The organism is Arthrobacter sp. 210 2 (assembly GCF_059093025.1).
Window position 1 is genome coordinate 56,775 of record NZ_JBNHIE010000011.1, and the last position, 57,671, is coordinate 114,445.

The following is a 57,671-nucleotide window of genomic DNA, read 5'->3' on the forward strand; positions in this document are numbered from 1 at the left end:
ACACCGGACTGGAGCATGTTGGCCATGCCCGCCATCTGGCCCAGCGGCTGGGTGAACTCCCGCGAGTACTGGATGAACGCCGTGGCATCACCCAGCGACATGGATCCCGACGCGACCCGGAGGCCACCCACCACGGCGATGCCCACATAGCTGAGGTAGGAGACGAACTGCATCACCGGGAAGATGATGCCGGAGACGAACTGCGCGCCGAAGCTTGCCTTGTAGAGGGCCTCGTTGCGTTCCTCGAACCGTTCCAGCATGTCGGCGTCGCGGCCGAAGACCCGCACCAGGTCGTGGCCCGAGAAGGATTCCTCGATCTGGCCGTTCAGCGCGCCGGTGTTCTTCCACTGGGCTGCGAAGAGCTTCTGACTCCGCACGCCGATCATGCCCGCCGCCACACCGGACAACGGCAGGGCGACCAGTGCGATGAGGGCCAGCTGCCAGGAAACAATGAACATCATGACCACGATGCCCACCACGGTCAGGAGGGAGTTGATCAGCTGGGCGAACGCCTGCTGCAGTGCCTGCTGGATGTTGTCGACATCGTTGGTCACCCGCGAGAGGACGTCGCCGCGCTGCCGGGTGTCGAAGTAGTTCAGCGGCAGGCGGTTCAGTTTCTTTTCGGTGTCGTCGCGGAGCCGGCGGATCACCTTCATGACAATCCGGTTCAGGACGTAGCCCTGCAGCCACAGGAAAATGTTGGCCACGAAGTACATCAACAGGACGATGGCGATCAGGAAGGACAGCTTCTGGAAATCGATGCCCGTGCCGGGCACCAGTTCCATCCGCGAGACCATGTCCGCGAAATTGTCCTGCCCCTGCTGGCGCAGCCCGTCAACAAACTGGTCCTTGCTGACCCCGGCCGGGAGCTGCTTGCCCACCACTCCGCCGAAGATGACGTCCATGGCCTGGCCAAGGATCTTCGGCGCAATGACGTTAAGCACCACGGCGACCACCACCATGGCCACCACCACGTAGATGCCCAGCGCCTCGGGCTTCAGAAGCCCCATCAGCCGCTTCGCCGAGGGCCAGAAGTGCTCGGCCTTTTTGGCTGGCATCCCGCCGAACATGTCCCCGTCCGCTTCGGAGGGTTTGTACTCCTCTTCGAGGAATTCGTCCTCGTCGGCCAACCCCGCCTCGGCAGGGGCCGTGGACCCGGGGCCGGTTTCCGCGATGGGCGTGGAGTCCTTTTTGCGGGGGCTCATGCCATTTCCTCCACGCTCAGCTGGGATTCAACAATTTCCTGGTAGGTGGGTGAGGTTTCCAGGAGTTCCTCGTGCGTTCCGCGGTCCACGATCCGGCCGTTGTCCAGCACCAGGATCTGGTCCGCTTCGGTGATGGTGGAAACCCGCTGGGCCACGATGATGACGGTGGCGTCCGCGGTGGTGCCCTTGAGCGCTGCCCGCAGCCGGGCGTCGGTGGCGACGTCCAGTGCGGAGAAGGAGTCGTCGAACAGGTAGACCCTGGGCTTGGTCACCAGCGCGCGGGCGATGCAGAGGCGCTGGCGCTGGCCGCCGGAGACGTTGGTTCCGCCCTGCGCGATCCTGGCGTCCAGGCCGTTCTTCTTCTCCCGGACAAACGACTCACCCTGGGCGACCCGGAGCGCGTCCCAAAGTTCCTGGTCCGTTGCCTCGGTCTTCCCGAAGCGGAGGTTGTGCTCGATGGTGCCGGAGAAGAGGTAGGGCCGCTGCGGTACCAGGGCCACGCGTTTGGTGATCTCGACGCGGTCCAGCAGGCCCACGGGCACGCCGTCCAGCAGCACTTCGCCCTCGGCGGCGTCGTACAGCCGGGGCAGCAGGGACAGCAGCGAGGTCTTGCCCGCACCGGTGGAGCCGATGATGGCAATGGTCTGGCCGGGCTTGGCGGTGAAGCTGATGTTGCTCAATACCGGTGATTCCGCGCCCGGGTAGGCGAAGGTGACGTTGCGGTACTCGACCACGCCCGTGAGGGACGCCGGAGCCTGGGGCTCCTCGGGATCGTGGATGGAGGGTTCGACGTCGAGCACCTCGCCGATGCGGTCGGCACAGACAGAGGCCCGCGGGATCATCATGGCCATAAAGGTGCCCATCATGACCGCCACCAGGATCTGCAGGAGGTACTGCAGGAAGGCCGTGAGCGCGCCCACCTGCATCTCGCCGGAATCCACCCGCTGCCCGCCGAACCACAGCACCGCTGCCGTGGACAGGTGCAGGATCATGCTGATGGCCGGGAACATCAGTACGAACAGGGCGCCGATCTTCAATGACACATCGGTGAGTTCCCCGTTGGCTTCCCCGAACCGCTCCGTTTCGTATGGTTCACGGACAAAGGCCCGGACCACCCTGATGCCGATAATCTGCTCGCGCAGCACCGCGTTGATGCGGTCGATCTTTTTCTGCATGGACCGGAACAGGGGCATCAGCCGGACCACCAGGTAGCCCACCACAACGGTCAGGAGGGGGACCGAAACCCACACCAGCCACGAGAGGTTCAGGTCCTCCCGCAGCGCCATGATGATGCCGCCGATGCACATGATGGGCGTGGCCACCATGAAGTTCAGGGCCATCAGCATCAGCATCTGGACCTGTTGGACGTCGTTGGTGCCGCGGGTGATCAGGGTTGGAGCACCAAAGGCGTTAACGTCCTTGGCGGAGAAGCTGGTGACCTTGCGGAACACCGCGCGCCGCAGGTCACGGCCGAGCGCCATGGCCGTTTTTGAACCGAAGTAGACGCCGGCAATGGCCGTTCCCACCTGGACGAACGCCACGAGCAGCATCACAGCCCCGGTCCGCCAGATGAAGTCGGTGTCTCCCCGGGAAACCCCTTCGTCAATGATCTGTGCGTTCAGGCTGGGGAGATACAGCGCGGCAATGGTGGACGCCAGCTGGAACACGATGACGGCCACCAGATACGGCATGTACGGCCTGGAAAACCTCTTGATGAGGGTGAGGAGCATGCCCGCGGGTCCTTAGGGATGAGTGAGTGGAGCAGGAAGGTTAAGTAGTAGCAGCCGGGGCTGACATCCCTAGCCTTCCCACTCTACGAAACTCCCTTCGCCCGTCAAACAGCCTGCGGAAAGATCATCCGAGGGGCGTACCCCGGCGGGTCACTTTCCTGCCGAGGCAAGCTCCGGCGTCGTACCTTCTGCTGCCGGCGCGGGCTGGATGTCAACCGTGCGGCGCAACGGCTTTTCCTTGATGAACAGCACGGACACCAGTGCCACCACCGCCACCACCGCGGAAATCAGGAATACTTCGGCCGTGGCGTCACCGTACGCGGCCCGCATGATCTCGCGCACCGGTTCCGGCATGTGGGCCAGGTCCATGCTGCTGCCTGCGCTGCCGCCCTGGACGGGAATCCCGGCGGCGGCCAGTCCCTGCGTGGCAAGGCCGCTCACGCGGTTGGCCAGGACGGCGCCGAGGACGGAAACGCCGATGGCGCCGCCTACTGACCGGAAGAATGCAACCGAGGCGCTGGCCGTGCCGATGTCGGAGGCGCGGACCGTGTTCTGGACCGCCAGGACGAGGTTCTGCATCAGCATGCCCAGGCCAAGGCCCAGGACGGCGGTGAAGATGCCGGTATGCCAGAGTTCGGTGGTGTGGTCCATAGTTCCGGCGAGCCCAAGTCCGCCGATCAGCAGGATGGAACCGGCAATCAGGTAGCCCTTCCACTTGCCGGTCCGGGTGATCAGGAGTCCCGAGGCCACCGAGCCAGCCAGGTTGCCGGCGATCATGGGAAGCGTGAGGAGGCCGGCCTCCGTTGGCGTGGCCCCGCGGGCAACCTGGAAGTACTGGCCCAGGAAGGTGGAGGAACCGAACATCGCGACGCCCACCGCCACTGAGGCGAGGATGGCCAGCGCGGTGGTCCGCTCCGAGATGATCTTGAGCGGGATGATGGGCTGTTCCACCTTGGACTCCACCAGCACCAGCAGGGCCAGCAGGAGGACGCCGCCGCCCACCATCAGGGCGGACTGCCAGGAGATCCAGTCGTAGTAGGCGGGGTTGCCGGCGAAGGAGACCCAGATCAGGAGGAGGCTGACGCCGGAGGTCAGCAGGATGGAACCGAGCCAGTCGATCTTGGCCGGGCGCCGCACATGGGTGATCTTGAGAGTGACCTGCAGCAGGACCAGTGCGACGACGGCGAGCGGCACGCAGACGAAGAACGTCCAGCGCCAGCCGAGCGGGCTGTCCACGATGAAGCCGCCCAGCAGCGGGCCGCCGGCGGTTCCCACGGCCATGACGGCGCCCATGTACCCGGAGTATTTCCCGCGGTTCCGCGGCGGGATCATGGTGCCGATGATCGCCTGGGCCAGGGCCGTGAGGCCGCCCATCGCCACGCCCTGGATGACGCGGGCCACCAGCAGCAGCGGGATGGTTTCGGAGAGGCCGGCCATGACGGAACCGGCCACAAAGATGATGATGCTGAGCTGGACCAGGACCTTCTTGTTAAAGAGGTCGGCGAGCTTGCCCCAGATGGGTGTGGTGGCGGCGTTGGCCAGCAGCGCGGCGGTGATGACCCAGGCGAAGTCGGTTTGGGTGCCGTGCAGGTCGGACATGATGGTGGGCAGCGCGTTCGCCACGATGGTGCTGCTGAGGATGGCCGTGAAGAATGCGGCCAGGAGACCGGTGAGGGCCTCCATGATCTGCCCGTGGGACATCTCTGGTGGCGCGGCGGGGTTTGTTGGCCCGGCATGGGTTGAGATATTCGGCGCGGCGGTCTGGCTTGCCATAAGAATGCTCCTAAACGCTGGTTTTAGTGGATCCGGCCGCCGTTGCCCGGGCTGATGTCTTGAGTGATTCGGTGAGCTTGTGCAGGGTTTTCGCCGTGGCTCCGACGTCTTCCTCGCTCCAGTCGCGCAGGTAGTCCTGCAGGACGGCTGTGCGTTGCTCCTCGATGTGCCGGAGCTTCTCCGCGCCCGACGGAGTGAGGGCCACCAGCTGCGCCCGGCCGTCGTCGGGATCCTGCCTCCGGACCACGAAACCCTGCTCCTCCAGGTCCGCGATGTGGCGGCTGAGGACCGGAGCGCTGACGCCCAGCCGCTCCGCAAGTTTGGTGGCCCGGGACTCCCCCTCCCCCACGAACCGCAGGACGCCCTGGAGCGCCACCCCGGTGTCCTGGCCCCGCACGCTGGCTGTGGCGATGCACCGCACCGCGCGCTGGAGGTCGAAGATCTGGTACACGAGATCGGCTGCCGTATCAGGGGCTACTGCCATGGCTCCAAGGCCTCCTGAGTTGTTTGCCTGAAGCAACTATATCGCACATTGGTTGCTTTAGGAAACTATCCCCCGCGGGCACGCTTGAAGGGCCGGGTATACGAAAGGACCCCGCCTCCTTGCTGGAGGCGGGGTCCTTTCGTGTGTTTAGTTCTGGTCAGGCTTCCAGATGCGTGGGGGCGAACATCTTCAGGAGCGTTTCAACCACGACGACGTTGGGCCCGTCAGCGGCGAATCCCGCCTTCAGCGCGTCCCCCACGCCCTCGGGAGATACCCGGGTGGCGGGAACACCGAAGGCTTCTGCAAGCTTCACGAAATCGGGCCTGGCGAGTTCGGTCGCGGTGGCCTTGCCGAAGGCGCCCACCATGTATTCGCGCAGGATTCCGTAGCCGCCGTCGTCAACAATCAGCCAGGTGACCGGCACGTTGTGCTGCTTGGCGGTGGCCAGTTCCGAGATGGAGTACATCGAGGAGCCGTCGCCGGATACTGCCAGCACCCGGCCTGGCTTGCCCACGGTTTCCAGGCCAACGGCGCCGCCGATGGCCGCGGGGAAACCGTAGCCCAGCCCGCCTGCGCCCTGGGCCGAGTGGAACTGGCCTTGCCGGGCGTCCCAGCAGGACCAGCCCCAGTAGGCGGCAATAGTCATGTCCCAGAACGTCTGCATGTCCGCCGGGACGGCCTCGCGGATGTCGGCCATGAACTTCAGTTCCTTGCCGAGGTCCTGGGACTCCAGGCGTGCCCTGACCTTCGCCACCGACTCCTTGACCAGCTCTTCCGGAGCAGTGCCGTGCCAGTTGGCTTTGGCTCCCGAAGGGTCAACCTCCAGGGCCTCGTCCAAGGCCGCCAGGGCCTGGCCGGCGTCAGCGCGGATCCCCAGGCCGGGGCGGTTGGACTCCAGGACCCGCGGTTCGGCGTCGATCTGGATGATTTTGCCCCGGGGCTCAAAGGTGAAGTAGTTGGAGGTGACCTCGCCCAGGGACGAGCCGATGACCACCAGGACATCGGCATCCTCGAGCAGATCGGTCATGTGGCGGTCCTCGATCCAGGACTGCAGCGATAACTCATGGTTCCAGGGGAACGCGCCGTTGCCGCCGGGCGTGCAGATCACCGGGGCGCGCAGCTTCTCCGCGATGGACAGCAGGGACTTCTCCGCCCTCCCCCGCCGCGTGCCGCCGCCGGCGATGATCGCGGGCCGTTCGGCAGCTGCCAGCCACTTCACGGCCTCGCGCACCAGTTCCACCCGGGGCGGGTTGTCCGCTGCTTCGGCCAGGGCGTCCTCCACGGGCGGAACCATGATGGGATCCAGCAGCACGTTCTGGGGAATCTCGATCCACACCGGACCCTGGGGCGAGGAAATGGCCTCCGTCCAGGCATCCTGGATGGCTGACGGGATGCCTGAGGCGTGCTGGATCAGCCGCTGGCTCTTGGTGACATTCGCCGCCGACGCCTTCTGGTCATCGAGCTGGTGCAGCATGCCCTTGCGCCGGGCGCCCAGGCCTTCCAGCGGAATCTGGCTGGCCACCACCACCATCGGAACACCCGTGGCGTAGGCCTCCTGCAGGCCTGCCAGGGAGGTCAAAGCGCCCGGGCCGGTGGACAGGAACAGGACCCCCACTTCGCCGGTGGCTCGGGAGTACCCGTCCGCCGCGAAGGCACTGTTGTTCTCCACCCGCGAGGACACGAACTGCAGGTTGCCCCGGCCCATCGCATCAAAGAGGCCCAACGCATGCTGGCCGGGGATGCCAAAGACGGTCTTCGCGCCCAGGGCTTCCAGCGTTTCGACGACGAGGTCCCCGCCGTTGCGGACGCCGGTCCCCTTTGTGGGGGCGGCCGTTCCCGGATCGAAGTCGATCATTGCCTTACTCCTTGCCGGCTGCCGCAAAACCGGCCGGCCGCCGGACCTCCTGGCCAAGGGCCTGCGCAGCGTATCCGCTGGCAGCCCCGAAACGGTCGCCCGGCACAGCGTTATCCGCCATCAGGGTCACCAGTTCGTAGGCGACGTGGCTGGCGGCCACACCCGTAATCTCAGCATGGTCGTAGGCCGGAGCGACCTCGACGATGTCTGCGCCCACCAGGTTCATGCCGCGGAAGCCGCGGATGATTTCCAGGAGTTCGCGGCTGGTGATGCCGCCGGCTTCGGGCGTGCCGGTGCCGGGCGCGTGCGCGGGATCCAGCACGTCGATGTCCACGGAAATATACAGCGGGCGGTTGCCGATCCGGTCGCGGACCTTGGCCACGGTCTCCAGGACGCCCTGGTAGTAGACGTCGGCGGAGGTGACGATGCCGAACCCGAAGCGGTGGTCGTCGTCCAGGTCCTTCTTGCCGTAGAGCGGGCCGCGCGTGCCGATGTGGCTGATCGCCTCCGTATCGAGGATGCCTTCCTCGACGGCTCGACGGAACGGCGTGCCGTGGGTGTATTCGGCGCCGAAGTAGGTGTCCCAGGTGTCCAGGTGGGCGTCGAAGTGCAGCATGGCGACCGGCGCGCCTGCACGCTCGGCGGCGGCACGGAGCAGGGGCAGGGCGATGGTGTGGTCGCCGCCAAGGGTTACCAGCTTGCTGCCGCCGGCGGTGAGGTCGAGGGCGTTCTGCTGGACGGTTTCAATTGCCTCGTTGATGTTGAAGGGGTTGACCGCCATGTCCCCGGCGTCTGCCACCTGGACGTTTTCGAACGGGCTGACGTCCCAGGCCGGGTTGTAGGGGCGCAGAAGGCGACTGGCTTCCCGGACGTGGTTGGCGCCGAAGCGGGCGCCGGGGCGGTAGGAGACGCCGGAGTCGAAGGGAACACCCACCACCGTAATGTCGGCCTTGGCCACCTGGTCCAGCCGCGGGAGGCGGGCGTAGGTGGCAGCACCGGCATAGCGGGGAATACGGGATGAATCGATGGGGCCAAGGTTGCCGTTGGCTTCGATGCGCAGCTCTTCCAATGGAGGCCTCTCCTTCGAGGAGTTGAGTGACTATGTGACTGCCATCATACACCCTGGTTTTCTAATGAGCACCAAGTGTTTACCCTGGGTCCGGTCCATTCCTGCGCGGTTCCTGCCCGGCCTCTCCACCCTCAGCCCTGGCTTTCGCGGAAAACACAGGAATCCCGCACGCTCCTGCCGCTGACGTCCGAAACGAATCGGGAAGGAATGAGCAGCCCTCGCGCAAAAGGGCTGTCCACATACCACCGCTGTCCTATTCCGCAGCCCAATCAGGGCAACCTGCAATTGATGAATGGACATCTTTGAGTACCTCAAGAGCAACGGGGGCGTCGCCCGGGCCGCACATCTTTTGACGCGGGCTACTCCCGGCGGGACATCAGGCGCCTGGCGGAGCGCGTGGGGTGCCTTGCTCCGCCGTCGTCCACGGCTTTGGCGACGTCGGCTATCCGGCTGCACGGCGTCCCCCTTGAGCTGCTCAAAGCCCAACTGCGCGGGGACCGCTCCCGCCCGGTCCTGCGGGCACTGCGGGACCTCGACCTCCGGGCGGAGTCCATCGTGGAGGTGGATGCCCACCATCTGTTCAGAACCAACGGCATCGGATATGAGGCCCAGGTGGTCCTGCCCGGAATTGGGCGCGTGGATTTCCTGCTTGCCGGCTTCCTGATTGTGGAAATTGACGGCTTCGCTTTTCACTCAAAGCGTGCAGACATGCTCAGGGACCGGCAACGCAACAACACCTCCACGGTCACCGGCTACGCCGTCCTCCGCTATATGCCCGAACACATCTGGTTCCACCCGGAGCAAGTCTTGACGGAAATCAGGGCCGTGCTGGACGCCGGACCGGTGCGTTCCTTCCCGGTTTGACCCTGCCCGCCGTGTTGGGAGGCCCCACCTTCCGGGGAACTCGGGGAAGGAACACGGGTGTGCCGGCCGCAAACCGGGCAGGAACGTAGGGCAACGCGGGGGCGGGCTACCGGCTGGCGGCGGGGACCAGAACCCAGAGCACCTCGACGGGCTTGTCCGTGGGATTAACCCAGGTGTGGGGCTCCCGGCCGGGGAAGGTGACGGTGTCGCCCGCGTCAAGGTCGTACTGCTCGTTGGTGAGGATAAGGCGGATGCTGCCTTTGATGACGTGAAGCACGTCCACGTCGCAGTCCACCGCGTAAAGTTCGGATTCGCCGCGTCCGTGCGGCTCGATGCAGGCCTGGATGATCTGGATGCGCCGTTCTGAGCGGGCAGTGAGCAGCCGCTCCACAATGCCCTGGCCGCCCAGCGAGATCCGCGGCCCGTCGTTGCGCTTGGTCAAGTGCGTTTCCGGGGCTGCAAACAGGTCGCCGATCGAGATGGACAGGACCTGGCACAGCGTCACCAGCGAGGCCACTGACGGGGAAGTCAGGTCGCGCTCCACCCGGCTCAGGAAGCCCTTAGTGAGCCCGGTGGCATCGGCAACCTGCTCAATGGTGAGCCGCTGGGACTGCCGGGCGGCCCGGATCCGGGAACCAATGGCAACCGGAACGTTGCTCGGCTCAACTGGCAGTGCCTTCATCTACGAACCTTTCATGGCCGGCAGTCCGGCCCCACTCTGGAGCAATACTAATGGCCAGCCTCTTCTGTGACGCCTCCATGGCGCGCTGTCCGGGGTCCCTAATTCCCCCTTGACTGTTACTGCCGTCACAGCCTAACCTTTAGAAAACACATGTTGCCTATAGGGCAATTATCGAGAGCCCCCTCTCACCCCAATTTTCGCAGCGGCATCCGGCCGTCCCCCCGCTCCGGATGCAACCCCCGGCTGCCAAACAGCTCCAAGGAGCCCAACATGGACCCACAAGTCATCAACATCGCCATCGTGGTGGTGTACCTGCTCGCAATGCTGGCCTTCGGCTGGTGGGGCAAGTCCCGCACCAAGAACAACAGCGACTTCCTGGTCGCCGGCCGGCGGCTCGGCCCCTTCCTCTACACCGGCACCATGGCCGCCGTCGTCCTGGGCGGGGCTTCAACCGTCGGCGGCGTGGGCCTGGGTTACAAGTTCGGCATCTCCGGAATGTGGCTGGTGGTGGCCATCGGCGCCGGCGTCCTGCTCCTGAGCCTGCTTTTCGCCGGGACCATCCAGAAACTGAAGATCTACACGGTCTCCCAGATGCTGACCCTGCGCTATGGCAGCCGGGCAACCGAAGCCTCCGGCATCGTGATGCTCGCCTACACGCTGATGCTGTGCGCCACGTCCACGGGCGCCTACGCCACCATCTTCGTGGTGCTGTTCGGCCTCGACCGCGCCCTGGCCATCGCCATTGGCGGCGCCATCGTGCTGGTGTACTCCACGGTAGGCGGCATGTGGTCCATCACCCTGGCAGACCAGGTGCAGTTCGTCATCAAGACCGTCGGCATCTTCTTCCTGATGCTCCCCTTCACCCTCAACGCCGCCGGTGGCATCGACGGCATCCGCAGCCGCGTTGACGAGAGCTTCTTCCAGATCGACGGCATCGGCCTCCAGACGATCATCACCTACTTCGTCGTCTACACCCTGGGCCTGCTGATCGGCCAGGACATCTGGCAGCGCGTCTTCACGGCCAAGACGCCCGGAGTAGCCCGCTGGGGCGGAGCCACGGCCGGCATCTACTGCATCCTCTACGGTGTTGCCGGCGCCCTGATCGGCATGGCCGCGAGCGTAGCGCTGTCCAACATCGAGATCGCCGCCAAGGATGATGTCTACGCCGAAGTTGCCCAGAACCTGCTGCCCATCGGCATCGGCGGACTGGTCCTGGCCGCCGCCGTCGCGGCCATGATGTCCACTGCCTCCGGCGCCCTGATCGCCGCCGCCACCGTAGCCCGCGCGGACGTCCTGCCGTTCGTGGCCAGCTGGTTCGGCAAGAACATCAGCACCGAGGACACGGACAACCCCGAGCACGACGTCAAGGCCAACCGCATCTGGGTCCTCACCCTGGGCATCATCGCCATCGTCATCGCCATTATCACCAAGGACGTTGTGGCCGCCCTGACCATCGCCTACGACATCCTGGTGGGCGGCCTCCTGGTGGCAATCCTGGGCGGCCTCGTGTGGAAGCGAGGCACCGGAATCGCCGCCGCCGCCTCCATGGCGGTGGGCTCCGTGGTCACCCTGGGCACCATGATCGTCCTGGAAATCAACGCCAAGGCGCCGCTGGACGGCATCTACGCCAACGAGCCCATCTACTACGGCCTCCTCGCCTCGGCCGTGGTCTACATTGCCGTCTCCCTCATCACCCCGCCCACCGACCCCCAGGTCATGCGGAACTGGCAGCGCCGCGTCGCCGGCCAGGACACCGAGGAAACCCCGGCAGAAGCAGTCACCGCTCCCTGACGGCCGCTTCCAGCGCCACGACGGCCAGCGCCCCACGGCCAGCGCAGGATGACGGCGCACCACGGCCAGCGCACGACGACGGCGCCTCCTTTCGCTGAACCGCGGAAGGAGGCGCCGTCGTCGTCTGTCCTATGCCTACTCTGTTTCGGTGTCGCGGACCTCGTCCGGGTCCAGCGGGACCGGGCGGTCCTCGGCGTCGATGACTATCGGGGCGGGCTGTACCACCGGTTCCTCCTCGTCCAGGAATTCATCCTCGGTGTCCCAGTCGTCCTCATTTACCGGTGCATCCTCGGCGTAGTCGTAGGCGGGGTCCGCTTCGACGGCGTCCAGGTGCGGCATGTCCGGGTGCTGTCCGGTGGTGCTCATGATTCAACCTCCGATTGTTCGCCTGACGTGCTCTTTCAGTGAGGGCGCCGGCTGCGCCACACTTTCATCACAACACCGCACGGCAGGCGGGTCAATAGCAGATGCGGAGCCCTGCCGGTCGGGCTGCGGGGCCACCGGATTGAGGCAGACCGAAACCTTCCAGCGAGGTTTGCCAGCCAAAAAACCCCGGAATTTCGCAGTAAGCTGGGCACTGCAATGGGGCCGCTACATGCCCTATCCAGCCCAGGAGTTTCCGTGTCACAGCACGCCCAGCCCGACCATGCCCCATCGAATTCGGGCACATCAAATTCGGCCCAGCCGAACCAGCACCAGAGGCCCGCACCGTCCGCGGCGGACATCAAGCGGTGGCGCCAGTACCTTGCCGACGAGCGTGCCGAAGCCGCCGTCTACCGCGACCTGGCGCAGAACCGGCAGGGCGAGGAACGCGACATCCTCCTGGCCCTGGCGGAAGCCGAGGGCCGGCACGAAGCGCACTGGCTGGCCCTGCTGGGAGAACAGGCGGGCAAGGCACGGCAGGCCTCGTTCCGCAGCCGGTTCCTTGGCTTCCTTGCACGGCACTTCGGCTCGGTGTTCGTACTGGCGCTTGCGCAACGGGCAGAAGGCCGCTCCCCCTATGCCAAGGACCCCAACGCCACCGCTGCGATGGCCGCCGACGAACAGATCCACGAGGAAGTAGTCCGTGGCCTGGCAACACGCGGCCGCAACCGCCTGGCCGGAACGTTCCGCGCCGCCGTCTTCGGCGCCAACGACGGCCTGGTCAGCAACCTGTCCCTGGTGATGGGCATGGCCGCGTCCGGCGTGGCCAGCACCGTGGTCCTGCTCAGCGGCATCGCGGGACTGTTGGCGGGTGCCATGTCCATGGGCGCCGGCGAATTCATTTCCGTCCGGTCCCAACGGGAACTCCTGGCGGCCACCCGCCCCACGCAGATCACCCTGGCCGCGGCCCCGAAACTGGACATCGAGCACAACGAACTCCTTCTCGTCTACCTGGCCAGAGGCATGTCCCATGAGGCGGCCGAGCACCGGGTGGCAGAGCGCATGGGCCTGTTGTCCTGCGACTGTGATCCCAGCCTGTCCCTGCAGCCGGAGCTGCCGGAGGACGAAGACCAGCATGAAGCTGTCGGCACGGCATGGGGCGCGGCGCTGTCCAGCTTCTGCTTCTTCGCCTCGGGCGCGATCGTGCCCATCCTGCCGTTCCTCTTTGGCATGACCGGTGTGGCTGCCCTGGTGGTGGCCGGCGTCCTGGTGGGCATTGCCCTGCTGGCCACCGGCGGCATCGTGGGCCTGCTGTCCGGCACCTCGCCCCTGACCCGCGGCTTGCGCCAGCTCGCCATCGGGCTGGGAGCCGCCGCGGTGACCTACCTGCTGGGGCTGGTCTTCGGCACCGTGGTGGGTTAGTGGAAGAAGAGCGGCCCCCGCGCCACGCAGGCTACCGAGCCCGGCGGGAAGGCGCAGGCCCACGATTCAGGGTGGTCCTGGTCAGCGCCCTCTGCGTCGCCGGAGTGTTGGGCGGTGCGCTGGTGCTGGACGATCCCAGGGTAAAGCAGCTCCTGGATTTTCGAATTGGCCCGGGCAACGGGCAGCAACGGCAGCCGGGTGGCGACCCGGACCGTACAAAACAGGACAGCGTGGCACAGGACAGTGCTGCGCCGTCCGGTGAAGCCGGCACCCGGCCTGCGGCAGAGGCCAGCCTGGACACCCCTCCCCCGGGCTTCGAGGAGGAAGACGCTCCCCTCGGCGCCCCTTCCCCGTCTGCCGTGGGCAGCGACTCGTACCGGTTCCTTGCGGTCAACGGTGACGGCAGTCCGGTGGGATATTCGCCCTGCCGGCCCCTCCACTACGTGGTGAACGCTGACCTCGCCCCGGGCGGTGCAGAGCACCTGGTTCCGGCGGCCATTGCCACCATCTCGGCAGCAACAGGCATCAGGTTCATTGATGACGGCACCACCAGTGAACAGCCCTCGCCGCAACGGCAGCCCTACCAGCCGGACGCGTACGGCGAGCGCTGGGCACCGCTGCTCATTGCGTGGACCACGCCCGAGGTGGCACCGCAGCTGGAGGGGAAGGTGATCGGCACCGGCGGCAGCACCCATTTCAGTTACGACGACGGGCCCAAGACGTTCGTGACCGGCGGCCTGGACCTGGACGCGCCGCAGATCGCCAACGAGCTGCTGAACCCGGATGGACATCTCTACGCCACCGCGGTGATCCTGCACGAGCTGAGCCATGTGGTGGGCCTGGACCATGTGGAAGACCCCACCCAGCTGATGTACCCGGAGATCGGCACCCCCGAGGGTCTGTCCGCGGGCGACCTCAACGGGTTGTTCGAGCTGAGCAAGGCCCAGTGCCGGAAAGACCTTTAGCCGAATAGACCTTTAGCCCTCCAGACCTTTGGCCTGAAGGACCGCTGACTACCGGAGCAGGACGGTCACCGCTTCTTCCACGGTGTCCACCAGGAAGATCCGGTCCGCCATGGGCCGTCCTGCCGCCAGGCTGCGGAGCATGGGCCACGCGGGGTATTGGTGCTCCCAGTGGTGCCTGCCCACCAGGACCATGGGCGTGACCTTTTCCGGAGCTCCGTAGTAGTTTTCGCAGGCGTCCTGGAAAATCTCCTGGACAGTTCCGGCGGCTCCGGGCAGGAACACGATCCCTCCCTGGCAGAGCTCCAGCAGGATGGCTTCGCGGATGGCGTTCGCGAAGTATTTGGCGATGTGGGTGGCGAAGCAGTTGGGCGGCTCATGGCCGTAGAACCAGGTGGGGATTCCCAGCGACGGCGTCCCGCCGGGAAAGCGTTCGACGACGGCCGCCGCCGCACGCGCCCACGCCGACACCGAAGGACGGAAGCCGGGAACGGCCGCGAGCATGTCCAACGCAGCCTGCAGGCCGCCGTCGTCCGCCTGGCTCAGGTAGGCACCCAGGTTCGCGGCCTCCATGGCGCCGGGCCCGCCGCCGGTGGCAACGGAATAGCCGTTTCTTGCCAGCAGCCTGCCAAGCATGGCCGCCTGCGCGTAGTCAGCGCTGCCACGCTGTGCGGCGTGCCCGCCCATAACTCCCACCATGGGCTGTCCTGACCAGGGGTGGGAATGGGTCAGCTCGTCCAGCGCGTCGCCGATGGCATGGTCGTGCAGGGCCGAGGCGAGGGTGGCGTCCACCCGGTGCCGCTGGCCCGGCTGGATGCTCCATTGGTAGATCCGCGCGTCTGGCAGCTCCTCGTAGGGGGCGCCGGCGAGCCCGTCATAGAGTTCGCCGGGCGAGTAGAGCGTGGAGCGGTACGGGTTGAAGGGGACTCCCGTGAGCCGTGGAAAGATGAGCGCTCCGCGGCGGCGGAGGGCATCCTCCATTCCCTCGTCAAAGGTGCAGCCGAGGAAAATGGCGCCCTCCACGTCGAGGCCGGCCAGGGCGGAAGCCCTGCCGCGGAGGTCCAGGGACTGCGCGTGCCAGCCCTGCAGGTGCACGGCGCCGGCCGCCAGCATGCGGTCGAAGCTTTCCAGGTCTTCCACTTCCAGGCTGCGCGGGCTGGGGCCCAGGTTCCCTGACAGGTTCATGGCTGTTGCCCCCTTCTGCTGCTCATCCACCCAGCGTAAGCCACCGGCAAAAGCAACGCGGGGTCAGATCCGGCCCTCCGGAAGCTCCGGATTGGGCTGGGTCTGACCCCGCGTTGCTCCCAGGGGTAGGTGATCAGGCAGGCAGCTTCGCGGGGACGGCGCCTTCGCGGAAGTGCGCTTCCAGGTCCTCGAGGGAATGGCCTTTGGTTTCGGGAACGAACTTGATGACGAACGCGAGCGACGCGACGTTCACCAGGACGAACAGGCCGAACGTGCCGGTGGAACCCAGCGCCTCGACGACGATCGGGAACAGGAACGAGATGGCGGCGTTGACGGTCCAGAGGGCGAACACCGCGATTCCCATGGCAAAGCCGCGGATGGCCAGCGGGAACATCTCGGAGAGGAGCAGCCAGACGCAGGTGCCGATGAAGCACTGGACGAAGGCGACGAACAGCATCATGGCGGCGAGGATGGTGTAGCTGGCAAGGTCGGACTGGGGCAGCAGGAAGACGATCGCCAGCAGCGCCTGCGAGCCCACCACGCCGGAGAAACCGATGACCAGCATCTTGCGGCGGCCGATGAAGCCCAGCAGCCAGATGCCCAGGATGGTCATCAGCACGGAGGTGACGCCGACGCCGATGGTGGCAACCAGCGACGCGCTCACTCCCAGCCCGCTCTTTTCCAGGATGGTGGGGGCGTAGTAGTTCACCGTGTTGATGCCGGTGGCCTGCTGCACGGTGGCAAGGCCGATGCCGATCCACAGAAGCCGGCGCATCCAGGGGTTGTTGCGGAGGTCACGCCAGGCGTGGCCGCGCTCCTCCTTTGCCGTCCGGGCAGCCTCGGCGATCTCCTCGAATTCGGCGGTTGCTTCCTGAGGGCTGCGGCTGAGGTTCAGGACACGGCGGCTGTCTTCCAGCCGGCCACGGATGGCGTACCAGCGCGGGGACTCGGGCAACAGCAACATGCCGGCGAGCAGCGCGAGTGCGGGCAGCGACGCGATGCCCAGCATGGTGCGCCAGACCTCGGTGTCGTGGATGAGGGCGTCGAGCAGGGCATTGATGGCAAAGGCCAGCATCTGGCCGGTCACGATCATGAGCTCGTTGATGGTGACCATGCGGCCACGCAGGTGGGCCGGCGCCATTTCCGCGAGGTACAGCGGGCAGGTGACGGCCGCAGCTCCCACACCAAGGCCCAGCAGGATGCGGGCCGCGATCATGAACGGAACGTTCGGGGCGATGGCGCAGCCGATGGCGCCGAAGAGGAACAGCAGGGCGCAGACCAGCAGGGATCCGCGGCGGCCCAGCTTGTCCGCCATGCGGCCGCCGGTCAGGGCGCCTACTGCGGCGCCGGGAAAGAGCAGCGCGCTGACGACGGTGGCTTCCTCGACGGCGGTCATGTTCAGGGAGTCGTTCATGTACAGCAGGGCGCCGGAGATGACGCCGGTATCGTAACCGAAGAGCAGGCCGCCGAGGGTGGAGATCACGGTCAGGCGGGCCAGGTACCCGCGGCGTTGGCTGCCGGGGGCGTTCAGGGCTTGTTTCTGCAACTGCATTGTTGCCTCTCAGATTCTCTTGGGGACCGGGACGAACCGGCCTGAGATGTGATGCGTGACACTGACTTTAGAGCGCTCTAATCATTCGCGTCAAGGAAAAGTTCTAATGTCAGCACAAATAAATTTCCGGCCGGTTCACGGCTTAGTGAAAGCTATGCCTTGACCCGGCAGCACTGCCTGCTACGATCGAAGGCGAAAGTATGTCCTATCAAGAGAACATATGGTGGCAAAGCGGCCGCTTACGCCTCATCGGGCGGGGCTGGAGCCGTCAAGCAAGAACAGGAACGAAACGTGGCGAACAACCTGGGTCTCAGCATCGACCGTTCATCCCCCGTGCCCCTTTACCACCAGGTGGTGCAGGGCATCGAAGCCGCGATCTACAGCGGGGTCCTGGAGCCGGGCAGCCGTCTGGACAACGAGATCGACCTCGCGGCCCAGCTGAACCTGTCCCGTCCCACCATGCGCAAGGCCATGGACGAACTGGTCCGGTCCGGCCTGCTGGTGCGCAAACGCGGGGTGGGCACCCAGGTGGTCTCCAGCCAGGTGCGCCGTCCGCTGGAGCTGTCCAGCCTGTATGACGACCTCACCAACAACGGCAAGAAGCCCACCACTGACGTCCTGAGCTTCGCCCACCTGGAGGCGGACGAGGCCACCCTCGCCACACTCCAGCTCCCGGCGGGATCGAAGGTCTACCACTTCACCCGGCTGCGGAAGGTGGGCGGCAAGCCGCTGGCACTGATGGAGAACTGGGTGCGTGACGACATCGCGGACATGGACGAAGCCATGCTCGCCGCCGAAGGCCTCTACTCGATCCTCCGCCGCGGCGGCGTCAACTTCCGGCTGGCCACCCAGCGCATCGGCGCCATGACCGCCAACGAATATCAGGCGTCCATGCTGGAAGCCGCCGAGGGCTCAGCCCTGGTCACCATGGAGCGCACCGCCGTCGATGACACCGGCCGGCGCGTGGAGACGGGCCACCACGTCTACCGCGCCGATTCCTACAGCTTTGAAATGACACTCGTACAGCGCTAACCGCAAGGAGCACACTCCATGACCAACTGGGTCTACCCGCTGGGCACCGCCACTGACGGCAAGTGGGACGTCTCGATCGGAACCTCCGACTCCTCCCTCATCGTGGAGGGGTGGGCACACACGGGACTGAAGGTGGCCACCCTGGCTGCAGGGGCCGACGTCGTACTTCCCGCTGCCGATGAGGAACGCATCGTGGTGCCGCTCAACGGATCCTTCACCGTAACGGTGGACGGGGACCCCTACGAGCTGCACGGCCGGGCCACCGTGTTCTCCGGTCCCAGCGACGTCCTGTACTCGGGCACCGGCCGGACGGTCACCATCAGTTCTTCCGACGGCGGCCGGGTTGCCGTCGCCACGGCGCCAGCCAACGCGTCCTACCCCACCCGCCTCATCACCGCAGCGGAGACGCCGGTGGAGCTGCGCGGGGCCGGCAACTGCTCCCGCCAGGTCCACAACTTCGGCACTCCCGCCGCCCTGGAGGCCGACCGGTTCATCGTTTGCGAGGTCCTCACCCCCGCCGGGAACTGGTCCTCGTATCCCCCGCACAAGCACGACGAGGAGAAGGAAGGCGAGACGCATCTCGAGGAGATCTACTACTTCGAGACCCAGGTGGCAGCCGGTTCCGCCGCGCCCGCCGACGCTGACGCCATCGGCTACCAGCGCGTCTACGCCTCTGACGAGCGCCCCATCGACGTTTCAGCCGAAGTCCGCACGGGCGACGTGGTCCTGGTCCCCTACGGCTGGCACGGGCCGGCGATGGCAGCCCCCGGTTACGACCTGTATTACCTCAACGTCATGGCAGGCCCCGGCCCGGTCCGCGAGTGGCTGATCAGCGACGACCCGCACCACGGCTGGGTCCGCCAGGGCTGGGACGGCCAGGACATCGACTCGAGGCTGCCCTTCGGCGCGTAGCCGCCCTTTCCGCAAATGGCATAGTGGAGTCTTGTGAAGCAGACTTCCCCCGCCCAGCGGTCAGTGACCATGGAGGACGTGGCCCGCGAGGCCGGGGTAAGCCGTGCGCTGGTGTCACTGGTGATGCGCAATTCCCCCAAGGTGTCGCCTGCCAGGCGCACGGCGGTGCTCGAGAGCGCCGCCGCGCTGGGCTACTCCCCCAACAGGCTGGCCAGCCGCCTTGCCAGCCACCGCACCAGGACGCTGGGCGTCCTGTTCCTGGACCTGCACAACTCCGTCTTCGCGGACATCTATGACGGCATCACCGAAGGGACCGCCGGCAGCGGCAACCAGGTGATGGTCGCCGTCGGCTCCGCCGACCCGGGGACGGAGCTGGAGGCGGTCCGCTCGTTTGTGGACCTGCGGGTGGACGGCGTCATCCTGGCCGGCTACACCGGTTCAGCCGAGGAGCTGGCCGCCGCACTGCGCGGGACGCCGGCGGTGGTGATCACCCGGGAGTTGGAGATCGACGGCGTGGATTCCGTCCTGTGCGACGACTTCCGGTCCGGAGCGCTTGCGGTGGAGCACCTCCACGGACTGGGGCACCGGCGGATTGCGCACGTGGACATCTCGGACTGGCTTCCGTACACGGCCCGCAGGGAAGGTTACCTGCATGCCATGGAGAAGCTTGGCCTGGAGCCGATGCTGGTGCACAGCGACATGACCGAGCGCGGCGGCCGGGCTGTGATGGAAAAGTTCCTGGCCTCGGGCGCCGAGGTGCCCACGGCCATCTTTGCGCACAACGACCTGACGGCCATCGGCATCATGGAAGCCCTGGCCTCCCACGGTCTCTCGGTCCCCAATGACGTTGCCGTGGTGGGCTGCGACAACATCGAAGTGGCCGCCTCACCACTGATCGGGCTGACGTCCATCGACCAGCATGCCCGGGAGCTGGGACAGCTGGCGGCGCAGGTCATGCTGGAGCGGATCGGCGGTACGGCCGGCCCGGCGGTGACCCGCAAGCTGGACCCCGTCCTCCTGGTCCGGCGCTCCTCGGACCCGGCCGCCGGGTAGCACACACTCCCCCGGTTCCTACTTCTGGCCGGTCAGCAGGGTGCCCCGGACCGCGGACAAAGGCACGGCGCCGAAGTCCCTGGAATCGATGGACACTCCCCGGTTGTCCCCCAGCACAAAAACGCTTCCTGCCGGGACTGTTTCGGGGCCGAAGTAGGTGGCGTCGATGCGGCTGTGGTCGATAAAGGGCTCCGAGACGGGGACGTCGTCCACATACAGTTCCGAGTCGCGGATAGCCACAGTCTGCCCTTCAAGGCCAATGACCCGCTTGATGGCGGTGCGCCCGTCGACGGGACTGGTGAAAGCCACCACCACCCCGTTACGGATCAAGCCCGCACCCGGCTTATACAGGAGCACCACCGACCCCATGGGGATGGTCGGCTCCATGCTGTCCGACGAGACAGTGAACGGTTCCAGCAGCCACGCCCTGACGGCGAGGATCACCAGGGCCGGAATCACAGCCAACGCGATGAGGCGGGGCCAGTGGCTCCCGGCTGGCCCCGGCGTCGTGCCCGTCAGCCGGTGCCGGGGGGCGCGCCGCCGGCCGCTGTCGTCCATAAGTGCGGTTTTCAATCCTCTTCGCCGTCCAGTCGCATCTGGCGGCTACCTCAGGACGCCGCGTTCGGGCAGGGACCTCAGCGGCACATGCTGTGGCAACGAGTCCTCGCTGGGGGACGCAGCGGGATGCCGGCTGGCCCAGCGGACGGACGGCGCGGCAACCCCGAACGTTGCGGTGACAGAGGTTCCTGCGCCCGGCGTCGAGAGGACTTCAAGGGTTCCGCCGGCCTGGTGGATCGTGTCACCCAGGATCCGCAGGCCAAAGTGGCCTTCCGGGCAGGGCTGGGTTGTGTTAAAGCCGCGGCCATCATCTGAAACCGTGATCTGGGTGCGCTGGCCGGCATGGCGGATCCGGAGTGCCACCGATTGGGCCGCGGAATGCTTGGTGGCGTTCACCAGGGCCTCGCGAGCCACACGATAGACCAGGACGGCCCGGTCCCGGTCCAGCACAAGCTTGTCCGGGATCTCCATGGTCAAGGCAATGCCGCGCTCCACCAAGGGTGTCTCCAGCCGCAGGAGGGAAGCCTTCAGCCCAAGCTCTTCGAGGTCTGGAGGATAAAGCTCACTGGTCATGGCGCGCAGGCTGCGGATGTTGTTCTGCAGCATCGTCCTGGCCTTGGAGAAAACCGTCTGAAGTTCGGGCGGACCGTAGCGCTCCTCTGATTCCAGAGCGTACGCCAGCCCCGACAAATCCTGGATCACTTCATCATGGAGTTCGCCGGCGATCTGCCGGCGCTCCTGGTCAGACGCTTCAATCGCGCAGCGCAGCAGCGCTTGGCGCGTCACCTGGTCGAGCTGGATCCGCCGGGCCAGGCGGACTGCGGGAATCAGTTGCGTCAGCTGCAGGACGGCCAGGGACAGCAGCATTGGCGGAATCATGCCCATCAGCACCGCCTGCTGTTCGCCGCGCACCGCCACACCTGAAGAGTATGTTTCAAAGATCATCGGAGCACCGCTCGCGGAAGAGGAGCGGGCGTAGACCTCCACGAGTTCGCCCGAATCAGCCTCGTACTCGTTCTCTTCACCGGTCTGGGATTCCAAGGTGGCCGTCGCCGGCCCGCCCTCAAGGAGGCGGCGCGCCCATTCCTCCTGTTCAAAATCCTGCCCGATGAGCGACTTCACGTCCGAATAGACCACCCGGCCGTGCTCGTCCCACACCTTGATCCGGGTCACGCCGCCGTTGGCCAGCCACGGCGCCAACCGCTCGTCGAGTAATTCCAGCGCGGCGGGATCGCGGGCCAGGAGTTGGTCGGTTAGCAGCGGCCCCACCACGTTATCGGCCAGGCGCTGCGTGAAGTCCCTTGCGTTGGCAAGGGCGTGCCGTTCCGCTTCAGCCCAGATCCAGAAGGCGACGGGGGTGGCAACCAGGACGAGGGCCACGAACCCGGCGGTGAGGAACCGCGTAACAGCTGACCGGACCTCACGACGCTCGTCTACTCCAGGGGCCTTGTTCATGCTGTGGGAGGCCGCTCCCACATGATATACGCGCACTGTAGGTGGCCTGGCTACATGCCCGCAGGTTCCGGAAGGGATCCGGCGGCGCCGCCCAGTCCCGCCACCAGGGCCGGGTGGACGATCATGTTGCCGGGGTGGGCGTGCCGCAGGGTGTCCAGCATGACTCCCAGCGCGCCGTCTTTGGGAAGGAACCCACAGATACCCATCGAGGCAGCCTCACGCAGCGCGTCCTGCGACGGGTTGCCGGTGAGCATCACGATCCGGGCTTCCGAGGCTTCCGACAGGATGCGTTCGGCTGCCTTGAGGCCGGAGCCGTCCGTCAGGTGAAGGTCCATAATCACGACGTCGGGCTGCAGCTCGCGGAACATGGTCACCGCGGATTCCACCGACTTCGCCGCCCCCACACTTTTCAGGTCCGGTTCCCGGTCCAGTGCCCCGGCCAGCAGGTCCGAAAAGGTGGTGTGGTCATCAACGATCAGGATCCGCAGCCGTTCGGTCTCCTGCTTGGTCAGCTGCGGTGCAGCGTCGCGGCTGCCGGCCACCACATGGATGGAGGGACGGGCTTCTGCTGGCCCCTGGGCGGCTGCGGTGCTGGTCAGGAGCCTGGCGTGTGCCTCCTTCAGCACCGGGCTGGGCGCGCAGCCCAGTTCTTCGTCCATTACCCGGCGGCAGCGGTCATACGCCCGCAGCGCCTCGGTTTTTTCGCCGTTGCGTTCCAGCCCCAGAATCAGGGCGGTCCAGGCCCGTTCGTTCAGGGGGTCTTCCTTGGCCGCCGCGCCGCCCCACGTTATCGCTTTGGCCACGTCCCCCACGGCCAGGGCGGTCTCGGCAGCCTGGACCCGGGCGAGGCTGACCCGGGCTGCGTGAAGGGCCCGTTCCTCCTCGGCCCAGGCCGGCAGCAGCTCATCCCCCAGCAGCGGAGCCGAAGCGATCTCGAGTGCTTCGGTGAGCAGTGCCAGCGCTGCCGGCGCATCGGCCTGGCTGGCCTGCTTGGTCAGTGTGTCGAACCGGTTCAGGTCCAGCTCCACCAACGACCGGTCGATCGCGTAGCCGCCGGTGACCGTCCGCAGCGGACCGCTCCGGCCGGTACCCGGCTGCAAATGCCGCCGCAGGACACTGACATAGCTTTCCAAGGTGGGCAACGCCACCGACGGATGATTGTCGCCCCACAGCAGGTCCATGATGCGGGTCTTGGACACCGCCGAGCCGAAGTTCAACAACAGGATCTCCAGCACCTGCCGGGGCTTGGGCCCGCCAAGGTCATTCGCGCCCAGCTCCGTATTCCCGCGGCGGATGGTCAACGGACCAAAAACCGAAATCGTAAGTACCGGCGCCTGCGGCAACACTTCGGCAACCAGCCCCGGACCGCCGCTTTTCTTCGCCATCTCCAATGTAGCCACGATGGTGCCCCCCCAAGTAGTTGAGTACTGCCTGCGTCCCATTGAACTGACGGGTCAGCAGGCGAACAACAGTGCTCATTACTCGCTTCTTCACGTGTGCATTCCTTCCAGGTACTTAGTACCTGGGGGCAGGTACTCGGAATCCATCCGGCGGAAGCCCGGCAGATGTGCGGGGAAAAAAGCTGTCTATTAGCGCGTTTTTGCTGGTCAACACGCGGATTCATTTTCGGGTTCAAATGTTGGGAAAAACCTAGGTAGTCCTGGGCGGAGCCAGCCCGCCGCCGCCAAAGAATTCCCCAAGCCGGCCAGCCTACGGTGGCAGAAAACCGCTGCTGGGCGGTTTGCAACGGGCAGCTGCGTGGTGCAGCCGTCCGGCAAAGGATGGGAAACACAATGAAACTGCGTACCGGACCCGCGAGGGTGGCCACCATCCGGGTGGGCCGGGGTTGGCACGTGGTACGGGCGGGACTGCGAACAGTCCGGTTCCGTGTCCTGGCCACGGTCCTTGGGTTCCTGGCGGCGGGGCTGCTGGCCGCCGGCATCACCACCCTCACCCTGGACCTGGGCAACCTTAACAACCGGGTCAATGAGGACCTCCTCCTTCAATCCGGGCGGCTGCACGACATCGTGGAGCAGGGCGTTCCGGGTGGAGGGCCGTATACCTCCCTGGATGAGCTGTTTACGGTGTTCCTCCAAGGTGACGCTCCCGGCAGGTATGAATCGGTGATGGCCACCGTGATCGGCGGCAACACCTTCCTGCCAGCCGGCGGGCAACCCGGCATCCTCGATGCTTCCCAAGCGCTGGATGCAGCACGCGCCGCGCACGTTGGGGGCCGCACCGTCTTCCATGACGTGACGTTGGACGGCCGGACGGTGCGCCTGGCCATCACGTCCGTATCCCTGGAACGCGGAGCCCCCGGCGGGCTCCTGGTGGCAGCGAACGAAATTGGCCGCCAGCGCGAGCAGATGATGGCGTCGTTTGGCACCTTCGGCGCGGCTTCGCTGGGTACGCTGCTGCTGGCGGGAGCGGTAGGTTTCACCGTCACGGGCCGGCTGTTTGTTCCGGTCCGCCGCCTGCGCCAGGCCACGGAATCCATTACGTTCGAGGACCTGAGCAGCCGCGTCCTTGTGCCGCCCGGTGACGACGACGTCTCGCAGCTGGCAACGGACTTCAACCGCATGCTAAACAGGCTGGAGGCGGGCATCGCGGACCAGCGCCAATTTGTGGATGACGCCAGCCATGAGCTCCGGACTCCCCTGACCATCATCGGCGGCCATCTTCAACTGCTGCAGGCGGAAGACCCCCGGGACGTCCGTGAGACCCAGGCGTTACTCCTGGAGGAACTGGACCGGATGCAGTCCCTGGTGGACGAGCTCCTGCTGCTGGCCAGGAGTGGCCGGCCCGACTTTGTCCGGCTGGAGTGGGTCGACGCCGATTCCTTCCTTGTGGCGGCCATGGACAGGATCAAGGTCCTGGCGGACCGGCGGTGGCAGATCGACACCATGCCGGGCGGACGGTTCCGCGCGGACCGCAACCGCCTCACCCAGGCGGTGGAGCAGCTGGCGGCTAATGCCGTGCAGTCCACCCGGCCGCATGACGTGATATCCCTCGGCGCAGCCTGGGTTGGGGCGCTGGACGTCACTGTGCCGCCTGCACCTTCCGCACTTTCCGGAGCCGGCGTCGAAATCTGGGTGGCGGACTCGGGATGCGGCATCAGCGCTGCCGACCAGGAACGGATCTTTGACCGTTTCGCCAGGGCCGGAGTATCGCGTGGCACGGAAGGATCCGGCCTGGGGCTGCCGATCGTCAAGGCCATCGCCGAAGCTCACAGCGGGTCACTGCGGGTGATCTCGCAGGTCAATGAAGGCAGCACATTCGTACTCTCCCTGCCCGGAGGAACCCCATGACCCGAATACTGATCGCCGACGACGAACCACGGATCGTGAGCTTCATCGCCAAGGGCCTCACGGCTGCCGGGTACATCACCTCCTCGGCGGAGGACGGCATCCGGGCGCTGGACTACGCCAGTTCCGGCGAGTTCGACCTGCTCATCCTGGATATCGCTATGCCGCGGATGGACGGCTTTGCGGTGCTTACCGCGCTGCGCGCTATGCGCTGCACGGTTCCGGTGATCGTCCTGACCGCCAAGGATTCCGTTCAGGACACCGTGGCAGCGCTCGACGGCGGCGCGGACGACTACATGAGCAAACCGTTCCGCTTCGAGGAGCTGCTCTCAAGGATCCGCCTGCGGCTGCGCCACACGGCGGGCTTTCCGGCCCCACCGGCCCCCACAAGCGGTGACCTCAGCCTGGACGTCGACCTTCGCAGCGCAACTGTCCGTGGCAGGACGGTGCCGTTGTCCGCCCGGGAGTTCGCGATGGCCCGGGTGTTCGTGGAAAACGAAGGCAAGGTGCTGACCAGGGAACAGCTGCTGAGCCGGGTGTGGGGCTACGACTTTGACGGGTCCTCCAACGTGGTGGATGTCTACGTGGGGTACCTGCGCAACAAGCTCGGCCCCCAAAGAATTGTGGCAGTCCGCGGCGCCGGGTACCGGTTCGTGGCCCTTCAGGATGCCCCATCCCCTGCCCGTTCCGGCGGATGAGAGGTCTCTCATAAAAGTCTCATCCCCCTCTCACCGTGGCCCGGCAGGGTGGGAACACAACAAGGAAAGGCGAACCGATGAAAAAGTTTTGGTACCTCCCCATCGCAGCAGTGGCAGGTGCGGCGAGTCTTACGGTGTGGGCACAGGCCAATGCGGGCCCGCCCCCTGCAGTCTCTCCCGGAGTGGTGGTGGCCGACGTGCAGTCCGGCAGCGGCACCGCCAAACCTGGGGAACAGCCGGCCCTGCTTGCCACTCCGACGCCCACGCCCACTTCCACGCCCAGCATCACCGCGATACCTGACCACACGGCCCCGGAGACACAACGCATCCAGGTTGAACTGCAGACGTATCCCCCGCTGCAACCGACCCACAGCCCTACCCACAGCGTGGGCGATGACAAGGGCGGACTGAGGCCGGACGGGGTTTCCGACGATGGCCCCCTGCACGATGTGGGTGACGACAAGGGCGGGCTCAGGCCGGACGGGGTTTCCGACGACGGCCCCCTGCACGACCTGGGCGACGACAAAGGCGGGCTTAGGGACGACAGCGAGTCGGACGACGGCCCGGGCGACGACAAAGGCGGTGACCGGTAGACCTTGGGATGGCACCAAGCTTTTCCCTAGAACATCCCTGCACCATGACCTTGTTCAGCCGACTCGACTGGGAAGTCGGCGCTACTGGGGAGCATGTGCAGGATGAAAGCGATACGACGCGGGTCAGCGCACTCAGGACAGCAGAAAACCGGCGGAAGGGGCCTTAAGGCGCTGGCAGCATCAGGAGCAGTCGCTTTGGCTGCCTCCATGGGGCTGCCGCCGCTCGCGGCCCATGCCGTGCAGGCCCCCGTGGGCGCAGGGTTCACGGTGACACCTTCGGACTTGTCCTTCATCCTGAAGCAGATCAAGATCGCCGAAGCGCACGTGGCCAACACCACGTCCGAGACCGGGCCCTGCGGGGCCCTGGTGGGACCCGGCCCCAACCAGCTTGCCAGCCCGCTGCTGTCCCACGGGCTGCGCACAGTTGACGGAAGCTGCAACAACCTCCAGCAGGGCCAGGAGACCTTCGGCGCGGCAGACCAGGTGTTCCCGCGGCTGGGATCCAAGTCGTTCGGCGACGCCGAAAGGGGCTCCTTTGGCGGTCCCCCCGTCGCCACGAGCTACACGCAGAAGTCCGGCAGCGTTTTCGACTCGCGGCCGCGAACCATCAGCAACCTGATCGCCGACCAAACGTCAACCAACCCCGCCGCTGTGGCCGCCGCCGGGTTCCCGGCGCGGACCCAGGGCAACGAGGGCGTGGTGCCCTGCGTCGTCGACCCGGACCCGGAGGCGGTTCCTCCCGTTGCTGCCGAGCCGGACGGCTGCGTCCCCTCGCACAACACCCTGTTCATTCCCAACGTAACCACCGACGTCGGACTCTCACCGCCCTACAACTCCCTTTTCACCCTCTTCGGCCAGTTCTTTGACCATGGCATCGACCAGACGGTCAAGGGCGGCGGCACCGTCTATGTTCCGCTCAAGGCCGATGACCCGCTGATCGCGGGGCCGGACCACGTGTTCGGCAACGCGGATGACCTCAATCCGCACATGCGCTTTATGGTCCTGACGCGCGGCATGAACCAGCCGGGCGCGGACGGTGTCCTGGGGACGCAGGACGATGTCCAGGATGCCCTGAACACCAACTCGCCCTGGGTAGACCAGAGCCAGACGTACACGTCCCATTCCTCCCACCAGGTGTTCCTGCGCGAGTACGTCAATAACGCAGCCGGGCAGCCGGTATCGACGGGTGCCTTGCTGGGCGGTCCGGCCGGCACGCCCGAGGCCGGCGGCATGGCCACCTGGGACATCACCAAGAAGCAGGCACGGGAGCTGCTGGGCATCCAGTTGCTGGACAAGGACGTCCTCAATGTCCCCATGCTCGCCGCCGATGCCTATGGGAAGTTCATCCCGGGCCCGAAGAACGGGCTCCCGCAGTTTGTTACGAAGTCTGGACTGGTCGAGGCAGACCGGGCCGCGAACGGTGGCCTGGGAACGCTGGTGCCGCAGGACGTGCTGTACTTCCACACACCGTTCCTGACGGACATTGCGCACAACGCCGATCCGTCGCCGCAGGACACCGACCACAATCCGGCAACACCGCGTGTCGCGCCGGTGCCGGATGCAGACACCTCCGCGTCTGCAGATTTCATGGGCCAGGCTCCCGGCACGTACGACGACGAAATGCTGAACGCACACTTCATAGCCGGCGACGGCAGGGTCAACGAGAACATCGGGTTGACCGCCATCCACCAGGTTTTCCACTCCGAGCATGACCGCCTGGTGGAAGATATCAAGAGGGTCCTCAGCACCGATACGACCGCCCGGGGCGTTGCCGCCCTGCCCGAGTGGAAGCTTGCCACCGGCGCGGACGGCTGGAACGGCGAACGGCTTTTCCAGGCCGCGCGGTTCATCGCGGAAATGGAGTACCAGCACCTGGTCTTCGAGGAGTTCGCCCGGAAAATCCAGCCCGCCATCAACCTCTTCGAACCCTTCGCCTTCTCGCAGACGGACATCAATCCCGCGGTCAGCGCCGAGTTCGCCCACGCCGTGTACCGGTTCGGCCACTCGATGCTGACGGAGACCATTTCCCGCCGGAACGAGGACGGCCCGGGTGCCGACGGGGTGTGGGGGAATTCCGACGACGTCCGCGGGTCCCAGAACGATATCTCCCTCCTGGAGGGCTTCCTGAATCCGCCCGAATACACCGACGGCGGCCCCGCCGGGCCGCTGACCTCCGAGGAGGCCGCGGGCAGCATCATCATGGGAATGTCGGACCAGGTCGGGAGCGAGCTGGACGAGTTCGTCACGGATACGCTGCGGAACAAGCTGCTGGGACTGCCCATGGACCTGGCCGCGATCAACCTGACCCGTGCCCGGTCCGAAGGTTTGCCCACGCTGAATGCGCTGCGCCGGGAACTGCATGGCGCCACGAACGACAGCCAGCTCAAGCCGTACACCAACTGGATCGACTTCGGCGAAAACATCAAGCACCCGGAGTCGCTGGTCAACTTCGTGGCCGCCTACGGCAAGCACCCGTCGATCGTGCAGGCCACCACCCTTGAGGCCAAGCGCACGGCGGCCCGGCTGATCGTCAGCCCGGACACCCTGGCCGGTGAGGTTGCGCCGGAGGACGCCGTGGCGTTCATGAACAGCATCGACGGCTGGGCCAACAACGGCACCGCCTCAACCACCGGACTCGATGACATCGACCTGTGGATGGGCGGCCTGGCCGAACGGACCAACCTGTTCGGCGGCCTGCTCGGCAGCACGTTCAACTACGTCTTCGAGAGCCAGATGACCGATCTGCAGAACGGTGACCGGCTCTACTACTTGGCCCGCACCCCCGGGATGAACCTGATGGCGCAGCTCGAAGGAAACTCCTTCGCGGAGATCATCATGCGCAACACCAATGCCCAGGCGCTGAAGGCCGACGCATTTGCCACTGCCGACTGCAAGTTCGAGCTGAAGAACCTGGCCGGAACTCCGGAAGGTTTCGCGGCTTCCGGCAACACGGTGGCGGACGATCCGGCGTCGGAATGCAACGAGGCAGCACTGCTGATCCGCATACCCGACGGCACCATCAAGTACCGTGCTTCGAACTCGGTGGACCCGGCCGGCATCAACGGCCAGGCCGTGTACAACGGATCCAGCAATGCCGACCGCATCTACGGCGGTGTGGACAACGACACCATGTGGGGCGGCCTCGGCAACGACGTCATCGAGGGAGGTGACGGCGCCGATACCGTCCTGGGCGGCGACGGAAACGACATCATCACCGACCTCGCCGGGGATGACATCCTGAAGGGCGGGCCGGACAATGACGCGATCGACGGCGGCCCCGGTCTGGACATCCTCATCGGCGGCGACGGCAGGGACTTCATCAACGGCGGTGCGAACTCAAACGAGACGTTCGCCGGTGAAGATGACGACTTCGTGATTGCCGGTGAAGGCCTGGACGCCGTCTTCGGCGGCGGCGGGAATGACTGGGTGGAAGGCGGCGACAGCCCCGACCTCCTGATCGGCGACTCCAGCAACCTGTTCTTCCTGGACGACTCGCAGAAGCCCGGCAATGACATCCTCATGGGCCAGGGCGGCGACGACGACTACGACATGGAGGGCGGCGACGACATCGGCATTGCCGGCCCCGGCGTCGAAAAAGTGGCGGGCGCGTCCGGCTACGACTGGGAAATCGGGCTCTTCGATCCCCAGCCCCAGGACGCCGACCTCGAGCTTCCGATCGAGCCGCTGGACATCCTCCAGGTTGGCGTCCGGGACAGGTACAACGAGGTGGAAGCCCTCTCCGGCGGCCCGCTCAATGACGTGCTCCGGGGGGATGACATCATCCCGAGCACAAGGGGCGGTGGCGGCTTCATCGGCTGCGACGTCCTGGACCAGGCCGGCGTGGACCGCATCGCCGGGCTCAACCAGCTCATCCCGTCCCTTCCGACCCCCCTCGCCGACGTCGTCAACGCATCCGCATCCCAGGAATGCCCCGTGCTGAACGGGCCCCAGGTCTGGGGCGAAGGCAACATCCTTCTCGGCGGCGGCGGCGACGACGTCCTCGAAGGCCGCGGCGGCAACGACATCATCGACGGCGACCGCTACATGAGCATCCGGCTCAGCATCCGCACCAACGCTGCAGATGCGTCCACCGAGATCGGCAGCGCCACCTCAATGACCGCACAGTACCAGCGCAACGTCGACGGCGCCCTCACCGGACCCACGCTGCAGCAGGCGGTATTCGCAGGGACCGTGGATCCAGCCAACATCATCGTGGTGCGGGAAATCCTGAGCTCCGCCGAAGGGACGGACAGCGCGGTCTTCTCGGACCTCGAAGCCAACTACACCATCACCACCACCGGCGGCGACGGCACCATGGGCTCCCCTGGCTCTGTCACCACAGTCACCCACAACGGCGGTGAGGACGGCACGGACACCCTTCACAACATCGAAACCCTGGTCTTCGGCGACGGGCTCGACGACGGTGAAGGGGACGGGGTGGAGGATGAGGATCCCGTAGACGTGGACGACGACGTGGACGAAGTCGAAGACGGCGTCGACGGCGGAACCGACGACGGGACCGAGGACGTGACCGAGGACGAGGTCGACGAAGGGACCGACGACGGTGCCAACGACGGCGTGGACGTCATTCCGGGCGATGGCGAGGTTGTGGTGATCGTTGACCCGGTGCCGGGTACGGATCCAGCTCCCAACCCCGCGCCCGTGGATCCCGCTCCGGCCAACCCGAACCCCGCACCAGTGGCTTCGGGACCGGTGGACCAGGCACCCGTCGATCCCGCACCCGTCGATCCCGCACCCGTGGATTCGGGACCAGTGGACCCGGCACCCGTGGATCCCGCGCCGGTCGACCCCGCACCCGCGGACCCGGCACCCGCCGATCCCGCACCGGTCAACCCGGCACCTGCGAATCCCGCACCCGCAGGTTTCCTCGTCCGGACCGTCGATTCCAACGGTAACCAGGTGGGTGCCATCCAGGCTGCTGAGAACGGCGCCTCGAGGATGGTGATCCGTGGCCTGGAGAACGGTGCAGCATACCGGTTCCAGGTTGCCCCCGCCGGGGAAGGCGAACCCGTCTTTTCCGAGCTGAGTAAGCCCGTCACCCCCGGCGCCACAGCCGAGGAACGCACCAGGGCTAACCAGCGCGGCACCGTGGAGCGGGATGGGGAAGCACCCCTGGCAGCCGCCGGACAGGACCAGCCGCCGGCTCCGGGCAGTGCACCTTTCGGGGGCACGTTCGGCACGGTGGCACCGATTGCCCTCGCGGCCCTGGCCGGGTACGTTTCCAGCGGTCCCGGAGCCGTGGTCGCGGCCATCACCACCGGCGGCCTCCTGGCTGCTGCCGCCTTGTTGGCGTACAAGGTGCTCCGGTATCGGGCCTACGCCAGGAAAGCACTTGCCAACGCGGATGCAGGTCCAAAACCTGAGTAAGTCCGCATAGTCCACGGCATCTTCGCCAATGCCAGGTGTGACCTGCCAGCCAACAGGCTGTGCAGGTCACATCTGGTTAACCCCGGTGCGCAACAGTCCCTGCACTCGGGCCCCGCCGGTGTCAGCGGGCGGGAAGTGGGTCACCGGCCCGCTCCGGCACTTCCACCGGACCGGGTGCGTCACTCCGCCTGGCGGCTGCCGCGGCGAAGGCCATCACTGCCAGGCCCAGGAGCGTGATGCCCGCGCCGGCCCAGATCGGCGAAGTGTAGCCAAGCCCCGCGGTGATGGTTACCCCGCCCAGCCACGCGCCCAACGCGTTGCCCACGTTGAATGCACCGATATTGGCGCCGGACGCCAGCGTGGGCGCATTGCTGGCATACTTCATCACCCGCATCTGCAGTCCGGGAACAGTGGCGAAACCGAAGCCGCCCATCAGGACCAGGGAGGCAACCGTCAGCACCTGGTTACCGGCCGTGAGCGCGAAGGCCACCAGAACTGCACCCAGGACGGCGAGCACCACCAGCAGAGTCCGGTCCACATTCCGGTCGGCGGCCTTGCCGCCCAGGGTGTTGCCGGCAAAGAGGCCAACGCCAAACACAATAAGAAGCCACGGCACGGTGGTGGCGGCAAAACCGGACACTTCGGTCAGTGTGTACGCAATGTAGGTGAAGGCCCCGAACATGCCGCCGAATCCCAGGATGGTCACTGCGATGGAGAGCCAGACCTGGCCCGACCGGAAGGCCTGCAGCTCCCGCCGCAGCCCGCCGGCCTGCCCCCTGGTGCCGGCGGTGGCAGGAACAAGTGCCAGGATCCCGGCGAGCGCCACCACGCCAATCACGGTAATGGCCCAAAAGGTGGCGCGCCATCCGGCAGCCTGGCCCAGCAGGGTCCCGAACGGAACACCCAGGACATTGGCTGCCGTCAGGCCGGTGAACATCAGGGCAATGGCGCCTGCCCTCTTCGCCGGCGCCACCATGTCCGCCGCCACAACGGCACCAATGCCGAAGAAAGCGCCGTGGGCAAGGGCTGCAATAACCCTGCCAAGCATCATGGGCCAATAGTCTGACGCCGTTGCCGCCAGCAGGTTCCCCACGATGAACAGGACCAACAGGGTGGCCAGCACGGGTTTCCGGTCGAAACGGGTCACCGCTGCCGTCAGTCCCAGGGCGCCCACCACCACGGCCAGTGCGTAGCCCGAGATGAACCACCCCGCCGATGCCTCGCTGACACCGAAGTCGGCGGCCACCTCGGGCAGCAGCCCCATGATGACGAATTCCGTGAGTCCGATTCCGAACCCGCCGAGGGCAAGGGCCAGTAAACCAGTAGGCATGCGAAATGCTCCTTTGAGCTGTACTCGGTACGGGAAGGCGCCTAGGATAGTTGCAGACGCGGTATTTATTGTTGCACGCGCAAATACCCCGCGCAAGCAACTATCCCGCCGCAACCGGTGCGCGGCCTTCCGTGGCCGCCCGTTCAAGGAGCATTGTCATGGGCATCAAGGACGACGCCGTAGAGGTCCGCGCGCAGGGATGGCGGACCCTGGCGGCCCTCCACGGACTGATTGAGAACGAACTGGAGCGGTCACTCCAGGCGCACTCGAAGCTGTCCGTTGTGGAGTACACGGTCCTGGACGCACTCAGCCGCCAGGATGGCTGGCACATGCGCATGCAGCAGCTCGCCCGGGCCACCGCCTTGAGCCCCAGCGCCACAACCCGGCTGGTCAACAGGTTGGAGGACAGGGGACTCCTGACGCGGATTCTTTGCGACGACGACCGGCGCGGAATCTACACCGAGCTCACCTCGAGCGGCATCAGCCTTCTCGAAAAAGCCCGGCCGGTTCATGACGAAACGCTGGAACGCGCATTGGCCGGGGCGCTGGACATCCCCGAACTGGCACCCCTCGTGGACGCCCTGCCAAAGCTGCACGTCCGGGCCTGACACGACAACCACGAGTGCCCCTTTGAGACTGGCTCAAAGGGGCACTCGTCCGTCCCGTGCTGTACGGCGGCTGCGGTTAGAGGCTGTTGCCCACTGCGGCTTCAGGCTTCTTTCCCGCCACGTTTTTAAAGTAGTGCTCCAGGTCTTCCAGGCTCTTGTCCTTGGTCTCCGGGACGTACTTCGCGGCGAAGGCGATGGCGCCGACGCCCAGGACGGCAAATACGAAGAACGTGCTGGAGAGTCCGATGGCGGCCAGGAGCTGCGGGAAGCCGAAGCCCACCAGGAAGTTCACGATCCACAGCACAAACGCGGAAGCACCCATGCCCAGGCCGCGCATCTTGAGCGGAAAAATCTCGGAGAGCATCAGCCAGGTAACCGGCGAGATGGCCCCCTGCTGGAACGCGAGGAAGGTAACCGTCAGCGACAGGATGACGAAGCCGCGGGCGGCGCCCTCGGGCAGGATCAACGAGAACAGGCCGATCAGCAGCAGGGCCGACGTCGTTCCCACCTGGCCGGTGATCAGCATGCGGCGGCGGCCCACCTTGCCCAGCAGCCAGATGCCCACGAACGTGGCAAGCACCGAGATCACGCCGTTGGCGATGTTGGCCGTCAGCGCCGCTTCCCGGCCAAAACCTGACTGTGCCAGGATCTGCGTGCCGTAGTACATGATGGAGTTCACGCCGGTAATTTGCTGGATAACGGCCAGCCCCAGGCCCACGAAGAAGATCCGGCGGAGCCACGGGATGCCGAGGTCCTTCCACGAACCCATCTTGGACTTGTAGTCCTCAACGGCCATCGCCTTGACCTCTTCGAACTCCGTCCGGGCCTCGGCCTGTGAGCGGATGCGTTGCAGCACGCTGAGGGTCTCACCGAAGCTGCCCATCGACGCCAGCCAGCGCGGGCTCTCCGGCATGAAGTTCATACCGATCCACAGTGCGATGGCGGGAAGCGTCGCGATCACCAGCATCCAGCGCCAGATGCCGCCGGATTCCCCGAAGGTGTTGCCAAGGTAGGCGTTGAAGATGAAGGCCAGCAACTGCCCGGTCACGATCATCAGTTCGTTCTGGGTGACGATCCGGCCGCGGCGCGCGCTTGGCGATACTTCGGCGAGGTAGACGGGCACGGTGACGGACGCGCCGCCGACGGCGAGGCCCAGCACGAACCGGGCCGCGATCATCACCTCGGTGTTGGGGGCGAACGTGCAGGCCAGCGTTCCCACCAGGAAAATGACCGCAAGGACCATGATTATCTTGCGCCGTCCGTTGCGGTCCGCGAGGCGGCCGCCGAACAGGGCACCGAACGCTGCACCGAACAGCAGCGAGGACGTCACCAGCCCTTCGGTCAGGGGAGTCAGCCCCAGGTCCTCCTGCATGTACGGCAGGGCGCCGTTGATCACGCCGGTGTCGTAGCCGAAGAGCAGGCCACCGAACGTGGAGATGATGGTGACGGTCCGGAGCGCCTTCTTGTGGTTGGGGGGCTTCGTTCCGGTTGCCGCAGGCGCAGGGCCACTCATTGGCTGACCTTTTGGATGTACTGCTTCATGGCGTCCAGCTGGTAGCGGGAGACGTCCTCGGCGTTCTCGTCCTCGGCGAAGACACTGGACACCATCACGGTGTCGTCCCTGTCAAGGAAGCCGATTTCCTTGAGGCCGCCGAAGAACTCGTCCCAGTTCACGTCGCCGTCGCCGATTTTCAGGTGCTGGTGGACGCGCACGGGGTTGCCCGGCGGGTTGGTGATGTAGCGCAGTCCGTGTGAGGCGTGATGGTTCATGGTGTCGGCCACGTGCACCAGGCGCAGCTTGTCCCCTGCCGCCCGCATGATGTCCAGTGGCTGGTTCTTCATGTGGAAGCTGTGCGATGCCACGTACACCATGCCCACGTTCTTCGAGTTCAGGCCGCGGATCACGCGGATGGCGGCGAGGCCTTCTTCAACGAAGTCGTCCGGGTGGGGGTCGATCAGCAGGTCGATGCCCTCCCGCTCGATGATGGGCAGCAGTTCCTCCATGGAGCGGTAGAAGGCCCGCTCGGACTCCTCCGCCTTCTCCGGGCGTCCGCTGAACTCGGTGTTCATGGTGCTGACGCCAAGGTCCACGGTGATCTGGATGGCACGCTTCCAGTAGCGGACCGCCGCCTCGCGGGCATCCTCATCCGGGCCGGACCAGCGGAGCACAGGCAGGACGGATGCGATTTCGATTCCCGCATCCCTGCAGGCCTTGTTCAGCTGGCCCACCAGTTCATCATCCGCTTTGGGGTGGTTGTAGAAGGGGATGAAGTCCGCGTGCGGGGTCATCTGCATGTACTTGTAGCCGAGGTCCGCAACCACCTTCGGGAACTCGAGCAGGCTGTGCGAGTGGTGGAACGGGGTGGGGTCAAGCGCGATTTTCACGTAAACACTCCATTGTGGATCAGTTATGGGAGGAGCCGGGAAGGGGACGGACTTTTCCGCCCCCTTCTCCTGCATCTACTTGTACAGGTCGGGCTTGGCGGCCAGCTTCACGGCAACCTTTTCGCCGTTCTTCTGCGCTTCGACGCCGGCCTCGCAGCACGCGGCGGTGGCGTAACCATCCCAGGCAGTGGGGCCGCCTATCTCGCCCCGAAGTGCCGCGTCCACCCATGACTGGATTTCGACGTCGTACGCCGCACCGAAGCGCTCCTCGAAGCCGGGCGTGACGTTGCCGCCCCAGCGGCCGGCACTGCGCGTGTAAGGACCCTTGTCGCCGCCGATGCTGACGATGCCCTCTTCGAACGAGGCCTGCGTGGCAACTTCGTAGCCGAACTTGGCGTTGACGTAGATCTCGACGTCGGCCAGAACGCCGGACTCGGTCTCAAGCAGGACGTGCTGGGGATCGTGCTGGCCGGAGGGCGCGTTCTTGGTGGCCTTCCCCAGGCGGACCTGGATGCTGGTGATCTCCTCGCCGGTGAAAAAGCGGATCGCGTCGAACTCGTGGACAACGGAGTCGTTGATCAGCATCTCGTTCGTGAAGCCCTCCGGCGTGGTGGGGTTGCGGTGCTGGTGGTGCAGCATGAGCAGCTCGCCCAGTTCATGGTCGCGGATGATCTTGCCCAGCGAGGCGTACTCTGCGTCGAAGCGGCGCATGAAGCCCACCTGGATGCGCTTGTGGCCCAGTTCAACCTCGGCCTGGACAATCTTCCAGGAGGACTCGGCATCCGGCGTGAGGGGCTTTTCGCAGAGGATCGGGATGTCCTTCGCGATCGCCTTGAGCAGGATGTCCTCGTGCAGGAAACCGGGCGTGGCGATGAGCACGGCGTTGACGTCGCCGTTGTTGAGGGCTTCCTCAGCGTCGGCCAGGGCGACGGCGCCCGGGATGCCTTCGATGGCCGCCTCTGCACGGGCCAGGTCAACGTCCACGACGGCGGCAACTTCGGCTCCGTGGATGCGTGTGTGGAGCCGCTGGATGTGGTCGGCGCCCATGCGTCCGGCGCCGATGACGGCTACGCGGAGGGTTTCAGTCATTGTTCTGTCCTTTTGAGTGTCTGTGGCGGGGGTTAGCTGACGGCGGTACGGGAGCCGCAGGACAGCAGGTAGTTGCGCGTGCGCTTGGCAATGGGCATGGGCACGTCGAAGGCGACGGGGTACATGTCCTGCTCCACGATGCCGAAGATGGGGCGGTCCAGCGCTTCGACGGCTTCGATGACGGCGCGGAGGTCCGGCAGTCCGTTCGGCGGTTCGGTCATGACCCCGGCCAGGTTGGCGGCCGCCCAGGTCATGTTTTCCTCGTTGACTTTCTTGAGGATCTCCGGATTGATCTGCTTCAGGTGCAGGTAGCCGATCCGGTCCGGGTAGTTCTTGATGAGTTCGAGGCTTGAGGCGCCGCAGTATTCAGCATGTCCGGTGTCCAGGCACAGGTTCAGGTACTGCGGGTCCGTTGCGCCCAGCAGCGTTTCGATGTCCTCCTGCACGCCGACGTGGGAGTCCGCGTGCGAGTGGAACTGCTGCTTCAGGCCGAAGTCCTCCAGCAGGGTCTTGCCCAGGCGGTTGTGCCCGGCGAACAGGTCACCCCAGGCCTTGTCGCTGAGCGTGCCGCTTTCCACGGCTTCGCCGGTAACGTCATCGCGCCACATGGCCGGGATCACCACGATGTGCTCGCCGCCCATGGCTGCCGTCAGTTCAGCCACCTTGCGGGCCGGCTCCCAGGCGGTTTCCCACTGGTCCAGGCCACGGTGGAACGCGGTAAACACGGTGCCGGCGGTGACCTTGAGATCGCGCTGCTTCAGTTCCTCTGCGAGGCGGGTGGGGTCGGTGGGCAGGTAGCCGTACGGGCCCAGCTCGATCCACTTGTAGCCGGACTCAGCCACTTCGTCGAGGAAGCGCTCCCATGGCGTCTGCTTGGGGTCGTCCGGGAACCACACACCCCAGGAGTCCGGAGCGGTGCCGATGATCAGTTTGTTCTCAGTCATTTTCACTCCTTTTGGTTTCGACAGGCTCAACCACCGGTGGTTGAGCCTGTCGAAACCAAGGCGGTTATTAGTTCGACGGGAAGTTGTAGGAGGCGCCGGAGGCGTGGTGGGTTTCGGGCCAGCGGGAGGTGATGACCTTGCCGCGGGTGTAGAAGGAAACGCCTTCGGGGCCATAGATGTGCTTGTCACCGAAAAGCGAGGCTTTCCAGCCGCCGAAGGAGTGGTACGCCACGGGGACGGGCAGGGGCACGTTGATGCCGATCATGCCGACGGTGACGGAGCGCTGGAACTTGCGGGCGGCTGCGCCGGAGGAGGTGAAGATGGCGGTGCCGTTGCCGTAGGGGTTGGCGTTGATCAGCGTGATGCCGTCTTCGAGGGTGTCGACCCGGACCACGACGAGGACGGGTCCGAAGATTTCCTCGGTGTAGGCGGTCATTCCGGTCTTGACGTGGTCGATGACGGTGGGGCCCACCCAGAAGCCGTCTTCGTGGCCGGGGACCACCAGGTCGCGGCCGTCCACCACCATGGCGGCGCCGGCCTGTTCTGCTTCGGTGACGATCCTGACGATGCGTTCCTTGGAGGCGGGCGTGATGACCGGCCCCATTTCGGCGTCGGGCGCGGTGCCGTTGTTGACCTTGACGGCCAGGGCGCGTTCTTCGACCTTCTTGACGATGAGGTCCGCGGCGTCCCCGACCGCCACGGCGACGGAAATGGCCATGCAGCGTTCGCCGGCGGAGCCGAACGCTGCGGCGGCGAGGTGGTCGGCAGCGTTGTCCAGGTCGGCGTCGGGCATGACGATGGCGTGGTTCTTGGCCCCGCCGAGGGCCTGGACGCGCTTGCCGTGCTTGGTGGCGGTCTCGTGGACGTACTGCGCGATGGGAGTGGAACCGACGAAGGAGATGCCGTCCACGTCCGGGTGGGTCAGGAGTCCGTCCACGGTTTCCTTGTCACCGTGCAGGACCTGGAACACTCCGTCAGGCAGTCCTGCCTGCTTCCACAGCTTTGCCAGGAGCATGGACGCGGAGGGGTCGCGTTCGGAGGGCTTGAGGATGAAGGCGTTGCCGGTGGCGATGGCCATCGGGGCCATCCACAGCGGGACCATGACGGGGAAGTTGAACGGCGTGATGCCCGCGACCACGCCGAGGGGTTCACGGAAGTTGAACACGTCGATCCCGGTGGAAACCTGGTCGGAGTAGTCGCCCTTGAGCAGCGTGGGGATACCGCAGGCGTATTCGATGACTTCGAGGCCGCGGCCGATTTCACCCTTGGCGTCGGAAAGGACCTTGCCGTGCTCGGCGGTGATGAGGGCGGCCAGTTCGTCGACGTGGCCGGCGACCAGTTCGCGGAATTTGAAGAGCACGGCGGTGCGCTTGGCCAGGGAGATGTCGCCCCAGGTATCGGCGGCCTTGCGGGCGGCGGCAACGGTGGCGTCCAGGTCTGCGCGGTTGGCCAGCCGCAGCTCCGCGGTGACCTGCCCGGTGGCAGGGTTGTAGACGGACGTGGTGCGGTCACCCTCGCCGGCAGTTTCGGCGCCGTTGATGAAGTGGTGAATCGTAGTGGTCTCAGTGGTGGTGGCAGTCATGGGGACTCTTCCTTGAGTGGTGAAGGGGGAACGTCAGCCCAGCAGTTTGCGCTGGCGGTTCTTGTGGCCGGAGTAGGTCTGGAAGGCCTGTTTCGTGGAGTCCAGTTCGGAGACCTGGGAGACGGGAACATCCCACCAGGACTCGGAGGACGGGGCATCCAGCAGGGGATCGGATTCGACGTGGATCAGGATTGGACCGCCGCGCTCCGGCGCTGCCTTGGCGTCGCGGATGGCCTGTTCGAGTTCGGCGATGACCTTCTCCCCCGGCTCGATGCGGATGACCTTCACACCCAGGGACTCGGCGTTCAGGGCCAGGTCCACCGGGAGGGTTTCGCCCTCGTCGAAGCTGTGTTGTTCCTCGTCCAGCGCCCGGTACTGGGTACCGAACCGCTGCGAACCGAGCATCTCCGACAGCGAGCCGATGGAGGCGTAGCCGTGGTTCTGGATCAGGACCACGATCAGCTTGATGCGTTCGGCGACGGCGGTGACCAGTTCGGTGTGCATCATCAGGTAGGAGCCGTCCCCTACCATCACGACGACGTCCCGCACCTCGGAGGTCTCCGTCCCGCCGGCGCCGCCTGCCGCCGTCGTCCTGGCCGCCTCGGCGAGGGCCGCGCGCTTCACGCCGAGGCCGCCCGGGATCTCATAACCCATGCAGGAGTACGCATACTCCACGTGGTAGCCGAACGGGTCCCGGACCCGCCACATCTTGTGCAGGTCCCCGGGCAGGGACCCGGCCGCGCAGATCACCACGTCGCGGGCGTCCATGGCCCGGGAGGTGGCGCCGATGATTTCATTTTGCGCCGGCAGCGGGGTGTGGCGGGTGTCGAAGGCCTCGTCCACGGTGGCATCCCAGCGCTTCTTCTCAGAAGCCACCGTCTGTTCCAGGTCGGCGCCCACGCGGTAGCCGCCGAGGGCGGCGTTGAGCTTGACCAGTGCCTTGCGGGCGTCGGCGACGATGGGAAGCGTGGTCCCGTGCTTGTAGGCGTCGATCGGTGCGACGTTGACGTTGATGAAACGCACGTCAGGGTTCTGGAACGCCGTGCGGGACGCGGTGGTGAAGTCCTCGTAGCGGGTGCCGATCCCGATGATCAGGTCCGCCTCGGCGGCGATGGCGTTCGCCGCCGTCGTGCCGGTGGAACCGATGGCGCCGAGGGCCTGTTTGTGGTCCCAGGGCAGGACGCCGACGCCGGCCTGGGTGTTGCCCACCGGTATCCCGGTCAGCTCGACAAACTTCGCAAGCTCCTCGTTGGCGTAGGCGTACAGGACGCCGCCGCCGGCGATGATCAGCGGCCGTTTCGCGGCCCGGATGGCCTCGGCGGCGCGGGCGATGTCGTCGTCGTCCGCGTCCGGGCGGCGGATCCGCCATTCCCGTTCTGCCAGAAACTCCTCCGGGACATCGAAGGCCTCTGCCTGGACGTCCTGCGGCAGCGAAATGGTTACGGCGCCGGTTTCGGCCGGGTCGGTCAGGACGCGCAGGCCGTGGTGGAACGCGGAGAACAGCTGCTCCGGCCGCGTTACCCGGTCGAAGAACTTGGAGAGCGGCCGGAACGCGTCATTCACCGTCAGGTCGTAGGCGTAAGGCTGCTCCAGCTGCTGCAGGACCGGGTCCGCGGCGCGGGTAGCGAACGTGTCGGACGGCAGCAGCAGTACCGGGAGGCGGTTGGTCGTGGCCAGCGCGGCGCCGGTGAGCAGGTTCGAGGAGCCCGGGCCGATGGAAGTGCTGACCGCGAAGGTCTGGCGGCGGCGGGTGTGCCGGGCGTAGCCCACGGCCTGATGGACCTGGGCCTGTTCGTTCCGGCCCTGGTAATACGGCATGATGGCCGGGTCCAGCTGCTGGTACTGCTTCAGGGCCTGGCCCACACCGGCCACGTTGCCGTGCCCGAAAATGCCGAATGTTCCCGGGATCAGCCGCTCACGGTAGGCAACACCGTTGATGGAATCGACGGTGTACTGCTTCGAAAGGTACTCGACGACCGCCTGCGCCACCGTCATCCTGCGTGTTCCTGTTGTTGTTCCCATGGGAAGCTACTCCGATACTTCTGCGGTGTGGTGAAGAAGGGAAGCGGCCGTGGCGACAGCGCCGGCCACATCCCCGTCCTGGGGGTAGAGCAGGGTGCGGCCCACGGTCAGGCCCTGCACCCCCGGCAACGCCAGGGCCGCCTGCCAGCTGGCAAAGACCTCGTCCTGGGTACCGGCCGGATCCCCGCCCAGCAACACGGTGGGCATGGTGGTGGCGGCCATGACGCGTTCCATCCCGGCAACCACCGGCAGCTTCATCCAGGTGTAGGCGCTGGTGGACCCCAGGCCCTCGGCAATCGCAATGGACTTGATCACAGCGTTGGTGGAGAGGTCATTGCGGACCCGCCCGTTTTCCCGGACCGAGAGGAATGGCTCCACCATCGCGATCAGCTTGCGCTCCGCCAGGGAATCGATGGCCTTGGCGGTGGCCTCCAGGGTCACCACCGTATCCGGGTCGCCCAGGCAGATCCGGGTGAGCATCTTGCCGCCGTCAGCGCCCAAAGCTTCGAGCGCGGCAGCGGTGTGGCCGGTGAACCGGTCATCGAATTCGTTGACCAGTCCGGACAGCCCGCCCCGGTTCATGGAACCAAAGACCAGCTTGCCCTCCAGTGCGCCCAGCAGCAGCAGGTCATCCATGATGTCCGGAGACGCCAGGATTCCGTCCACGGCGGGGTTGGCCAGCGCGATCTGCAGCCGGTCCAGCAGCTGGCGGCGGTCCGCCATCGCTACCGGATCATTTCCTACCGCGAGGGCCCCGCGGGCCGGGTGGTCCGCTGCCACGATGAAGTTCTGCCGGCCGGACTTCACGCCGGGATGGCGGCGGCGGGACGCGGCGGCACGGGCCACGGCGTCCGGGTCCTCCAGCCGGATGACGCTCAGGTGTTCATAGCGGCGGGGATCGTCGTTGACAGCCTGGTTGGCGGCGATAGGGGTGAGGGTCACAGTGCTGCTCCTTCGGTGGCAAGCTGGGCAGCGGCATCAGGAACAGGGGCGCCGGGAACAGTACCCGGAACCGGTCGGCCGCGTTCGGCCAGCAGTGAGGTGACCTCATCCGGCGTCGGCATGGCATCCGCGCAGGACACGCGGGAGGCGACAATCGCGCCGGCGGCGTTGGCGTAGTCCAGGACCTGGGCCAGCGGCCAGCCGGACAGCAGACCATGGCAGAAGGCGCCGCCGAAGGAGTCGCCTGCGCCCAGGCCGTTCACGGTTTCCACCGGGACCGGGGCGGACACCACGCGCTCGGTGCGGGTCTTGGCCATCACGCCGTCAGGGCCGAGCTTGACGACGGCTATCTCGACGCCGGCGGCGAGCAGCCGGTCGGCCTGCTCATCGGGCGTGCCCTCACCGACGGCCACGGCGCATTCCTTGTCGTTGCCTATGGCGACCGTCACGTGCGGCAGGATCCTGGCCACCTCCGCGCGGGCCTCGTCCTCCGACGCCCAGAACATCGGCCGGTAATCCAGGTCCAGGATGGTGAACTGCCCCTCGGCCAGGCGGGTCCGCGGACGTGCCTCATGCGCTGCAATGTGTGCACTGCGGCTGGGCTCCTGGCACAGGCCGGTCACGGTGGACCAGAAGATCCCCGCCTCGCGGATGGCGTCCAGGTCCAGCTCGGAAGCCTGGATCTGCAGGTCCGGCGCGGTGGGAAACCGGCCATAGAAGTAGAGCGGGAACTCGTCCGTCGCCGGCTTGATGGCACAGAAGGTGACCGCCGTGGGGTACTCCTTCACGGGAGCGACGAAGGAATCGTCGACGTTGAACTTGTGCAGTTCCCGGTGCAGGTACTTGCCGAAGGCGTCGTCCCCGGTACGGGTGATCACGCCTGCGCGGCGGCCGTGCCGGGCAGCCGCAACGGCGACGTTGGACGGCGAACCGCCGAGGTATTTCCCGAAGGACGTGACGTCCTCCAGGTCCACCCCAATATCGTTCGGGTAGATATCAACGCTGATGCGCCCGATCGTAAGAAGCTCGTGGGTCACGGTGATCGCGGACCTTTCTGGTGTGGAACTCTGGACCTCTGAAGTGCAGGAGCTCCGGGACTGGCAGGCCGTGGTGAAGGCCACAGGGACTACTTTGCCGCACATTTCATGTCCTGTCAAAGGTTTGTACTGACATACTTACAGCAAAGTTAGAGCGCGCTACTTTAGCGGTGCGGCAGACACCGCCTACTTGCGGGGTACGGCAAGTTCTCCGGTCACATACTGGGCCCGCCCGAACCCGAAGGACCAGTCACCGGCGGTGTTTTCCACGTACCCGATGAAGACATCCTCGCCGGCAACTCCCACCCCGGAAAGCTTCTCGGCCACAGCCGCGAACAGCCGCTGCTTCGCCTCCTGTGTCCTGCCGCCCTGGGTGAATATCTGGATCATCACCACTCCGCCGGTCCGCTCGAACCCGAGACCGGCATCCTGGGCGAAGATCTGCCCCTGCGGGTGTTCGCTGAGGATGTGGAAGTAGTCCCGCTCGGGGATGCCATATTCGGCAAGGATTGCGTCATGGATGCCGCGGCTCAGCCGCTGCAGCTCCTCCGGAGTGCGTCCTTCGTTCACATCAATACGTACAAGTGGCATTTTCGCTCCTCTGAGGCTTTGTCCTGACATACTAACAATATCGGGAGCGGCGCGACAAGGCCGAGAGGTCTTGAAGGACGCGGGATGAAGGAGTAGCCTTAAACAACCAAGAGGTTGATAAACAATTTAGTTGATTAGCAAGAGGCCGCACATGAACTTCGAAAGTACCGCGTTGGACTCGGCCTTTATGGCCCTGGCCGACCCCGTGCGGCGGAGCATCATTGCCCGGCTCAGCCGGGGCCCGGCCACAGTTAATGAGTTGGCGGAACCATTCGAAATTTCCAAGCAGGCAGTTTCGAAGCACATCCAGGTACTCGAGCAGGCGCAACTGGTTACCCGGACCAGGGATGCCCAGCGCAGGCCCGTCCACCTGAACCCCGCACGGCTGGAGGCACTCACCGCCTGGATCGACCAGTACCGGCTGGTCCGCGAGGAGCAGTTCCGCAGCCTTGATGCCGTGCTTCAATCCAGCGCCGGGCACCACGGCGCCAAGGCAAAGGAAAAGCCATGACCAATCCCCTGAAACTCAGTGTCCCCGAAGGCCTTCCCTTCATCGACTTCGAGCGTGAGTTCGATTTCCCCGTCGCGGACGTATTCCGGGCGCACAAGGAACCGGATCTTATTGCGCAGTGGCTGGGCCCCCGCGGCCTCAAAATGGAGATGGACCACTACGACTTCCGCAGCGGCGGCACCTACCGATACATCCACACCGGGCCGGACGGCGTGGCTTACGAATTCACCGGGGTGTTCCATACGGTCCGTGAAAACGAGTTTGCCCTGCAGACCTTCGAGTTCGGCGGTTATCCGGACGTGGTCAGCCTCGAGTTCATGACGTTCGAGGACCTCGGCGGCGGCCGGTGCAGGCTGCGCGGCCACTCCGTCTACCCCAGCATGGAGGCACGTGACGGCATGGCCCAGTCCGGCATGGAGGGCGGCATGACAGAAGGCTACGAGCGGCTCGACGAGCTGCTCACCGCTGCCAAAGCCTGAAACGCAGAAAGTACGACGACGTCAGGTCACCTCCCACGCGGAAGGTGACCTGGCGTCGTCGTACTTAAAACAGCAACGCGGGGTCACTCCGCGCCCAATCCAGAGTGTGGAAAGGGCGGGAAGTGACCCCGCGTTGTTGGAGAGAACCCTAGAGGGCTGCGAAAACCTCGCGCAGCAGCGTGGCGGTCTCGGACGGCGTCTTGCCGACCTTCACGCCTGCAGCTTCGAGGGCTTCCTTCTTGGCCTGGGCGGTTCCGGCGGAACCGGAGACGATGGCGCCGGCGTGGCCCATGGTCTTGCCTTCAGGAGCGGTGAAGCCGGCAACGTAGCCGACAACCGGCTTGGTGACGTTGGCCTTGATGAAGTCGGCAGCACGTTCCTCGGCGTCGCCGCCGATTTCGCCGATCATCACGATCGCCTTGGTCTCGGGGTCGGCTTCGAACGCAGCCAGGGCGTCGATGTGCGTGGTGCCGATGATGGGGTCGCCGCCGATGCCGATGGCGGTGGAGAAGCCGAGGTCGCGCAGTTCGTACATCATCTGGTAGGTCAGGGTGCCCGACTTGGAGACCAGGCCGATGGGGCCCTTGCCGGTGATGTTGGCCGGCGTGATGCCCACCAGTGCTTCACCGGGGGTGATGATGCCGGGGCAGTTCGGTCCGATGATGCGCGTGACCTGGTTGCCGTCAGCGTCCAGCTTGGACTGGGCGAGGGCCCAGAATTCGGCGGAGTCCTGGACCGGCACGCCTTCGGTGATGACAACCACCAGGCCGATGCCGGCCTCGATGGCTTCAACAACGGCGTTCTTGGTGAATGCCGGCGGGACGAAGACGATGGAGACGTCGGCGCCGGTCTCTGCCATGGCTTCCTTGACGGTGCCGTAGACGTTGATCTCGGCGTCGCCGTGCAGGACGGTGGTGCCGGCCTTGCGGGCGTTGACGCCACCCACAATGTTGGTGCCGGCCTTCAGCATCAGGGCGGTGTGCTTGGTGCCTTCACCGCCGGTGATGCCCTGGACGATGACCTTGGAGTCCTTGTTCAGATAGATAGACATGGTGCGTCCCTTTACTTCGCTGCGTTGGCGAGCTCGGCGGCCTTGTCGGCGCCCTCGTCCATGGTGGCGGCCAGGGTAACCAGCGGGTGGTTGGCCTCGTTCAGGATGCGGCGGCCTTCTTCGACGTTGTTGCCGTCGAGGCGGACTACCAGCGGCTTGTTGGCTGTGTGGCCGAGCTCGGCCAGCGCGCCGACGATGCCCTTGGCCACGGCGTCACAGGCGGTGATGCCGCCGAAGACGTTCACGAACACGGACTTGACCTGCTCGTCGCCCAGGATGACGTCCAGGCCGGCGGCCATGACCTCGGCCGAAGCTCCGCCGCCGATGTCCAGGAAGTTGGCGGGCTTGACGTTGCCGTGGTTTTCACCGGCGTAGGCAACGACGTCCAGGGTGGACATGACCAGGCCTGCACCGTTGCCGATGATGCCCACTTCGCCGTCCAGCTTGACGTAGTTGAGGTCCTGCGCCTTTGCCTTGGCCTCAAGCGGGTCAGCGGCGTCCTTGTCTTCAAGGAGGGCGTGCTTGGCGTGACGGAATTCGGCGTTCTCGTCCAGGGAGACCTTGCCGTCCAGTGCCACGATTTCGCCGGCGCCGGTCTTGACGAGCGGGTTGACCTCCACCAGGGTGGCATCTTCCTTCTTGAAGACGTCCCAGAGCTTGAGGATGACGTCGGCCACCTTGCCGCGCAGTTCCTCAGCGAAGCCAGCGGCTGCGACGATTTCGTCGGCCTTTGCCTGGTCGATGCCGATGGCGGGATCGATGGCGATCTTGGCCAGCGCTTCGGGGCGTTCGACGGCGAGCTGTTCGATTTCCATGCCGCCCTCAACCGAGCACATGGCCAGGTAGTTGCGGTTGGCCCGGTCCAGCAGGACGGAGAAGTAGTATTCCTCGGCGATGTCCGCACCCTGGGCGATCATCACCTTGTTGACGGTGTGGCCCTTGATGTCCATGCCCAGGATGTTGGTGGAGTGCTCAAGCGCCTCGTCGGCGGACTTTGCGACCTTCACGCCGCCGGCCTTGCCTCGGCCACCAACCTTGACCTGAGCCTTTACGACAGTAACGCCGCCGACCTTCTCGGCAGCTGCCTTTGCTTCTTCTGGGGTGTACGCCACGATGCCGGCAAGCACGGGTACACCGTGCGCCTCGAACATATCGCGCGCCTGGTATTCAAACAGGTCCACGGTTTAGTGTCCTTCTACGTCGAAGTAGTTTCTGTACAGTCGGGCACCATCGAAGACGATGACCGGGCTGCGGAATTGCACGCACCGGAGGCCTGTTGGAAACGAGCCACGCGGCGTGATGCTCCATGGGGAACTCTAGTCCTTTGGAGGGACCGGGCCGTCCCAGACTACCTCTTATGTGAGTAAGGACACTATTCTATGAGGCGTAGAAAAACCGCGTATTTACGGGGTTTTTGAGGCCTCGGCGGGTGGAGACGGGGCAGCGTTTTCCGGCCTGGAGATCAGTTCGTAACGCTCCGGGGAAACAAAGAATCCCACGCCGGCGGACACGTTTCCGCATGCCACGCCGCCGTTGTAGGCGGAACACCGCAGCCCGTTGCGTTCGAGGTTCCGGCCCTCCGCCAGGACCGGCAGCTGGGCCAGGGCACCCGCCCTGTTGCCGTTGGGGCCGTAGGTTGCCTCCATTTGTGTGACGCCGGAACGGCACTCACCGTACGTTGCGTTGTCAGGGGTCAGGAAGGCAACGCCGCCCAGGTAGCCGAGCGATGTTCCGGCGCAGTCATCCCGGACGTCGTCGTGGGCGGGCTTCGGGTACCTGGCCAGTTCACAGTGGGCCACGGGGACGATGGCCAGCTTGTTGTTCGCTGCGTCGGTGAAGCTGTTCGTTTCGTAGGGGAGGTTCACATGCTCGCCGCGCGCGGAGGTCAGCGAACAGACAATGCTGCGGTCCTCGGTGATGAAGGAGAGGACGCCGTCAGTGCTGGAAAAATCGTCGGGATTGGCCAACGCCGCCTGTTCCAGCTGGTCCATCGGTGCCGGCGGAGGCGGCGGCACGTAGCCGGGGTCCTCGGTGGTCACGGTGCATCCCGTGGCGGCCGCCAGCACAAGGGCGGCGAGCATCCCCCAAACAGTCCGTCGCATGGCCCCCATTATGCTTCATGCCGGGGTTCACCTGGAGGCGACCACCCTTTCCACAACGTCTGCCGCGGCCTCGGCAGGGTCCTGCCGGGCGAAGTCCTGCCGCATCTGCTGCGCCCGTTCTTTCCACCCCGGCTCCGCAAGGATGGAGTGCACGGCCCTCCTGATCTTCTCCGGCGAGGGGGCCTCGGTCCGCAGGTTGATGCCGGCACCGGCATATTCCACGCGGGCGTTGACATCGCTCTTGCCTTCATTGATGCCGGACACCACCAGCGGGACGCCTTTGGACAGGGCTAACTGCACGCCGCCGAACCCGCCGTTGGTGACGAAGACGTCCGTGGACTCAAAGACGGCGGCGAAGTCCACATAGTCGCGGATGAGGATGTTTGGCTGCGGGTAGCGCCGGTTCAGTTCGGCGGTTCCCCTGCCGCCTGTTGCCACAATCACCAGCGCATCCATGTCCTGCAGCGCCTCCAGCGCGGGAATGATGAGCTTGTCCTGGTCGGCGTTGTCCACGGTGCCCTGGGTGACCACGATGGTTGTGGAGTATCCGGGCGGCAGCTCTTCCGGTACGTCGGCGCCTGGGCGGCGGTATGGCAGGAGCGCCCCGACGTAGTGCACTTTGGGGTTGGTGTTGCGGCGCGGAAAATCAAGGGACTGCGTGCCGGCCTGGATGACGGCGTCCGAGCACCGGTACGCATCGTCGGTGAGCCTGCCCCTTTTGGGCACGTCCTGGCCGTAGAAGGTGTGCTGGCGCCGGTAGCTTTGGTGCGCAGGGCGGAGGATGATTTTGTCCGACAGCTGACCGGCCACGGTTTGCAGGGCCTTCCCGGCCGGGTTCCGCGGCGGCCGGAAGCCGAAGAAGAGCGGGGGCACCAGCGGATCGCTCTCCATGTTGGGTATCACCGCGACATTCACCACCGGCTTGCCCAGCAGGTGCGATACGAGCCGCTGGACGAACATGGAGCTGTCCACCACCAGGGCATCGAAGGGAAACTCCTGCTGCAGGTCACGGATGTCCTCGAAGAAGTTGCTGATGTTGCTGGCGAAGATCTTTTCGCCATCGAAGCCGATGGCCCGGGGCCCTTTGAGCCTGGCCCGCTCCGGATACAGCTCAAAGAGGTTGTCGGCGCGGTGTTCGATGGCGCGCTTGAAGGGAATCAGGGGAATCCCGAGGCCCTTGAGCTTTTCCGTGAACACCGGGCCGGTGTACCACCGGACGTCGTGGCCCCGTTCCTTGAGCTTCATGGCCACACCGGTCATTGGATTGAAGTGGCCATCAATTGCCTGGCTCGCGAACAGGATGTTCATGGTCCCACTCCGACCTCGGGTACCCCTGCTGGGGGAAGTTCCTGAACTGTAGCCGCGAATGACGGAAGCGGGCAAGGGCCCGCCCCGTTCGCCTACGCGTCCAGCTTGGTCAGCGGCGCGTACCGCAGCAGCAGGCGCTTTTCGCCGACGTCGAACTTCACCTTGGCTACCGTTTTGTCCCCTGCGCCTTCCAGCGCCAGAACCGTCCCGTTGCCAAAACTCGTGTGGTTTACCTTGTCCCCCACGCTGACGGCCACGATTTCCTTTTGCGGCTGCACGCGGTTCCGGGCGATGACGGCGGGAACGTCTGCGTTGAAGCCGGCAGAAGAGTCAGCTGCCGCGCCGCGGGCAGTGCCTGCACCCCAGAAGGATCCGCTGTAGCGGCCCGAACCGATGGATCCGCCGCCCCAGGCGCCGGCCTGCCGGCTGGTACCTTCACGCTTCCACTCCAGCAGCTCGGCAGGAATCTCCTCCAGGAACTGGCTGGCAGGGTTGTACTGGCTTTGGCCCCACATGCTGCGGACCTCGGAGCGGGTGACGTACAGCCGCTTCCGGGCACGGGTCAGGCCCACGTACGCCAGCCGGCGTTCTTCGGCGAGTTCCTTGGGGTCGGTTGCCGACCGCTGGTGCGGGAACAGTCCGTGCTCCATGCCGGTCAGGAACACCACCGGGAATTCGAGCCCCTTGGCCGTGTGGAGCGTCATCAGGGTGACCACGCCCAGCCGCTTCGCCTCGGCTACCGCGGAGTCGATATCGGCTCCCGGGGCATCGGGGATCTGGTCGGCGTCAGCCACCAGGGACACCTGTTCCAGGAACGCTTCGAGCGAGCCTTCCGGGTTGTCGCGTTCGTATTCACGGACGACGGCGACAAGTTCCGCCAGGTTCTCCACCCGGGACTCGTCCTGGGGATCGGTGCTGGAACGCAACGCGGCAAGGTAGCCGGTCTGTTCCAGGACGGCTTCCAGTGCCGCGGCGGCGCCGGAACCGGATGCCACCTCTGCAAGGTCGTCCAGCAGCTTCACGAAGCCAAGGACGGCGTTGACCGAACGGGTTGCCATGCCCGGCGCGTGTTCAGCCCGGCGGGCGGCAGTCATGAATGATGTCCGCTCGCGCTGCGCCAAGGCGGCCACGGCGCCTTCGGCGCGGTCGCCGATCCCGCGCTTGGGTTCGTTGAGGACCCTGCGGAGGTTGACGTCATCGTCGGGGTTGACCAGGACCCGGAGGTACGCGAGGGCGTCCTTGATTTCCTTGCGCTCGTAGAAGCGGGTGCCGCCCACCACCTTGTACGGCAGGCCCACGCGGACCAGCACGTCCTCGATGGAGCGGGACTGGGCGTTGGTCCGGTAGAAGATGGCGACGTCGCCGGGACGGAGGTTGTCCTCGTCCTGGAGCCGGTCGATTTCCTTGGCGATGAACTGTGCTTCGTCGTGCTCGTTTTCGCCCACGTAGCCAATGATCTTGTGGCCTTCGCCCTCCGCGGTCCATAGCCGCTTTTCCGGGCGGTTGGGGTTGCGGGAGATCACCGAGTTGGCCGCGCTGAGGATGTTTTGCGTGGAGCGGTAGTTCTGCTCCAGCTTGATGGTGCGGGCCTCCGGATAGTCCTTTTCAAACTCCACGATGTTGCGGATGTCCGCGCCGCGGAAGGCGTAGATGGACTGATCGGAATCGCCCACCACCGTAAGCTCCGATGCGCCGGGCCCCTCCCCCACGATTTCGCGGACCAGGGCGTACTGGGCGTGGTTGGTGTCCTGGTATTCGTCCACGAGGACGTGGCGGAACCGGCGGCGGTAGGACTCGGCAAGCGCCGGAAACGCGCGGAACATAAAGACCGTCTCGGCGATGAGGTCGTCGAAGTCCATGGCGTTGGCCTGGCGCAGCCGCTGGGTGTAGCCCTTGTACACCTCGGCCACGGCCTGTTCGAAGGGATCGTTGTAGTTCGCTGCCGAGGCATAGGAATCGGCGTCGATCAGTTCGTTCTTCAGCGCAGAGATCTTGTGCTGGATGGCCTTGGGTGCGAACTTCTTGGGATCCAGGTCCAGGGCTTTGGACACCTGGGTGACGAGCCGCAGGGAATCGGCGGAGTCGTAGATGGAGAAGTTCGATTTCAGGCCGACGTTTGCGGCCTCCTGCCGCAGGATCCGCACGCAGGACGAGTGGAACGTGGAGATCCACATGATCTTGGCCCGGCCGCCCACCAGGGCTTCGATGCGTTCCCTCATTTCGGCGGCGGCCTTGTTGGTGAAGGTGATGGCCAGGATTTCGCCGTGGTGGGCACGCCCGGTGGCGATCAGGTAGGCGATCCTGTTGCTGAGCACACGGGTCTTTCCCGAACCGGCACCGGCCACGATCAGCAGCGCGGAGCCGGCATGCTTAACCGCTTCCTCCTGCTGCGGGTTCAGTCCCTCCAGCAGCTGGGCCGCGTCCGGCCGCCGGGCACCCTGCCGGTGGCTCCCCGACTGGTCGTCCCCGTGCTGGCCGCCAGGTTGCCCGCCGCCCCCATGGCGGGTGCCCTCAGGGTTCCAGGAGGGCGCGCTGCCGCCCGGACCGGCCGCGGTGGCCACGCCGTCAGGACGCGTTTTGGTGCGGGTTGCCGCTGCGGGAGCGGCCTTGAACGGTCCGTCAGAGTACGGGTCAAACAACATATCCATGGTGCCTACAAGTCTAGGCGGTGGGACCGACACGCACTTCCAGCCTGTGGATTACGGAAGGACGGGGCAGTAATTCTCAGGCGACCGAGCCGGACTCAAGGGCCGCACGCAACTCCCGTACCGCCGTCGTTCCTCCTGCCATGAACCATTCCAGGCCGTTGACCCGGACCGTGTCCACGGCGCCGCCCGCGGCCCGGACGATGGCCTTGCCGGGCAGCCAGTCCCATTCCGGGCAGCTGTGCTGGAACCAGCAGCCCATCTGTCCGTCCGCCACCCTGCCCAGGTCGCAGGAGCCCGAACCCAGCATGCGGAGCGTCGCGGCGGACGTTGCCGCGGCGTGCCACGGCATGGCGCACAACGGGTCCATGAGCCAGCGGGGATGGATGTAGGTGGCGGCACCCAGTTCGGCGACCGCCGTCGCGTTCCGCGCTCCCCTGTTGTCCTGGAAGACGGTGAGCGGCTCCCCGTTCAGGGTGGCCGGGTGCGTACGGCCGCCCAGCCAGAGCTTGTCCTCCTCCGGCTGGTAGATGGCGCCGAGCAGCACGTCGGAGGTGTCCTTCAGCGCGATGGCGGAGCACCAGTAGGTGGAGCCGTGCAGGAAGTTGTAGGTGCCGTCCACGGGATCGATCACCCAGGTCCGGCCGCTGCTGCCCTTGACCGAGGCCCCCTCCTCGCCGAGGATGCCGTCCTCCGGCCGGCAGCGCTGGAGCTGCTCCAGCACATAGGCTTCTGCGGCATGGTCGGCGGCTGTCACCACATCCGAGATGGAGGTCTTCTGCTGGGACTGCAGCCCGGCCATCCGCATCAGCAGCGCCAGCTGCCCGGCTTCGCGGACCAGTGCCGCCGCAAGCTGGTGGTCGTCCAGTGAGGGGTCAAGTTCTATTGCGCTGTGCCGGCCATTGGTCATGGCTTCAGTTTATGGGGCGGGATAATGGTGCCATGGCCAAAACCCCTGCCCAGCGGATCAAGAAGCACGGCTCCAAAGCGGTGGTGCCGCAGCACCACCTGCCGCCGGTGGTCAACCCCACCACGGCCCGCACGCCGGAGAAAGCGGAAAGCAACAGCAACCTGATCCTGGTTGCCGGGGTGGTGGCAAGCCTCTTCCTGTTCTGGTACCTGCACCTGCTGACCCTGGACCAGCTCCGGCAGCTGTCCGGCGGCCTGGCCATGCCGGATTCCTTGGTGGGCGGTTTCGATCCCGGGTATATCGGCCAGCTGCAGGCGGCGATGGACGATGACGCGCGCGGGCAGCTCAACTACGTCCACAAGACCGCCGGAACCCTCTTCCCGCTGATTTTCGGCTTCACGTGGCTGCTGCTGATCGGGACCAACGTGGCCCGCAGGGCGGTGCGCTGGACGCTGTGGGCGCTGCTCCTGCTGTTCGTGGTGGCCCGTCTGTGGGGCAACGTCGCCATCGACGGAATGCTCGCTGCCGGTGCGCCCGATGCCGGCCAGGTGGCCGTGGCGTCCGGCCTCACCGTTGCCGGCTGGGTTCTCCTGGTCCTGTGCCTGTTCACCGGAGCCGCGGCTGTGGTGTTCAAGCCGCGGAAGGCAAAAACCGCTACCTGACGGCCGCTGCGGCGCGTACCTGCTTCCGGTGCCGGTGCACGCGCCGGGCAATAACTAGGCCCGCCGCCGCCATCCCCACCGTCACGGGATAACCCATCAGCCGTTCCAGGGTCCCGGGCTCGGGGACGTCCATCCCGGTCAGGGCTCCGGTGGCCAGCGCAGCCAGGGATACCCCGCCGCACACCAGGATGAACCAGGCCATCCCGGATTTCCGCAACCACAGGGTTCCCAGCACCAGCAGGGCAACGGCGCCGGCCAGGAAGTACATGACCGCTCCGGCAAAGTGCCAGAAGGAACCCACGTCCTCGGGGACCAGTCCCACAATGACGGTTCCTGCCCCTGCCGTCCCGGCCAGCACCCGGACCCAGACGGCCGCCAGCCACGGCTTGCGCTGCCCGGGTTGGACCCGGACGCCGGCGCGGGCTGCCACGCACAGCAGCCCGGAGCTGAGCAGCAGGGCGCCCAGCAGCATCCCCAGGCCCTGGACCACGAACGAGGCGTTCATCAGCCAGCTCAGCGGGGAGCAGACCTCCCGGCCGTCATAGATGCCGCAGTTGATTGCACCGAGATCACTGATGTACCCGGTCCGCAGGTCGTACGGCCGGGGACCCGCCCAAGCCCCGATCACTGCAGCTTCGGCCGCAAAATACTGCAGCACGCTCAGCACGGACCACGCCCCGATGTACTGCCGGGTGGAGGTTGTATCCGGAATAAAGGCCACTGCGGGGGTAGCGGACGCGGCTGAACTCATGCTTTGAGCGTAGTACGGCCCGACACCTTGTATGCTTGTATCCGTGTCCGGCCGGACCGGCCCTGCCGATCTTCGGACGCCCGCCCTCGTAGCTCAGTGGATAGAGCACGGCTCTCCTAAAGCCGGTGTCGTTGGTTCGATTCCAATCGAGGGCACTTGAACCTTGACTCCCCAGAGTTCGACCTCCGCGCCTACCTGCTGGGCGCTGCCCTGCCTGGTACCGCCGGCGGTCCGGCGGCCGGCCGCTGGACCCTTGAGCGGGACCTGCTGGACCGTGCTGATGGCACCCGCGGAACCTTTTCCGGCGTCGTACTTTTCACTCCAACGGACGACGGCGGCCTGGCGCTCCGCGAAGAAGGCACCATGCGCTGGCCCTCCTTCACCGGCCCCGCCTCGCGTGAATACCTGCTGAAGCCGGCAGCGGGACGCCCCGACGCCCTGGACGTGTTCTTCCCCGACGGGCGTCCGTTCCACCGGATGAGCTTCACCCCGGAGGCCAACCTGGACAATCACTGGTGCGATCCCGACACCTACCGCGTGGCCTACACGCTTGAGGGGCCGGACGCGTTCAGCTTCAGCTGGGACGTCACCGGGCCGCGCAAGGACCTTCTGCTGGCGTCCCGCCTCGTTCGGAGTGCTGCCTGATGAAGGCACGCATCGTGGTGTCCGCCGTCTGCGTGTTCGACCCAGCGGGCCGGCTCCTGACAGTGCGGAAGCGCGGCACCGGCATGTTCATGCACCCCGGGGGCAAGCCCGAGGCCGGCGAAACGGCAGTCCAGGCAGCCGCCCGCGAGCTGGCGGAGGAGGTGGGCATCGTCATCGATCCCCGGGATCTGGAGCTGATGGGCGTCTGGATCGCCGATGCCGCCAACGAGGCCGCCACGGACATTGAAGCCACCGTGTTCCGTGCGCCGGGGACGTGGCAGGCCCACCCGTCGGCCGAGATCGCGGAGATCCGCTGGCTGGACCTCGCTGCCCTTGACCGGGGCGCAGCACTGCCGCCGGACCTTGCCCCGCTGCTGACGGACCACATCCTGCCGGAGCTGGGCGCACAGCCGGACGCCTAAAGCTCCGGGACGGCCTCTTGGGCCACCGCCGTGGCCTCGGCGAACTGCGTCCGGTACAGCTCGGCGTAGCGGCCTTCGGCAGCCAGCAGTTCGGTGTGGGTGCCGCGTTCCACGATCCGGCCGTCCTCCACCACCAGGATGGCGTCCGCCGCACGGATGGTGGACAGGCGGTGGGCGATCACGACGGCGGTCCGCCCCTCGAGTGCGGCGCCCAGGGCGGCCTGCACGGCGGCCTCGTTGGTGGAGTCCAGGGCGGCGGTGGCCTCATCCAGGATGACCACCCGGGGCTGGGCGATCAGCAGCCGGGCGATGGTGAGGCGCTGGCGCTCACCGCCGGACAGGCGGTAGCCGCGCTCCCCCACCACGGTGTCCAGCCCGTCGGGCAGGGACCGGATCATCGTTTCCAGCCGCGCCTGCCGGATGACCTCCCACATGTCCTCGTCGGTGGCATCCGGCCGGGCCAGGCGCAGGTTGGAGGCGATGGTTTCGTGGAAGAGGTGGCCGTCCTGCGTCACCATGCCCAAGGTGTCGCGAAGGGAGTCGAAGGTGGCATCCCGGACATCCAGTCCGGTGCCCGGCGTGACGCCGCCCAGCCGGACCGCGCCGGAATCCACGTCGTACAGGCGCGCCAGCAGCTGGGCGACGGTCGATTTGCCCGCTCCGGAGGAACCCACCAGGGCCACGGTCTGGCCCGGCTCCACCCGGAAACTGATGCCGTGCAGCACTTCCTCGCCGCCGCGCGTGTCCAGCGTGGACACCTCCTCCAGCGAGGCCAGCGAGACCTTGTCCGCCGCGGGGTAGGCGAAGCGGACGTCGTCGAACTCCACGGACACCGGGCCCGGCGGGACAGGGACGGCGTCCGGCTTTTGCTGGATCAGGGGTTTCAGGTCCAGGATCTCAAAAACGCGCTCAAAGCTGACCAGGGCGCTCATGATTTCAACCCTGGCGTTGGACAGGGCGGTGAGCGGGGCGTAGAGGCGGGTGAGCAGCAGCGCCAGGACCACCACATCGCCGGGTGCGAGCTGGCCGGTGATCGCCAGCCAGCCGCCCAGCCCGTAGACCAGCGCCAGGGCCAGGGCGGAGACCAGGGTCAGGGCGGTGACGAACGTAAACTGCAGCATCGCGGTGCGGATGCCGATGTCGCGGACCCGCCCCGCGCGCACCGCAAACTCGCGGGATTCCTCTGCGGGCCGGCCGAACAGCTTGACCAGCGTGGCGCCGGGCGCCGAAAAGCGTTCGGTCATCTGCGTGCCCATGGCGGCGTTGTGTTCCGCTGCCTCGCGGCGCAGGTCGGCCAGCCTGGATCCCATCCGCCGGGCCGGGATGAGGAAGACGGGCAGCAGGATCATCGCCAGGACTGTCACCTGCCATGAAGTGCCCAGCATCACGATCAGGGTGAGGATCAGCGCCACCACGTTGCTGACCACTCCGGACAGGGTGCCGGCAAATGCCGACTGCGCGCCGATGACGTCGTTGTTGAGGCGGCTGACCAGGGCACCGGTCCGGGTGCGGGTGAAGAAGGCAATCGGCATCTTCTGCACGTGGTCAAAGACGCGCGTGCGAAGGTCCACAATGACGCCTTCGCCGATGGTTGAGGAAAGCCAGCGGTTGACCAGGCCCACCCCCGCCTCGGCGATGGCGACGACGGCGATGAGCAGCGCAAGCCGGAGCACCTCGCCCGCGCCGGCCTTGGCCACGATCGCGTCCACCACCTGTCCCGCAAG

At 66.0% G+C, this 57,671-nt stretch carries 48 protein-coding genes and 1 tRNA gene (2 of these 49 cut by a window edge); 18 read left to right on the forward strand and 31 right to left on the reverse strand.

Annotation, left to right across the window (positions count from 1 at the left end; genetic code table 11):
• The 6 genes from AC5RWA_RS18120 to speB form a co-directional block, all read right to left on the reverse strand.
• Positions 1-1,205 carry the 5' portion of an ABC transporter ATP-binding protein gene (locus AC5RWA_RS18120; RefSeq protein ID WP_494058569.1) on the reverse strand. The gene continues 862 nt to the left of window position 1, outside the view, so only the first 1,205 of its 2,067 coding nucleotides appear in the window; its start codon is at positions 1,203-1,205; the stop codon falls past the left edge of the window.
• Positions 1,202-2,935, reverse strand: coding sequence for an ABC transporter ATP-binding protein (locus tag AC5RWA_RS18125; RefSeq protein ID WP_494058570.1), 1,734 nt, complete (start codon positions 2,933-2,935; stop codon positions 1,202-1,204). The genes AC5RWA_RS18120 and AC5RWA_RS18125 overlap by 4 nt, the downstream gene beginning before the upstream one ends.
• 150 nt (positions 2,936-3,085) lie before the next feature.
• Complete coding sequence (locus tag AC5RWA_RS18130) at positions 3,086-4,708, reverse strand: MFS transporter (protein WP_494058571.1); 1,623 nt, start codon at positions 4,706-4,708, stop codon at positions 3,086-3,088.
• A gap of 10 nt (positions 4,709-4,718) precedes the next feature.
• Positions 4,719-5,192 (reverse strand): MarR family winged helix-turn-helix transcriptional regulator, encoded by a 474-nt coding sequence (locus AC5RWA_RS18135; protein ID WP_115524248.1) that lies wholly within the window; start codon positions 5,190-5,192, stop codon positions 4,719-4,721.
• A 157-nt stretch (positions 5,193-5,349) separates the two neighbouring features.
• Positions 5,350-7,047, reverse strand: coding sequence for a thiamine pyrophosphate-binding protein (locus tag AC5RWA_RS18140; protein WP_494058572.1), 1,698 nt, complete (start codon positions 7,045-7,047; stop codon positions 5,350-5,352).
• Positions 7,048-7,051: 4 nt separating this feature from the next.
• Positions 7,052-8,116: an agmatinase gene (gene speB, locus AC5RWA_RS18145; protein WP_115524246.1), complete on the reverse strand. Its 1,065-nt coding sequence runs from the start codon at positions 8,114-8,116 to the stop codon at positions 7,052-7,054.
• A 396-nt stretch (positions 8,117-8,512) separates the two neighbouring features.
• Here speB and AC5RWA_RS18150 point away from each other — a divergent pair, with 396 nt between their 5' ends.
• Positions 8,513-8,980: an endonuclease domain-containing protein gene (locus AC5RWA_RS18150; RefSeq protein WP_494058573.1), complete on the forward strand. Its 468-nt coding sequence runs from the start codon at positions 8,513-8,515 to the stop codon at positions 8,978-8,980.
• 106 nt (positions 8,981-9,086) lie between these two features.
• Here the strand turns inward: AC5RWA_RS18150 and AC5RWA_RS18155 are convergent, their stop codons facing one another.
• Positions 9,087-9,662: a helix-turn-helix domain-containing protein gene (locus AC5RWA_RS18155; RefSeq protein ID WP_079597787.1), complete on the reverse strand. Its 576-nt coding sequence runs from the start codon at positions 9,660-9,662 to the stop codon at positions 9,087-9,089.
• Positions 9,663-9,932: 270 nt separating this feature from the next.
• Here AC5RWA_RS18155 and AC5RWA_RS18160 point away from each other — a divergent pair, with 270 nt between their 5' ends.
• Positions 9,933-11,453, forward strand: coding sequence for a sodium:solute symporter family protein (locus AC5RWA_RS18160; protein ID WP_494058574.1), 1,521 nt, complete (start codon positions 9,933-9,935; stop codon positions 11,451-11,453).
• A gap of 135 nt (positions 11,454-11,588) precedes the next feature.
• On the opposite strand, the gene AC5RWA_RS18165 is transcribed toward AC5RWA_RS18160, so the two are convergent.
• On the reverse strand, positions 11,589-11,819 hold the full coding sequence (locus tag AC5RWA_RS18165) for a hypothetical protein (RefSeq protein ID WP_079597789.1): 231 nt from the start codon (positions 11,817-11,819) through the stop codon (positions 11,589-11,591).
• Positions 11,820-12,074: 255 nt separating this feature from the next.
• Here AC5RWA_RS18165 and AC5RWA_RS18170 point away from each other — a divergent pair, with 255 nt between their 5' ends.
• The gene (locus tag AC5RWA_RS18170; RefSeq protein WP_494058575.1) at positions 12,075-13,238 is read left to right on the forward strand and encodes a VIT1/CCC1 transporter family protein; all 1,164 of its coding nucleotides are present in this window, start codon (positions 12,075-12,077) and stop codon (positions 13,236-13,238) included.
• Positions 13,238-14,203, forward strand: a complete 966-nt coding sequence (locus tag AC5RWA_RS18175; protein ID WP_494058576.1) for a matrixin family metalloprotease — start codon at positions 13,238-13,240, stop codon at positions 14,201-14,203. Before AC5RWA_RS18170 ends, AC5RWA_RS18175 begins: the two co-directional genes overlap by 1 nt.
• 48 nt (positions 14,204-14,251) lie before the next feature.
• Here AC5RWA_RS18175 and AC5RWA_RS18180 read toward each other — a convergent pair whose 3' ends face one another.
• Positions 14,252-15,385: an LOG family protein gene (locus AC5RWA_RS18180; RefSeq protein WP_494058577.1), complete on the reverse strand. Its 1,134-nt coding sequence runs from the start codon at positions 15,383-15,385 to the stop codon at positions 14,252-14,254.
• A gap of 133 nt (positions 15,386-15,518) precedes the next feature.
• On the reverse strand, positions 15,519-16,937 hold the full coding sequence (locus tag AC5RWA_RS18185) for a sugar porter family MFS transporter (protein WP_494058578.1): 1,419 nt from the start codon (positions 16,935-16,937) through the stop codon (positions 15,519-15,521).
• A gap of 291 nt (positions 16,938-17,228) precedes the next feature.
• On the opposite strand from AC5RWA_RS18185, the gene AC5RWA_RS18190 reads away from it, so the two are divergent.
• The 3 genes from AC5RWA_RS18190 to AC5RWA_RS18200 are packed head-to-tail and all read left to right on the forward strand — an operon-like array spanning position 17,229 to position 19,934.
• On the forward strand, positions 17,229-17,969 hold the full coding sequence (locus AC5RWA_RS18190) for a GntR family transcriptional regulator (protein ID WP_079597794.1): 741 nt from the start codon (positions 17,229-17,231) through the stop codon (positions 17,967-17,969).
• Between the two features lie 18 nt (positions 17,970-17,987).
• A complete protein-coding gene (gene iolB, locus AC5RWA_RS18195; protein ID WP_494058579.1) occupies positions 17,988-18,881 on the forward strand; it encodes a 5-deoxy-glucuronate isomerase in 894 nt (297 codons plus the stop codon).
• 33 nt (positions 18,882-18,914) lie between these two features.
• Positions 18,915-19,934 carry a LacI family DNA-binding transcriptional regulator gene (locus AC5RWA_RS18200; RefSeq protein ID WP_494058580.1) on the forward strand — a complete coding sequence of 340 codons (1,020 nt, stop codon included), beginning with the start codon at positions 18,915-18,917 and terminating at the stop codon, positions 19,932-19,934.
• A gap of 18 nt (positions 19,935-19,952) precedes the next feature.
• On the opposite strand, the gene lepB is transcribed toward AC5RWA_RS18200, so the two are convergent.
• The 3 genes from lepB to AC5RWA_RS18215 are packed head-to-tail and all read right to left on the reverse strand — an operon-like array spanning position 19,953 to position 23,347.
• Positions 19,953-20,492, reverse strand: a complete 540-nt coding sequence (gene lepB, locus AC5RWA_RS18205; protein WP_494058581.1) for a signal peptidase I — start codon at positions 20,490-20,492, stop codon at positions 19,953-19,955.
• Positions 20,493-20,537: 45 nt separating this feature from the next.
• Entirely contained in the window at positions 20,538-21,947 is a 1,410-nt protein-coding gene (locus tag AC5RWA_RS18210; RefSeq protein WP_494058582.1) for a sensor histidine kinase, read from the reverse strand.
• A gap of 50 nt (positions 21,948-21,997) precedes the next feature.
• Positions 21,998-23,347: a BTAD domain-containing putative transcriptional regulator gene (locus tag AC5RWA_RS18215; protein ID WP_494058583.1), complete on the reverse strand. Its 1,350-nt coding sequence runs from the start codon at positions 23,345-23,347 to the stop codon at positions 21,998-22,000.
• A 393-nt stretch (positions 23,348-23,740) separates the two neighbouring features.
• Between AC5RWA_RS18215 and AC5RWA_RS18220 the strand changes: the two genes are divergently transcribed.
• The 4 genes from AC5RWA_RS18220 to AC5RWA_RS18235 all read left to right on the forward strand — a co-directional run bounded on the left by AC5RWA_RS18220 (position 23,741) and on the right by AC5RWA_RS18235 (position 31,931).
• On the forward strand, positions 23,741-25,255 hold the full coding sequence (locus AC5RWA_RS18220) for a sensor histidine kinase (RefSeq protein ID WP_494058584.1): 1,515 nt from the start codon (positions 23,741-23,743) through the stop codon (positions 25,253-25,255).
• Complete coding sequence (locus tag AC5RWA_RS18225; protein ID WP_079597800.1) at positions 25,252-25,950, forward strand: response regulator transcription factor; 699 nt, start codon at positions 25,252-25,254, stop codon at positions 25,948-25,950. The genes AC5RWA_RS18220 and AC5RWA_RS18225 overlap by 4 nt, the downstream gene beginning before the upstream one ends.
• 77 nt (positions 25,951-26,027) lie before the next feature.
• Positions 26,028-26,543 (forward strand): hypothetical protein, encoded by a 516-nt coding sequence (locus AC5RWA_RS18230; RefSeq protein ID WP_079597801.1) that lies wholly within the window; start codon positions 26,028-26,030, stop codon positions 26,541-26,543.
• Positions 26,544-26,645: 102 nt separating this feature from the next.
• A complete protein-coding gene (locus AC5RWA_RS18235) occupies positions 26,646-31,931 on the forward strand; it encodes a peroxidase family protein (RefSeq protein WP_494058585.1) in 5,286 nt (1,761 codons plus the stop codon).
• Positions 31,932-32,052: 121 nt separating this feature from the next.
• Here the strand turns inward: AC5RWA_RS18235 and AC5RWA_RS18240 are convergent, their stop codons facing one another.
• A complete protein-coding gene (locus tag AC5RWA_RS18240; RefSeq protein ID WP_494058586.1) occupies positions 32,053-33,261 on the reverse strand; it encodes an MFS transporter in 1,209 nt (402 codons plus the stop codon).
• A 158-nt stretch (positions 33,262-33,419) separates the two neighbouring features.
• Between AC5RWA_RS18240 and AC5RWA_RS18245 the strand changes: the two genes are divergently transcribed.
• The gene (locus AC5RWA_RS18245; protein WP_079597804.1) at positions 33,420-33,869 is read left to right on the forward strand and encodes a MarR family winged helix-turn-helix transcriptional regulator; all 450 of its coding nucleotides are present in this window, start codon (positions 33,420-33,422) and stop codon (positions 33,867-33,869) included.
• Positions 33,870-33,945: 76 nt separating this feature from the next.
• On the opposite strand, the gene AC5RWA_RS18250 is transcribed toward AC5RWA_RS18245, so the two are convergent.
• From AC5RWA_RS18250 to AC5RWA_RS18290, 9 genes are all read right to left on the reverse strand, one after another.
• A complete protein-coding gene (locus AC5RWA_RS18250; protein ID WP_494058587.1) occupies positions 33,946-35,382 on the reverse strand; it encodes a sugar porter family MFS transporter in 1,437 nt (478 codons plus the stop codon).
• A complete protein-coding gene (locus AC5RWA_RS18255; protein ID WP_476247525.1) occupies positions 35,379-36,254 on the reverse strand; it encodes a sugar phosphate isomerase/epimerase family protein in 876 nt (291 codons plus the stop codon). Before AC5RWA_RS18255 ends, AC5RWA_RS18250 begins: the two co-directional genes overlap by 4 nt.
• A 75-nt stretch (positions 36,255-36,329) precedes the next feature.
• Positions 36,330-37,343, reverse strand: coding sequence for a Gfo/Idh/MocA family protein (locus AC5RWA_RS18260; protein ID WP_275729907.1), 1,014 nt, complete (start codon positions 37,341-37,343; stop codon positions 36,330-36,332).
• 32 nt (positions 37,344-37,375) lie between these two features.
• Positions 37,376-38,287: a sugar phosphate isomerase/epimerase family protein gene (locus AC5RWA_RS18265; RefSeq protein ID WP_079597808.1), complete on the reverse strand. Its 912-nt coding sequence runs from the start codon at positions 38,285-38,287 to the stop codon at positions 37,376-37,378.
• A gap of 67 nt (positions 38,288-38,354) precedes the next feature.
• Positions 38,355-39,869: a CoA-acylating methylmalonate-semialdehyde dehydrogenase gene (locus AC5RWA_RS18270; protein ID WP_494058588.1), complete on the reverse strand. Its 1,515-nt coding sequence runs from the start codon at positions 39,867-39,869 to the stop codon at positions 38,355-38,357.
• Positions 39,870-39,902: 33 nt separating this feature from the next.
• Positions 39,903-41,864, reverse strand: coding sequence for a 3D-(3,5/4)-trihydroxycyclohexane-1,2-dione acylhydrolase (decyclizing) (gene iolD, locus AC5RWA_RS18275; protein ID WP_494058637.1), 1,962 nt, complete (start codon positions 41,862-41,864; stop codon positions 39,903-39,905).
• A 33-nt stretch (positions 41,865-41,897) separates the two neighbouring features.
• Positions 41,898-42,833 carry a Cgl0159 family (beta/alpha)8-fold protein gene (locus AC5RWA_RS18280; RefSeq protein ID WP_494058589.1) on the reverse strand — a complete coding sequence of 312 codons (936 nt, stop codon included), beginning with the start codon at positions 42,831-42,833 and terminating at the stop codon, positions 41,898-41,900.
• The gene (gene iolC, locus AC5RWA_RS18285; protein ID WP_494058590.1) at positions 42,830-43,870 is read right to left on the reverse strand and encodes a 5-dehydro-2-deoxygluconokinase; all 1,041 of its coding nucleotides are present in this window, start codon (positions 43,868-43,870) and stop codon (positions 42,830-42,832) included. Before iolC ends, AC5RWA_RS18280 begins: the two co-directional genes overlap by 4 nt.
• A gap of 186 nt (positions 43,871-44,056) precedes the next feature.
• Positions 44,057-44,461 (reverse strand): tautomerase family protein, encoded by a 405-nt coding sequence (locus AC5RWA_RS18290; RefSeq protein ID WP_115524227.1) that lies wholly within the window; start codon positions 44,459-44,461, stop codon positions 44,057-44,059.
• 151 nt (positions 44,462-44,612) lie between these two features.
• Between AC5RWA_RS18290 and AC5RWA_RS18295 the strand changes: the two genes are divergently transcribed.
• Both AC5RWA_RS18295 and AC5RWA_RS18300 read left to right on the forward strand, forming a co-directional pair.
• Positions 44,613-44,972 (forward strand): ArsR/SmtB family transcription factor, encoded by a 360-nt coding sequence (locus AC5RWA_RS18295; RefSeq protein ID WP_115524226.1) that lies wholly within the window; start codon positions 44,613-44,615, stop codon positions 44,970-44,972.
• The gene (locus AC5RWA_RS18300; protein ID WP_079597815.1) at positions 44,969-45,451 is read left to right on the forward strand and encodes an SRPBCC family protein; all 483 of its coding nucleotides are present in this window, start codon (positions 44,969-44,971) and stop codon (positions 45,449-45,451) included. The genes AC5RWA_RS18295 and AC5RWA_RS18300 overlap by 4 nt, the downstream gene beginning before the upstream one ends.
• A 148-nt stretch (positions 45,452-45,599) precedes the next feature.
• On the opposite strand, the gene sucD is transcribed toward AC5RWA_RS18300, so the two are convergent.
• From sucD to AC5RWA_RS18330, 6 genes are all read right to left on the reverse strand, one after another.
• Positions 45,600-46,502 (reverse strand): succinate--CoA ligase subunit alpha, encoded by a 903-nt coding sequence (gene sucD / locus AC5RWA_RS18305; protein WP_079597816.1) that lies wholly within the window; start codon positions 46,500-46,502, stop codon positions 45,600-45,602.
• Between the two features lie 11 nt (positions 46,503-46,513).
• Positions 46,514-47,683 (reverse strand): ADP-forming succinate--CoA ligase subunit beta, encoded by a 1,170-nt coding sequence (sucC, locus tag AC5RWA_RS18310; RefSeq protein ID WP_494058591.1) that lies wholly within the window; start codon positions 47,681-47,683, stop codon positions 46,514-46,516.
• A gap of 222 nt (positions 47,684-47,905) precedes the next feature.
• Entirely contained in the window at positions 47,906-48,613 is a 708-nt protein-coding gene (locus AC5RWA_RS18315) for a hypothetical protein (RefSeq protein ID WP_494058592.1), read from the reverse strand.
• A gap of 18 nt (positions 48,614-48,631) precedes the next feature.
• Positions 48,632-49,912: a glycosyltransferase gene (locus AC5RWA_RS18320; protein WP_494058593.1), complete on the reverse strand. Its 1,281-nt coding sequence runs from the start codon at positions 49,910-49,912 to the stop codon at positions 48,632-48,634.
• Between the two features lie 92 nt (positions 49,913-50,004).
• On the reverse strand, positions 50,005-52,554 hold the full coding sequence (gene pcrA / locus AC5RWA_RS18325) for a DNA helicase PcrA (protein WP_494058638.1): 2,550 nt from the start codon (positions 52,552-52,554) through the stop codon (positions 50,005-50,007).
• Positions 52,555-52,636: 82 nt separating this feature from the next.
• Positions 52,637-53,467, reverse strand: a complete 831-nt coding sequence (locus tag AC5RWA_RS18330) for an inositol monophosphatase family protein (RefSeq protein ID WP_079597821.1) — start codon at positions 53,465-53,467, stop codon at positions 52,637-52,639.
• Between the two features lie 32 nt (positions 53,468-53,499).
• Between AC5RWA_RS18330 and AC5RWA_RS18335 the strand changes: the two genes are divergently transcribed.
• Positions 53,500-54,129, forward strand: coding sequence for a hypothetical protein (locus tag AC5RWA_RS18335; RefSeq protein WP_494058594.1), 630 nt, complete (start codon positions 53,500-53,502; stop codon positions 54,127-54,129).
• Here AC5RWA_RS18335 and AC5RWA_RS18340 read toward each other — a convergent pair.
• On the reverse strand, positions 54,122-54,880 hold the full coding sequence (locus AC5RWA_RS18340) for a DUF998 domain-containing protein (RefSeq protein ID WP_115524221.1): 759 nt from the start codon (positions 54,878-54,880) through the stop codon (positions 54,122-54,124). The genes AC5RWA_RS18335 and AC5RWA_RS18340 overlap by 8 nt on opposite strands.
• 82 nt (positions 54,881-54,962) lie before the next feature.
• On the opposite strand from AC5RWA_RS18340, the gene AC5RWA_RS18345 reads away from it, so the two are divergent.
• The 3 genes from AC5RWA_RS18345 (at position 54,963) to AC5RWA_RS18355 (ending at position 55,947) form a co-directional block, all read left to right on the forward strand.
• Positions 54,963-55,035 (forward strand) — tRNA-Arg (locus AC5RWA_RS18345).
• 1 nt (position 55,036) lies between these two features.
• A complete protein-coding gene (locus AC5RWA_RS18350) occupies positions 55,037-55,525 on the forward strand; it encodes a DUF6314 family protein (protein ID WP_494058595.1) in 489 nt (162 codons plus the stop codon).
• Complete coding sequence (locus AC5RWA_RS18355) at positions 55,525-55,947, forward strand: NUDIX hydrolase (RefSeq protein WP_275727068.1); 423 nt, start codon at positions 55,525-55,527, stop codon at positions 55,945-55,947. Before AC5RWA_RS18350 ends, AC5RWA_RS18355 begins: the two co-directional genes overlap by 1 nt.
• Here the strand turns inward: AC5RWA_RS18355 and AC5RWA_RS18360 are convergent.
• On the reverse strand, positions 55,944-57,671 hold the 3' portion of the coding sequence (locus AC5RWA_RS18360) for an ABC transporter ATP-binding protein (protein WP_494058596.1). Its footprint extends 186 nt past the window's final position; the window shows 1,728 of its 1,914 coding nt (coding positions 187-1,914); its start codon lies off the right edge, out of view — the gene reads right to left on this strand; it ends in the stop codon at positions 55,944-55,946. The two genes, AC5RWA_RS18355 and AC5RWA_RS18360, sit on opposite strands and share 4 nt — an antisense overlap.

Coding starts and splice junctions, on each gene's coding strand:
- lepB (WP_494058581.1), bottom strand. CDS start 20,492: ATGGACGACAGCGGCCGGCGGCGCGCCCCCCGGCACCGGCTGACGGGC.
- AC5RWA_RS18135 (WP_115524248.1), bottom strand. CDS start 5,192: ATGGCAGTAGCCCCTGATACGGCAGCCGATCTCGTGTACCAGATCTTC.
- AC5RWA_RS18225 (WP_079597800.1), top strand. CDS start 25,252: ATGACCCGAATACTGATCGCCGACGACGAACCACGGATCGTGAGCTTC.
- AC5RWA_RS18210 (WP_494058582.1), bottom strand. CDS start 21,947: ATGAACAAGGCCCCTGGAGTAGACGAGCGTCGTGAGGTCCGGTCAGCT.
- AC5RWA_RS18230 (WP_079597801.1), top strand. CDS start 26,028: ATGAAAAAGTTTTGGTACCTCCCCATCGCAGCAGTGGCAGGTGCGGCG.
- AC5RWA_RS18260 (WP_275729907.1), bottom strand. CDS start 37,343: ATGACTGAAACCCTCCGCGTAGCCGTCATCGGCGCCGGACGCATGGGC.
- AC5RWA_RS18140 (WP_494058572.1), bottom strand. CDS start 7,047: ATGATCGACTTCGATCCGGGAACGGCCGCCCCCACAAAGGGGACCGGC.
- pcrA (WP_494058638.1), bottom strand. CDS start 52,554: ATGTTGTTTGACCCGTACTCTGACGGACCGTTCAAGGCCGCTCCCGCA.
- AC5RWA_RS18155 (WP_079597787.1), bottom strand. CDS start 9,662: ATGAAGGCACTGCCAGTTGAGCCGAGCAACGTTCCGGTTGCCATTGGT.
- AC5RWA_RS18315 (WP_494058592.1), bottom strand. CDS start 48,613: ATGGGGGCCATGCGACGGACTGTTTGGGGGATGCTCGCCGCCCTTGTG.
- AC5RWA_RS18160 (WP_494058574.1), top strand. CDS start 9,933: ATGGACCCACAAGTCATCAACATCGCCATCGTGGTGGTGTACCTGCTC.
- AC5RWA_RS18165 (WP_079597789.1), bottom strand. CDS start 11,819: ATGAGCACCACCGGACAGCACCCGGACATGCCGCACCTGGACGCCGTC.
- AC5RWA_RS18240 (WP_494058586.1), bottom strand. CDS start 33,261: ATGCCTACTGGTTTACTGGCCCTTGCCCTCGGCGGGTTCGGAATCGGA.
- AC5RWA_RS18220 (WP_494058584.1), top strand. CDS start 23,741: ATGAAACTGCGTACCGGACCCGCGAGGGTGGCCACCATCCGGGTGGGC.
- sucD (WP_079597816.1), bottom strand. CDS start 46,502: ATGTCTATCTATCTGAACAAGGACTCCAAGGTCATCGTCCAGGGCATC.
- AC5RWA_RS18250 (WP_494058587.1), bottom strand. CDS start 35,382: ATGAGTGGCCCTGCGCCTGCGGCAACCGGAACGAAGCCCCCCAACCAC.
- AC5RWA_RS18295 (WP_115524226.1), top strand. CDS start 44,613: ATGAACTTCGAAAGTACCGCGTTGGACTCGGCCTTTATGGCCCTGGCC.
- AC5RWA_RS18235 (WP_494058585.1), top strand. CDS start 26,646: ATGAAAGCGATACGACGCGGGTCAGCGCACTCAGGACAGCAGAAAACC.
- AC5RWA_RS18180 (WP_494058577.1), bottom strand. CDS start 15,385: ATGAACCTGTCAGGGAACCTGGGCCCCAGCCCGCGCAGCCTGGAAGTG.
- iolD (WP_494058637.1), bottom strand. CDS start 41,864: ATGACGGTGGCGCAGGCGGTCGTCGAGTACCTTTCGAAGCAGTACACC.
- AC5RWA_RS18320 (WP_494058593.1), bottom strand. CDS start 49,912: ATGAACATCCTGTTCGCGAGCCAGGCAATTGATGGCCACTTCAATCCA.
- AC5RWA_RS18265 (WP_079597808.1), bottom strand. CDS start 38,287: ATGACTGAGAACAAACTGATCATCGGCACCGCTCCGGACTCCTGGGGT.
- AC5RWA_RS18125 (WP_494058570.1), bottom strand. CDS start 2,935: ATGCTCCTCACCCTCATCAAGAGGTTTTCCAGGCCGTACATGCCGTAT.
- AC5RWA_RS18290 (WP_115524227.1), bottom strand. CDS start 44,461: ATGCCACTTGTACGTATTGATGTGAACGAAGGACGCACTCCGGAGGAG.
- AC5RWA_RS18245 (WP_079597804.1), top strand. CDS start 33,420: ATGGGCATCAAGGACGACGCCGTAGAGGTCCGCGCGCAGGGATGGCGG.
- AC5RWA_RS18335 (WP_494058594.1), top strand. CDS start 53,500: ATGGCCAAAACCCCTGCCCAGCGGATCAAGAAGCACGGCTCCAAAGCG.
- AC5RWA_RS18340 (WP_115524221.1), bottom strand. CDS start 54,880: ATGAGTTCAGCCGCGTCCGCTACCCCCGCAGTGGCCTTTATTCCGGAT.
- AC5RWA_RS18300 (WP_079597815.1), top strand. CDS start 44,969: ATGACCAATCCCCTGAAACTCAGTGTCCCCGAAGGCCTTCCCTTCATC.
- iolB (WP_494058579.1), top strand. CDS start 17,988: ATGACCAACTGGGTCTACCCGCTGGGCACCGCCACTGACGGCAAGTGG.
- AC5RWA_RS18270 (WP_494058588.1), bottom strand. CDS start 39,869: ATGACTGCCACCACCACTGAGACCACTACGATTCACCACTTCATCAAC.
- AC5RWA_RS18330 (WP_079597821.1), bottom strand. CDS start 53,467: ATGACCAATGGCCGGCACAGCGCAATAGAACTTGACCCCTCACTGGAC.
- AC5RWA_RS18355 (WP_275727068.1), top strand. CDS start 55,525: ATGAAGGCACGCATCGTGGTGTCCGCCGTCTGCGTGTTCGACCCAGCG.
- AC5RWA_RS18130 (WP_494058571.1), bottom strand. CDS start 4,708: ATGGCAAGCCAGACCGCCGCGCCGAATATCTCAACCCATGCCGGGCCA.
- AC5RWA_RS18185 (WP_494058578.1), bottom strand. CDS start 16,937: ATGCAGTTGCAGAAACAAGCCCTGAACGCCCCCGGCAGCCAACGCCGC.